The 55,089-nt window shown below is 71.8% G+C and carries 56 protein-coding genes and 1 pseudogene (2 of these 57 running past the window's edge); 33 read left to right on the top strand and 24 right to left on the bottom strand.

All coding sequences use genetic code 11. The features are described 5' to 3' along the window. A protein-coding gene (locus tag BU197_RS01865) for an MFS transporter (protein WP_223182762.1) crosses the window boundary here: on the top strand, positions 1–261 show its 3' portion. Its footprint begins 990 nt before the window's first position; only the last 261 of its 1,251 coding nucleotides appear in the window; its start codon lies beyond the left edge, outside the window; the stop codon is at positions 259–261. Here BU197_RS01865 and BU197_RS01860 read toward each other — a convergent pair. Beyond that, positions 219–1,202 (bottom strand): GlxA family transcriptional regulator, encoded by a 984-nt coding sequence (locus tag BU197_RS01860; RefSeq protein WP_317452073.1) that lies wholly within the window; start codon positions 1,200–1,202, stop codon positions 219–221. The two genes, BU197_RS01865 and BU197_RS01860, sit on opposite strands and share 43 nt — an antisense overlap. A gap of 312 nt (positions 1,203–1,514) precedes the next feature. Between BU197_RS01860 and BU197_RS01855 the strand changes: the two genes are divergently transcribed. The 5 genes from BU197_RS01855 (at position 1,515) to BU197_RS01835 (ending at position 6,589) form a co-directional block, all read left to right on the top strand. Beyond that, positions 1,515–2,729: an MFS transporter gene (locus BU197_RS01855; RefSeq protein WP_188266479.1), complete on the top strand. Its 1,215-nt coding sequence runs from the start codon at positions 1,515–1,517 to the stop codon at positions 2,727–2,729. A 108-nt stretch (positions 2,730–2,837) separates the two neighbouring features. Beyond that, positions 2,838–4,148 carry an MFS transporter gene (locus tag BU197_RS01850; protein ID WP_223182761.1) on the top strand — a complete coding sequence of 437 codons (1,311 nt, stop codon included), beginning with the start codon at positions 2,838–2,840 and terminating at the stop codon, positions 4,146–4,148. Positions 4,149–4,222: 74 nt separating this feature from the next. Continuing rightward, positions 4,223–4,750 carry a DUF6879 family protein gene (locus BU197_RS01845; RefSeq protein WP_188266370.1) on the top strand — a complete coding sequence of 176 codons (528 nt, stop codon included), beginning with the start codon at positions 4,223–4,225 and terminating at the stop codon, positions 4,748–4,750. Between the two features lie 50 nt (positions 4,751–4,800). Beyond that, complete coding sequence (locus BU197_RS01840; RefSeq protein ID WP_188266489.1) at positions 4,801–4,959, top strand: hypothetical protein; 159 nt, start codon at positions 4,801–4,803, stop codon at positions 4,957–4,959. Positions 4,960–5,230: 271 nt separating this feature from the next. Continuing rightward, on the top strand, positions 5,231–6,589 hold the full coding sequence (locus BU197_RS01835) for a trypsin-like serine peptidase (protein WP_188266369.1): 1,359 nt from the start codon (positions 5,231–5,233) through the stop codon (positions 6,587–6,589). 20 nt (positions 6,590–6,609) lie between these two features. Here BU197_RS01835 and BU197_RS01830 read toward each other — a convergent pair whose 3' ends face one another. The 4 genes from BU197_RS01830 to BU197_RS01815 all read right to left on the bottom strand — a co-directional run bounded on the left by BU197_RS01830 (position 6,610) and on the right by BU197_RS01815 (position 14,210). Then, positions 6,610–7,224 (bottom strand): flavin reductase family protein, encoded by a 615-nt coding sequence (locus BU197_RS01830; protein ID WP_188266368.1) that lies wholly within the window; start codon positions 7,222–7,224, stop codon positions 6,610–6,612. A gap of 96 nt (positions 7,225–7,320) precedes the next feature. After that, on the bottom strand, positions 7,321–10,836 hold the full coding sequence (locus BU197_RS01825) for a hypothetical protein (RefSeq protein ID WP_188266367.1): 3,516 nt from the start codon (positions 10,834–10,836) through the stop codon (positions 7,321–7,323). A 243-nt stretch (positions 10,837–11,079) separates the two neighbouring features. Next, complete coding sequence (locus BU197_RS01820; RefSeq protein WP_317452082.1) at positions 11,080–11,880, bottom strand: enoyl-CoA hydratase/isomerase family protein; 801 nt, start codon at positions 11,878–11,880, stop codon at positions 11,080–11,082. A gap of 107 nt (positions 11,881–11,987) precedes the next feature. After that, positions 11,988–14,210 (bottom strand): acetate--CoA ligase family protein, encoded by a 2,223-nt coding sequence (locus BU197_RS01815; protein WP_188266366.1) that lies wholly within the window; start codon positions 14,208–14,210, stop codon positions 11,988–11,990. A gap of 273 nt (positions 14,211–14,483) precedes the next feature. Here BU197_RS01815 and BU197_RS01810 point away from each other — a divergent pair, with 273 nt between their 5' ends. Beyond that, positions 14,484–16,280: an FG-GAP-like repeat-containing protein gene (locus BU197_RS01810; protein ID WP_188266365.1), complete on the top strand. Its 1,797-nt coding sequence runs from the start codon at positions 14,484–14,486 to the stop codon at positions 16,278–16,280. Between the two features lie 295 nt (positions 16,281–16,575). On the opposite strand, the gene BU197_RS01805 is transcribed toward BU197_RS01810, so the two are convergent. Then, positions 16,576–17,754, bottom strand: coding sequence for a flavin-containing monooxygenase (locus tag BU197_RS01805; RefSeq protein WP_188266364.1), 1,179 nt, complete (start codon positions 17,752–17,754; stop codon positions 16,576–16,578). A gap of 192 nt (positions 17,755–17,946) precedes the next feature. Between BU197_RS01805 and BU197_RS01800 the strand changes: the two genes are divergently transcribed. The 7 genes and pseudogenes from BU197_RS01800 to BU197_RS01770 all read left to right on the top strand — a co-directional run bounded on the left by BU197_RS01800 (position 17,947) and on the right by BU197_RS01770 (position 23,203). Further along, entirely contained in the window at positions 17,947–18,399 is a 453-nt protein-coding gene (locus tag BU197_RS01800) for a DoxX family protein (protein ID WP_188266363.1), read from the top strand. Beyond that, positions 18,396–18,836, top strand: coding sequence for a Zn-ribbon domain-containing OB-fold protein (locus BU197_RS01795; RefSeq protein ID WP_188266362.1), 441 nt, complete (start codon positions 18,396–18,398; stop codon positions 18,834–18,836). The genes BU197_RS01800 and BU197_RS01795 overlap by 4 nt, the downstream gene beginning before the upstream one ends. Next, positions 18,833–19,267, top strand: coding sequence for a DUF4240 domain-containing protein (locus BU197_RS01790; protein WP_223182760.1), 435 nt, complete (start codon positions 18,833–18,835; stop codon positions 19,265–19,267). Before BU197_RS01795 ends, BU197_RS01790 begins: the two co-directional genes overlap by 4 nt. Before the next feature lie 324 nt (positions 19,268–19,591). After that, positions 19,592–19,840 (top strand): DUF6879 family protein, encoded by a 249-nt coding sequence (locus BU197_RS01785; protein WP_317452083.1) that lies wholly within the window; start codon positions 19,592–19,594, stop codon positions 19,838–19,840. Next, positions 19,841–19,984, top strand: a pseudogene (locus tag BU197_RS01780) (transcriptional regulator); the annotation flags it as partial. It lies immediately after the preceding gene. A gap of 121 nt (positions 19,985–20,105) precedes the next feature. Beyond that, on the top strand, positions 20,106–20,897 hold the full coding sequence (locus BU197_RS01775) for a phosphotransferase (RefSeq protein ID WP_188266360.1): 792 nt from the start codon (positions 20,106–20,108) through the stop codon (positions 20,895–20,897). Between the two features lie 992 nt (positions 20,898–21,889). Next, positions 21,890–23,203, top strand: coding sequence for a hypothetical protein (locus BU197_RS01770; RefSeq protein ID WP_188266359.1), 1,314 nt, complete (start codon positions 21,890–21,892; stop codon positions 23,201–23,203). 60 nt (positions 23,204–23,263) lie between these two features. On the opposite strand, the gene BU197_RS01765 is transcribed toward BU197_RS01770, so the two are convergent. Both BU197_RS01765 and BU197_RS01760 read right to left on the bottom strand, forming a co-directional pair. Then, entirely contained in the window at positions 23,264–23,509 is a 246-nt protein-coding gene (locus tag BU197_RS01765; RefSeq protein WP_188266358.1) for a DUF397 domain-containing protein, read from the bottom strand. After that, positions 23,506–24,369, bottom strand: coding sequence for a helix-turn-helix domain-containing protein (locus tag BU197_RS01760; RefSeq protein WP_188266357.1), 864 nt, complete (start codon positions 24,367–24,369; stop codon positions 23,506–23,508). Before BU197_RS01760 ends, BU197_RS01765 begins: the two co-directional genes overlap by 4 nt. A gap of 92 nt (positions 24,370–24,461) precedes the next feature. Here BU197_RS01760 and BU197_RS01755 point away from each other — a divergent pair, with 92 nt between their 5' ends. Further along, complete coding sequence (locus tag BU197_RS01755) at positions 24,462–24,875, top strand: ATP-binding protein (protein ID WP_188266356.1); 414 nt, start codon at positions 24,462–24,464, stop codon at positions 24,873–24,875. A gap of 66 nt (positions 24,876–24,941) precedes the next feature. Here BU197_RS01755 and BU197_RS01750 read toward each other — a convergent pair whose 3' ends face one another. From BU197_RS01750 to BU197_RS01740, 3 genes are all read right to left on the bottom strand, one after another. Continuing rightward, a complete protein-coding gene (locus tag BU197_RS01750) occupies positions 24,942–27,215 on the bottom strand; it encodes an FG-GAP repeat domain-containing protein (protein ID WP_188266355.1) in 2,274 nt (757 codons plus the stop codon). 160 nt (positions 27,216–27,375) lie between these two features. Then, positions 27,376–27,891 (bottom strand): mycothiol transferase, encoded by a 516-nt coding sequence (locus tag BU197_RS01745; RefSeq protein WP_188266354.1) that lies wholly within the window; start codon positions 27,889–27,891, stop codon positions 27,376–27,378. 162 nt (positions 27,892–28,053) lie between these two features. Beyond that, entirely contained in the window at positions 28,054–28,257 is a 204-nt protein-coding gene (locus tag BU197_RS01740; protein ID WP_015035453.1) for a cold-shock protein, read from the bottom strand. A gap of 303 nt (positions 28,258–28,560) precedes the next feature. On the opposite strand from BU197_RS01740, the gene BU197_RS01735 reads away from it, so the two are divergent. Continuing rightward, positions 28,561–29,430, top strand: coding sequence for a menaquinone biosynthetic enzyme MqnA/MqnD family protein (locus BU197_RS01735; protein ID WP_188266353.1), 870 nt, complete (start codon positions 28,561–28,563; stop codon positions 29,428–29,430). Here BU197_RS01735 and BU197_RS01730 read toward each other — a convergent pair. After that, the gene (locus BU197_RS01730) at positions 29,396–30,547 is read right to left on the bottom strand and encodes an alpha/beta hydrolase (RefSeq protein WP_188266352.1); all 1,152 of its coding nucleotides are present in this window, start codon (positions 30,545–30,547) and stop codon (positions 29,396–29,398) included. The two genes, BU197_RS01735 and BU197_RS01730, sit on opposite strands and share 35 nt — an antisense overlap. 377 nt (positions 30,548–30,924) lie before the next feature. Between BU197_RS01730 and mqnC the strand changes: the two genes are divergently transcribed. The 6 genes from mqnC (at position 30,925) to BU197_RS01695 (ending at position 36,260) form a co-directional block, all read left to right on the top strand. Next, entirely contained in the window at positions 30,925–32,124 is a 1,200-nt protein-coding gene (gene mqnC, locus BU197_RS01725; protein WP_188266351.1) for a cyclic dehypoxanthinyl futalosine synthase, read from the top strand. 117 nt (positions 32,125–32,241) lie between these two features. Further along, on the top strand, positions 32,242–32,805 hold the full coding sequence (locus BU197_RS01720; protein WP_188266350.1) for an imidazolonepropionase-like domain-containing protein: 564 nt from the start codon (positions 32,242–32,244) through the stop codon (positions 32,803–32,805). Positions 32,806–33,042: 237 nt separating this feature from the next. After that, positions 33,043–33,435 (top strand): peptidoglycan-binding domain-containing protein, encoded by a 393-nt coding sequence (locus tag BU197_RS31415; protein ID WP_223182759.1) that lies wholly within the window; start codon positions 33,043–33,045, stop codon positions 33,433–33,435. A gap of 47 nt (positions 33,436–33,482) precedes the next feature. Further along, positions 33,483–33,896, top strand: coding sequence for a peptidoglycan-binding domain-containing protein (locus tag BU197_RS01710; protein ID WP_188266349.1), 414 nt, complete (start codon positions 33,483–33,485; stop codon positions 33,894–33,896). Between the two features lie 177 nt (positions 33,897–34,073). After that, positions 34,074–34,772, top strand: a complete 699-nt coding sequence (locus BU197_RS01705; RefSeq protein ID WP_188266348.1) for a demethylmenaquinone methyltransferase — start codon at positions 34,074–34,076, stop codon at positions 34,770–34,772. A gap of 201 nt (positions 34,773–34,973) precedes the next feature. Beyond that, the gene (locus tag BU197_RS01695) at positions 34,974–36,260 is read left to right on the top strand and encodes a geranylgeranyl reductase family protein (RefSeq protein WP_188266347.1); all 1,287 of its coding nucleotides are present in this window, start codon (positions 34,974–34,976) and stop codon (positions 36,258–36,260) included. A 34-nt stretch (positions 36,261–36,294) separates the two neighbouring features. Here BU197_RS01695 and BU197_RS01690 read toward each other — a convergent pair whose 3' ends face one another. From BU197_RS01690 to BU197_RS01640, 11 genes are all read right to left on the bottom strand, one after another. After that, positions 36,295–36,687: a helix-turn-helix domain-containing protein gene (locus tag BU197_RS01690; protein ID WP_188266346.1), complete on the bottom strand. Its 393-nt coding sequence runs from the start codon at positions 36,685–36,687 to the stop codon at positions 36,295–36,297. A 364-nt stretch (positions 36,688–37,051) separates the two neighbouring features. After that, on the bottom strand, positions 37,052–38,002 hold the full coding sequence (locus BU197_RS01685; RefSeq protein WP_188266345.1) for a hypothetical protein: 951 nt from the start codon (positions 38,000–38,002) through the stop codon (positions 37,052–37,054). A gap of 152 nt (positions 38,003–38,154) precedes the next feature. Beyond that, on the bottom strand, positions 38,155–38,565 hold the full coding sequence (locus BU197_RS01680) for a peptidase inhibitor family I36 protein (protein WP_188266344.1): 411 nt from the start codon (positions 38,563–38,565) through the stop codon (positions 38,155–38,157). Positions 38,566–38,646: 81 nt separating this feature from the next. Then, a complete protein-coding gene (locus tag BU197_RS01675) occupies positions 38,647–39,054 on the bottom strand; it encodes a peptidase inhibitor family I36 protein (RefSeq protein ID WP_188266343.1) in 408 nt (135 codons plus the stop codon). A gap of 79 nt (positions 39,055–39,133) precedes the next feature. Continuing rightward, positions 39,134–39,544: a peptidase inhibitor family I36 protein gene (locus BU197_RS01670; RefSeq protein ID WP_188266342.1), complete on the bottom strand. Its 411-nt coding sequence runs from the start codon at positions 39,542–39,544 to the stop codon at positions 39,134–39,136. Between the two features lie 132 nt (positions 39,545–39,676). Then, positions 39,677–40,090 (bottom strand): peptidase inhibitor family I36 protein, encoded by a 414-nt coding sequence (locus BU197_RS01665; protein ID WP_188266341.1) that lies wholly within the window; start codon positions 40,088–40,090, stop codon positions 39,677–39,679. 260 nt (positions 40,091–40,350) lie between these two features. Then, positions 40,351–40,758, bottom strand: coding sequence for a peptidase inhibitor family I36 protein (locus tag BU197_RS01660; RefSeq protein ID WP_188266340.1), 408 nt, complete (start codon positions 40,756–40,758; stop codon positions 40,351–40,353). 262 nt (positions 40,759–41,020) lie between these two features. Then, a complete protein-coding gene (locus BU197_RS01655; protein ID WP_188266339.1) occupies positions 41,021–41,434 on the bottom strand; it encodes a peptidase inhibitor family I36 protein in 414 nt (137 codons plus the stop codon). A 263-nt stretch (positions 41,435–41,697) separates the two neighbouring features. Beyond that, entirely contained in the window at positions 41,698–42,105 is a 408-nt protein-coding gene (locus BU197_RS01650; RefSeq protein ID WP_188266338.1) for a peptidase inhibitor family I36 protein, read from the bottom strand. Positions 42,106–42,285: 180 nt separating this feature from the next. Further along, on the bottom strand, positions 42,286–42,696 hold the full coding sequence (locus BU197_RS01645; protein ID WP_188266337.1) for a peptidase inhibitor family I36 protein: 411 nt from the start codon (positions 42,694–42,696) through the stop codon (positions 42,286–42,288). Positions 42,697–43,068: 372 nt separating this feature from the next. Next, entirely contained in the window at positions 43,069–43,479 is a 411-nt protein-coding gene (locus BU197_RS01640) for a peptidase inhibitor family I36 protein (RefSeq protein WP_188266336.1), read from the bottom strand. Between the two features lie 279 nt (positions 43,480–43,758). On the opposite strand from BU197_RS01640, the gene BU197_RS01635 reads away from it, so the two are divergent. From BU197_RS01635 to BU197_RS01620, 4 genes are read left to right on the top strand one after another with little or no spacing between them, the layout of a single operon-like run. Beyond that, the gene (locus BU197_RS01635) at positions 43,759–44,283 is read left to right on the top strand and encodes a hypothetical protein (protein ID WP_188266335.1); all 525 of its coding nucleotides are present in this window, start codon (positions 43,759–43,761) and stop codon (positions 44,281–44,283) included. Continuing rightward, positions 44,276–45,907, top strand: a complete 1,632-nt coding sequence (locus BU197_RS01630; protein WP_317452072.1) for a peptidoglycan-binding domain-containing protein — start codon at positions 44,276–44,278, stop codon at positions 45,905–45,907. The genes BU197_RS01635 and BU197_RS01630 overlap by 8 nt, the downstream gene beginning before the upstream one ends. After that, positions 45,904–46,605, top strand: a complete 702-nt coding sequence (locus tag BU197_RS01625; RefSeq protein WP_188266334.1) for an ABC transporter ATP-binding protein — start codon at positions 45,904–45,906, stop codon at positions 46,603–46,605. The genes BU197_RS01630 and BU197_RS01625 overlap by 4 nt, the downstream gene beginning before the upstream one ends. Next, a complete protein-coding gene (locus tag BU197_RS01620) occupies positions 46,602–47,948 on the top strand; it encodes an ABC transporter permease (RefSeq protein ID WP_188266333.1) in 1,347 nt (448 codons plus the stop codon). The genes BU197_RS01625 and BU197_RS01620 overlap by 4 nt, the downstream gene beginning before the upstream one ends. Positions 47,949–48,046: 98 nt before the next feature. On the opposite strand, the gene BU197_RS01615 is transcribed toward BU197_RS01620, so the two are convergent. Next, a complete protein-coding gene (locus BU197_RS01615; protein ID WP_188266332.1) occupies positions 48,047–48,982 on the bottom strand; it encodes a C40 family peptidase in 936 nt (311 codons plus the stop codon). A 669-nt stretch (positions 48,983–49,651) separates the two neighbouring features. On the opposite strand from BU197_RS01615, the gene BU197_RS01610 reads away from it, so the two are divergent. The 7 genes in view from BU197_RS01610 to BU197_RS01580 are tightly spaced (at most 17 nt apart) and all read left to right on the top strand, a layout consistent with a single transcriptional unit that may run on beyond the window. Then, a complete protein-coding gene (locus BU197_RS01610) occupies positions 49,652–50,011 on the top strand; it encodes an NADH-quinone oxidoreductase subunit A (protein WP_019888619.1) in 360 nt (119 codons plus the stop codon). Between the two features lie 17 nt (positions 50,012–50,028). Then, positions 50,029–50,583 carry a NuoB/complex I 20 kDa subunit family protein gene (locus BU197_RS01605; RefSeq protein ID WP_030318842.1) on the top strand — a complete coding sequence of 185 codons (555 nt, stop codon included), beginning with the start codon at positions 50,029–50,031 and terminating at the stop codon, positions 50,581–50,583. Continuing rightward, positions 50,580–51,311 (top strand): NADH-quinone oxidoreductase subunit C, encoded by a 732-nt coding sequence (locus BU197_RS01600; protein ID WP_188266331.1) that lies wholly within the window; start codon positions 50,580–50,582, stop codon positions 51,309–51,311. Before BU197_RS01605 ends, BU197_RS01600 begins: the two co-directional genes overlap by 4 nt. Continuing rightward, complete coding sequence (locus tag BU197_RS01595) at positions 51,311–52,633, top strand: NADH-quinone oxidoreductase subunit D (protein WP_188266330.1); 1,323 nt, start codon at positions 51,311–51,313, stop codon at positions 52,631–52,633. The genes BU197_RS01600 and BU197_RS01595 overlap by 1 nt, the downstream gene beginning before the upstream one ends. Next, positions 52,630–53,370, top strand: a complete 741-nt coding sequence (nuoE, locus tag BU197_RS01590; protein WP_188266329.1) for an NADH-quinone oxidoreductase subunit NuoE — start codon at positions 52,630–52,632, stop codon at positions 53,368–53,370. The genes BU197_RS01595 and nuoE overlap by 4 nt, the downstream gene beginning before the upstream one ends. Continuing rightward, positions 53,370–54,719 (top strand): NADH-quinone oxidoreductase subunit NuoF, encoded by a 1,350-nt coding sequence (gene nuoF, locus BU197_RS01585; protein ID WP_188266328.1) that lies wholly within the window; start codon positions 53,370–53,372, stop codon positions 54,717–54,719. Before nuoE ends, nuoF begins: the two co-directional genes overlap by 1 nt. Continuing rightward, positions 54,716–55,089 carry the 5' end (the start) of an NADH-quinone oxidoreductase subunit G gene (locus BU197_RS01580; protein WP_188266327.1) on the top strand. Its footprint extends 2,104 nt past the window's final position, so 374 of the gene's 2,478 nt are visible here — the first part of the coding sequence; its start codon is at positions 54,716–54,718; the stop codon falls past the right edge of the window. Before nuoF ends, BU197_RS01580 begins: the two co-directional genes overlap by 4 nt.

Here is a 55,089-nt window from a genome sequence, read left to right as displayed (position 1 = left end):
GGATACTCCGTGATGTACGCGGCCGTCGGCGCCGGATACGCCCTGAGCGGCACCCTCGCGGGCGGGCTGCTCAAGGTGGCGGCCCCGTCGACGGCGATCCTCTACGGGGTGACCCTGACGGTCCTGCTGACCCTGGCGGGCGCGCTGGGGGAGCGGCGGGTGGCCGGGCGCGGGGACGGGCGTGCGGACCGGCGTGTGGACGGGCGGGCGGCCGGGGTTCAGCCGGAGACCGTCGCTCCGGAGCGGAAGGTGCGCCGGTAGGACGTCGGGGTCACCCCGATCGCGCTCATCAGGTGCACCCGTAGGGACTGGGCGGTGCCGAAGCCCGCGTCCCGGGCGATCCGGTCGACGGGCAGTCCGGTGGTCTCCAGGAGATGCCGGGCCCGTTCCACCCGCTGCTGGGTGAGCCACTGGCCGGGGCTGATGCCGACCTCGTCGCGGAAACGCCGGGTGAAGGTCCGTACGCTCATCGCCTCCCGCTCGGCGAGGTCCCGCAGTTGGAGCGGTTCATGCAGATGGGCGAGGGCCCAGGCGCGGGCGGCGGTCGTGGTGTGGGTGCCCTGCTCGGGCAGCGGGCGCTCGATGTACTGGGCCTGGCCGCCGTCCCGGTGTGGTGGTACGACGGTTCCGCGGGCCACGTCGTTGGCGACGGCCGTGCCGTGGTCGCGGCGGACGATGTGCAGACAGAGGTCGATCCCGGCGGCCACGCCCGCCGAGGTGAGGACGTCGCCGTCGTCGACGAAGAGGACGTCCGCGTCGACCCGGACCCGGGGGAAGAGGCGCTGGAAGTGCGCGGCGGAGGCCCAGTGCGTGGTGGCCGGGCGCCCGTCGAGGTATCCGGCGGCGGCGAGCACGTAACCCCCGGTGCAGATGGAGACGAGCCGGGTGCCGGGCCGGATGTGGGCGAGCGCGGCGGCGAGTTCGCCGGTGAGCCTGCCCTCGTCGTGGACCGGGCCCAGCTCGTAGGAGGCGGGGACGACGACGGTGTCGGCGGTGGCGAGCGCCTCGGGCCCGTGCTCGACGTGGATGGAGAAGTCGGCGTCCGTGGGGACGGGCCCCGCGATCGGGGAGCAGGTGAGGATCTCGTACAGGGCGTTCCCCCCGGTGTCCCGGGCGCGGCCGAAGATACGGTGCGGGATGCCCAGCTCGAAGGGGAGGAGACCGGGTAGGGCGAGGACGACGACGCGGTGCGGCGACGGCACGGGTGGCGCTCCCTCCGAAAATCGGTGGTGGTTCAGACCAATCGCTGATAGCTGTTCGTGTCCGTGACGGACAACACGTACAAGTCTGAGACTCCTGAACGGATTCCCACACCGGTCTTGCCGGTCGACCCGGCGGACCCGGCCTTGCCGGTGGACCCGGCGGACCCGGTCTTGCCGGTCGACCCGGCGGACCCGGCCTTGCGGGTGGACCCGGCGGACCCGGCCTTGCCGGTCGACCCGGTCCCGCCGGTGGCCCTGGCCTCGTCGGTCGACCCGGTCCCGCCGGTGGACCCGGCCGCCCCGGCCACCCCGATGGCGAAGCCGGTCACGCCCGCCCCGCCCCCGCTGTGGAACCGTAACTTCCGGCTCTTCTTCGTCGCCCGTGCGGTCGCCGTCTTCGGCGAGGGGACCGTCCCGGTCGCCTTCGCCGCCGGGCTTCTCGGCGCCGGACGCCCCGGCGCCACCGTCGGCTACGCGCTCGGCGCGTGGACCGCCTCCTTCGCGCTCCTCGTCCTCTTCGGCGGCGTGCTCGCCGACCGGTTCACCGCCCGACGGATGATGATCCTCGCCGATCTGCTGAGGCTGCCCGGCATGGGAATCCTCGCCGTCTCCTTCGCGCTCGGCAGCCCCCCGCTGTGGGCGGTCTACACGCTCTCCGCCCTCAGCGGCGTCGGCGCCGCGCTCTTCCAGCCGGGCGTCGCCTCCACGATCCCGCGCATCGCCCCCGACGTGCAGCGGGCCAACGCCGTACTGCGGGTGGTGGAAGCCCTGATGACGATGGCGGGCCCGGCGGCCGCGGGTGTCCTCGTCGCCGTCTGGAACGCGGGCGCCGCCTTCGGCGTCATCTGCGTGACCTTCGCCGTCAGCGCCCTCTGCCTCGGCCTGATGCGGCTCGTGCCGATTCCCTCGGACTCCCTGCGGCGGGACTCGCTCCGGGTCGAACTCGTCCTCGGCTGGCGGGAGTTCACCTCCCGATCCTGGCTCTGGGGGGTCATATGCATCTGGACGGTGTACGGGCTGACCGTCGCGGGCCCCATGGTGCCGCTCACCGCGAGCCTGGTCACGGCGGACCACGGGGCGGCCACGTACGGCGTGCTCATGGCCGTCAACGGGGCGGGCAGCGCCCTCGGCGGCCTCCTCGCGATCCGGGTCCGCCCCCGCACCCCGCTCGCGGCGGGCGCGGTCGCCCTCCTCGGGCTCCCCGTCAACCTGATGCTGCTCGGCATGGGCGCCCCGGTGCCGCTGCTTGTCGCGGGCCAGTTCATCGGCGGGACGGCCTTCGCGTTCTGGCTGGTGATGTGGTCGACCTCGGTGCAGACACACGTACCGCAGGAGGCGCTGAACCGGATGCACGCGTACGACGTGGCGGGCTCGCTCCTGATGATGGGCGTGGGACGCGCGCTCTCGGGCCCGGTGGCGGCGGCGGTCGGCACGGAGACGGTCCTGCTGACGGGCGCGGGGATCGCGGTCCTGGTGGTGTGCGCACTGCTGTCGGTACGACCGATCAGGACGCTGGGCCGGGCGTAGGGCCGGACGGCCGGACGGAGGGGTGAAGGGGGGCGATGGCCCGATCCCTTCGAAAGCTGTCATTCGGGCCAATGGCCGGGCGTGGGGCGGGCCGGAATGCTCGATGGCATGGCACAGACAACCGAGACGCCGGCAGCCCGTACGCCCCAGGGCCCGGCCCCCCGTACCCCCCGAGTCCACCGCGCCTGGTTCGTCGCGGCGGTCGCCTTCGTCACGATCATCGGCGCGGCGGCCTTCGCCTCCCTGCCGGGACTGCTGATCGAGCCCCTGCACGCCGAGTTCGACTGGTCGCGGGGCACGATCGGCTTCGCCGTCTCGGTGAACCTGGCCCTCTACGGGCTCACCGCCCCCTTCGCCGCCGCGCTCATGGACCGCTTCGGCATCCGCAGGGTCGTCGCCTGCGCCCTGACGGTGATCGCCATCGGCTCGCTGCTCACCGTCTGGATGACGGCGGCCTGGCAACTGGTCCTCTTCTGGGGCGTGTTGGTGGGGCTCGGCAGCGGGTCGATGGCGCTGGCGTTCGCGGCGACCGTCACGAACCGCTGGTTCGTCGCCCGGCGGGGGCTCGTGACCGGCATCCTCACCGCCGCCGGGGCGTCCGGGCAGCTGGTCTTCCTGCCGCTGCTGTCCTGGCTGGTGGAGCACCACGGCTGGCGCCCCGCCGCCGTGACGGTCGCGCTGTCCGCGCTCGCGGTGGTGCCCTTCGTCTGGCTGCTGCTGCGCGACCACCCGGCGGACGTGGGCGTCGCCCCGTACGGCGGGGAGTACGCGGAGAAGCCCGCCCCGGTGCCGGGTGCGGCGCGCCGCGCGGTCACCGTCCTCCTGAAGGCGGCGAGGACGGGCCCGTTCTGGCTGCTCGCGGGGACGTTCGCGATCTGCGGCGCCTCCACCAACGGCCTGGTCAAGACCCACTTCGTACCGGCGGCACACGACCACGGGATGCCCGTCACGGCGGCGGCGGGACTGCTCGCCGTGATCGGCGTCTTCGACGTGGTCGGCACGATCGCCTCGGGCTGGTTCACCGACCGCTTCGAAGCCCGCAGGCTCCTCGCCGTCTACTACGCGCTGCGCGGGATATCCCTCCTGTTCCTGCCGATGCTGCTGGCCCCCACCGTGCATCCGCCGATGCTGTTCTTCATCGTCTTCTACGGCCTGGACTGGGTGGCGACGGTCCCCCCGACGATCGCCCTCTGCCGCGAGCACTACGGCGAGGACTCGGCGATCGTCTTCGGCTGGGTCCTCGCCTCCCACCAGGTGGGCGCGGCGGCAGTCGCCTTCGCGGGCGGCGTGGCCCGAGACGTCTTCGGCACCTACGACGTGGTCTGGTACGCCTCGGGCGCCCTGTGCGCGGCGGCGGCACTGATGGCCCTGGTGATCAGACGCCCGGGGCCGAGGGCCACGACCCCGGGTTTCCCGTAACGGAAACCCGAACCCCTTGTCAGCCGTGGGGGAGACCGGGAACATCGGACGGGGCACCCGACGGAAGGTGACGCGTGACCATCTCGTCTAAGACACTGGGCGACTGGCTGGGGGAATTCGACCGGGAGGCTTTCCGGCTGGAGACTCTGGACGACTACAGCAAGTCCGGTGGCGTCGACGCCTATCGCGCGTATCTCGCGGGCGAGCCGCAGCCGGAGGCGTACAAGGCCGCAGGCTGGACGAAGACCGTCGAGAAGGCGACCCGCGCGGGCAAGCGGATCTACCGCGTGCACATCCTCTCCCGTCCCCTGACGGACTACCTGCGCTTCGAACTCTCCTGGGGATACCGCCGGAACATGGCGGTGGGCGAGGAGTTCTTCATCCTGGACACCACGGGCGGGGAGAATCCCCTCCCGGACGCCCCGGACTTCTGGCTCTTCGACGAACGGACCGTCGGAGCCATGGAGTACGACGCGGAGGGCGCGTACCTGGGGGCCGAATTCCTCGGGGAGAGCCACCTCGCCAGATTCCTCGCCTACCGGGACACGGCCATGGCACGGGCCGTGCCCTTCCCCGAATGGTGGGCCGCGTACGGGGAGTGAACGGATCCAGCTTGGGCCCCGGTCACCGGGAGGCCGTGGCCGTCTTCCCGGTGACCGATGCGCACAGCGCCGTCGAACGCCTCGCCTGGGGCGGCGACGTGTCCCTCGGCCACTACCTGGAAGGCACCGCCTTCCACTCGCTCGCCCTGGCCACCTGCTCGCCGAACCACACCACACCCGACCTCCCCTGCCCCGCCCGACAGGGGTGAAGGACCCGTCTGGCGTGGAGTGGACAACCCGGTACGGGCCGAGCGCGGTGATCGCGCCAATGTCGTCCGGGCGGCCGGGGCCTCCTCGGCGGTACGGCGGCCGGTGTTCGCAGTTCACTCGGCCGTACGGCCGTGGGGTGCCGGTTCCGGGAGGGGCGGGGCGGCGGCGTGAATCGTGTGGTGGTTCTTCCCCGGTGGTCCCGGTGGCCGTGACGATCGCGGCACGGGGGGCGCGATCGGCGAGCCCCCATGTCCGCGGGGAGGAAGCGGGATGAGGCGAGCGGTGTACGGGGCCCGATCGCGGGGCGGGGACCGGCTGGTGCGGGGAGCGCTGGTGGCGGTGGCCCTGGCGGGGCTCGGGCTGACGGCCGTACCGGCGTCGGCCGTCGGGCCGGAGCGGGTGGCCGGCCGGGCGGGGTCCGGGGTGGCGAGCGGCGCGAAGGCGGGTGCCGCCTCGGGCGCGTACGGGACGGGGGACGCCCGGTCGATCGCCTCGACCCGGTACGACACGGGGGTCGACACCCCCGCCGAGGCCCGGCTTGTGGAGCAGGTCCACGGCGAGGGCGGGCGGGCCGACGCCCGGCTCACGGCGGCGCTGCCGGAGGGGCACGTCGTGTCCCGGACGGTCGGCACCGCACGGATGGGCGGCCCGGCCGGGTCGGTCGCTCCGGCGGCACCCGCGCCCGGGGGAGCCGCCTCCCATCAGACGGCAACCGGTGGAGCCACCTCCCGGCAGGCCACCTCCGGGGAAGCCACCTCCCGGCAGGCCACCTCCGGGGAAGCCGCCTCCCGGCAGGCCCCGTCCGAGGGAGCCGCCTCCCGGCAGCCCGTGACCAAGCAGTCTGCTTCCCGGGCCTGGGCCCAAGGGCTCTCTCCCTCTCAAATCCAGGGTATCGAGCGGGAGTTCGCCCCCGAGATCGCGGCGGACACCGCCCTCATCCGTACCGTCGGAAAGGTCGAGTACGTCGATCCCCGCTTTCCGAAGGAGACCCAGTGGTGTTCCGCCGCTTCCATCAACAGCCCGTCGAAGATGATGGTGGCGACCGCCGGGCACTGTGTCGCCGTCGGTGGCAGCGGGAACGGCGGGCCGCCCGATGACGACCGGATCTGGATGCAGGGCTGGGTCTTCATCCCCGCCTACAACACGGGCGGTCAGCTCGCGCCGTACGGGAAGTTCACCGCCAAGTCCTTCCTGACCTTCGACTACTGGGTCGACGGCGGCGGCACCCCGTACGACTTCGCACTGGTCACCGTGAATCGGAACGCGGCGGGGCAGCGGGTGGTCGACGCGGTCGGCGGCAACGGCATGTCGTGGAACTACACCGACGAGGAGGACCTGCTCATCGCCGGGTATCCGCTCTGGTACGACAGCGGCTATACGCAGTACCAGTTCGCCGGGCGCACCAAGACCTCCTCCCTACAGAGCGCCAACATCATGATGGAGGGCGCGGGCTTCGACGGCGGTGGCAGCGGCGGGCCCTGGCTGCGGGCCTACAACCCCGCCACGGGACTCGGGAACATCAATGGTGTGACGAGCTACATCCACAACGGGTCCAGCAACAACAACGACAGCCCCTACTTCGATGCGGGCATGAAGAGGCTGTGGGACCTTCAGGGGTCGGTGACCTGACCCGGCGGAAGGGACGGGTGTCAGTCGGCCAGGCTGCCGAACCGGCCCCGGTGGAAGAGGAGGGGGGCCGCCCCGCCCTCCTCCTCCGCTCCCAGGTCCGCCACCCGGCCCACCACGATCAGATGATCGCCACCCGTGTGCACCGCATCGATCGCGCAGTCGACCCAGGCGGGCGCCCCGGCGAGGCGGGGCGCCCCGGTCGCCGGGGCCGGGGTCCAGTCGACGCCCGCGAACTTGTCCGCGCCGCGCACCGCGAAGGCGCGGCACAGCTCCGCCTGCCCGGCGCCCAGGACGTTGACGCAGAAGGTGCCCGCGGCGGCGATCCTCGGCCAGGTCGTCGACGTACGGGCCACCATGAAGGCGATCAGCGGCGGGTCGAGCGAGAGGGAGGCGAACGACTGGCAGGCGAAGCCCGTCGGGCCCCGGTCGTCGAGGGCGGTCACGATCGTGACGCCGCTGGCGAAGTGGCCGAGGACGCGGCGGAACGCGGCCGGGTCGACGGGCGGCCGCTCGTCCTCCCGTACCGCGCGCAGGGCCGGCCGGGGCAGTGGTTCCACGGCCGTCGGCGAACCGGCCGCTCTCAGGTGTCGGACGGCGCTGGCCGCCATCCCCGCGTGTCCCATCACGCTCCTCATTGAAACTGACGGGTCGTCACATGGGAAGCCCCCGGGGCGGCGGACCGTGCCGTCGCCCCGGGGGCCGTAAGGGAAGGGGTGCCCCTCGCCGGGGAGTCAGCGCGCGACCGCCCCCGTCGACCTGGTCCACGCGGTGCCCGTCGTGTGCCCGGTGCGCAGGGCCGTCACCCTGACGCTGATCCGGGCCCCGCGCTGCGCCTTGCCGAGGGTGAACGTGGCCCGGGTCGCCCCGGCGACGGCCCGCCCGTTCGCGTACCACTGGTACGTGTACGAGGTCGGCGCGGGCGTCCAGGCGCCCCGGTTCACGGTGAGCGTGCGGCCCACCTTCACCGTGCCCGAGACGTACGGCGCCCGGGTCGCCTTCGGCGCGAGCCCGTACCCGACCGTCTGCGCCGCCGAGGTGGCCGTACCGCTGAGGTGCCCGGTGCGGTGGGCGGTCACGGTGACGGTCAGCTTCTTGCCCCGCGCGGTCGCCGGAGGCGTGTAGCTCGCCCCGGTCGCGCCCGCGACCGCGGCGCCGTTCAGCCGCCACTGGTACGCGTACGAGGTCGGCGCGGGCGACCAACCGCCCACGGCCGCCGTCACCTTGCCGCCGACCCGCGCGGTCCCGGACACGTACGGCGCCTTCACCGGCTTCGGCGCCGGGCCCTTGACCAGGACGGCGGCACTGACGGCCGTGACCGTCGGATGCCCGGCCCTGCGGGCGGTGACGGCCACGCCGAGCTGCTTGCCGAGGAGCGCGGCGGGCACGGTGTACGCCGAGGCGGTGGCCCCGGCGATGGCGACGCCGTTCGCCCGCCACTGGTAGGCGTACGCGTCGGCCGAGGGGGACCAGGTCCCGGCCGTGGCGGTCACCTTGGCGCCGATGACCGGGGTGCCCGTGACGGCGGGGGTGACGGTGGTGTGGAGAGGAGCGACGACGGTGACGTTGTCGAGCTGGTACGTCGCTCCGTTCGGCGTGGTCACGCTCGCGTTCAGCGCGGCGAGCGGAGCGCCCGTCAGGTCGAGCGAGACCTCCATGCTCCGCAGGTCCGGGGCGACGGAAAGGGTCGTCGACCGGGCACGGTAACTCCCCCTGCTGAGCTGGACGACGTTCTTCTCGTGCAGCACGGTGCCGGTGAGCCGCATCGTGATCTTCCCGGCGCCGACCGTGCCGGGAGTGAGGGCGTCGACCGCCGGGTCCACGGGGCCGCACCAGGAGGAGCAGACGACCTTGGCCTGGGTCTCCGCCGTGGCCTGGGTGGGGGTCGCCGGCATGCCGAAGACGAGGATCGTCGGCCGGGGCGTCCACCCTTCGTAGGTCTCGACCGGCACCCGGCAGACGTAGGAGTTCCGGTTGCCGCTGGCCGGGGAGCAGACGTTCTGTCGGGTCGCCCGGTCGTACATCCACGGTGTGGGCGACTTCCGGATGTCCGGCTGCGGGGTGAACGACAGGGCGTACAGGTCGCGCTCCGCCGTCGACAGGGCGAAGCAGACCGCGGGCCTCTCCTCGCTCAGCACCCCGACCGAGATCCCGAAGCCGTAGGTGACGTCTGGGCCCCGGGCGCACTCCGGCGCGGGCCCGGTGGCGGTCGCGATGCGGAAGGCGTCGAGGCGGTAGCCGGGCTCGGTTCTTCCGGTCATGACGATCGCCTGGTAGGAGGTGGAGCCGGTGACCGCGCAGCCCCACTCGAAGCCCTCGCACGCGGGCTCGCCGGTCGCCGTGTAGACCTGGTGGCCGACCAACGCTTCCCACCTCGTGGACCGGGCGTTCAGGTGCAGTGTGTCCCTGGCGTCGGTGGTGGTCACCCGGTGGCACACGAGCCAGCCGGACATGCTCGGGACGCCGGGCACGCTCGGCGCGCCGGCCTTGGTGGCCGGGGTCTCGACGCAGCCGCGTGCGGTACTGGTGATGTCCCGGCGCGTGAGGGTGAACGAGGCAGGCCGGTAGTGGCTCCTGAGGAGGACGGTGTGCGAGAGGCCGGGGGTCAGCGGGCAGTCGGCGAGGGCCTGGTTCTCCAGGGCGCAGACTCCGCGCCCGGTCTCGTCGAAGACGCGGCTGTCGAAGGAGACGCCCGACGCGTCGCGGGCGATCGTGATCAGTTCGCGGGCGGCGTGGTCGGACGCGGGAATCGTCAGGCACTCGGCGAAGGTGTCGGGGTCGGTGGCCGTCTCCGCGTGGGCCGGGTCCGGGCCGAAGTCGCCCGCAGGGAGGATCCGGCAGTCGCTCGGCGCGTCCGTGCGGTGCACGACGAGCCCGTAGGGGCCGGTGGTCTCGTTGTTCTGCCGTTCCACCAGCGCCCGGTAGGGGGCGGTGCCGTCCAGGACGCAGGCGCCCGTGGACGCCTCCTCGTCATGGCAGACGCGCTTGCCGGTCGCGTCGACGACCTGGGTGCCGAGCCTCAGGCTGATGGCGGAGGCGCCCGTCAGGACGGCCACGTGGGCGCCCCGGGGCACCGGCAGGTTCACACAGTCGATCTCGCCGGGCACGGAGATGGCGTCCCGGTGCGGCCGCGCGAGCGTCACGTCCGAGCAGCCCCGCGAGGACGACAGGTCGAGCAGGCTCAGGGCCCCGTCGCCGACCAGGGTGTACGCGACACCCGCGGTGAGGGTGCAGTCGCCGGGGGATGTGCAGATCCGGCCCTGCGGATCGTAGACGGCGGCCCGGTAGGAGCCCCCCTCCGCGTTGACGGTGCGGATCTCGTACATGCTCGTCGTGGCCGGGGTGTACGTCCAGCAGGAGCCCGGGGCGGTGTTCGGGGCGGGCGCGGAGCCGTACGGGGTCACCGACGCGGGGGCGCAGCCCACGGGGTCGGAGAGGCGCTGGACCCGCACCGTGTAGGGGCGGGGGCCGTCGGTGGTCTCGAAGCGGAGGGTCGCGAGGACGCGGTAGTCGCCGGTGCCGCCGAGGGGCAGGAGACAGTCGTAGCCGAGGGAACAGAGCGGCTTGCCGGTGCTGTCGACGATCTGGCCGTCGACGCTCGTGCCGGGCTTCGGATCAAGGTCCGCCCGGACCAGGGAGCCCGGCTCGGCGGTGAAGGTGTGGCAGACGACGGCGAGCGGGTCGGCGGTGGTGCCGGTCGTGGGGGGCGCGCCGACGTCGGTTCCGAGAGGGCCCGTGCAGCCGGGGCCCGTCATCAGCGGGATGACCGAGACCCGTATGTCGCTGGGGTAGCTCCCCGTCTGGGAGATGTCGAGGCGGTACGTGCCGGCGGCCAGCTCGCAGAGCTTGGCGAATTGGAGGGAGCGGCAGGGGACGGGCACGCCGCCGGAGGAGACCTCAAGGTCTCCGTAGCGGAAGTTCACCCTGTGCAGTCCCGGCTTCTCCACCGTCACGGTGAGACAGGCGGAACCGTGCGGCTCCAGGCGCACCGTGGCGACCGCGTCACCGGGATCGCCCAGGGGAGCGAGTGGCAGTACCCGGCAGGGCGTGGCGGCCGGTTCCGGTTCCGGTGAATCCTGCGCGGCTGTATCCGGTTCCGACGGGGTCTGCGCGGCCGGTTCCGGTTCCGGGGTGGTGGCCGGGGTGCCCGCGGGTGCGGCGGCGCTGGACGGCGGTGGTGCCGGTGTCGCGGCCAGTGCCGCCCCCGTCGGGACCAGCGCCCCCACCAGCGCGGTCAGCAGGGCGGGCACCAGGAGAAGCGATCTCCGTGATCTACCAGGGTTACCCGGGCTACCAGGGCCACCCGGGCCGCGGGTTCCCCGGGTCCTCCGGGTTCTCTTCGTACGGTTTCGGGTGCGCGAGTGCGCGGAGTCGGGCATGCCGTTCCCCCCGGAGCGGTGTGTGTCGTGTGCGCACACCTTACGGAGGGGTCAGGACAGAAGGCCCCGCCCACCCCCCCGTACCGCGACCACACCCCCGCCACACCCTTCCCCCTACCTCCCCTCGTACCGCGCCCCCCGCCGTTCCAGGAAACTGGCCACGCCCTCCCTGGCGTCCCTCGTCGTCATGTTCAGTTCCTGCGCCACCGCCTCCGCCGCGAAGGCGGTCGCCCTGTCGGTGTCCAGGGACGCGTTCACCAGCTGTTTCGTGAGGGCGAGGGCGCGCGTCGGACCCTGGGCCAGGCGCTGGGACCATTCGCGGGCCGTGCGGTCCAGTTCCTCCGCCGCCACGACCCGGTTCACCAGGCCCATCCCGTGCGCGTCCGCCGCCGACACCGCGTCCCCGAAGAACATCAGCTCCTTCGCCCGCTGCGGGCCGATCAGCCGGGGCAGCAGATACGCGCCGCCGCCGTCGGGGACGAGCCCGCGCCGGACGAACACCTCGATGAACCGGGCCTGTTCCGCCGCCAGGACCAGATCGCAGGCGAACGCCAGATGCGCCCCGATCCCCGCCGCCGTCCCGTTCACCGCCGCGATGACCGGCTTCTCGCAGTCCAGTACGGCTCCGATGAACCGCTGGGCCCCGCGCCGGATCGTCCGGCTCACGTCCCCGGCCACTGGCTCCCCGGCCACCGGCTCCCCGGCCACCGGCTCCCCGGTCGTCCGTTCCCCGGCCGTCGCCCGTTCCCCGGCCGTCGTCCGCGATCCGGTGGCGGGCGCGCCCCGCAGGTCGGCGCCCGCGCAGAAGCCCCGGCCGGTGCCGGTGATCACGACGGCCCGTACGGCGGGGTCGGCGGAGGCCGCGTCGAGCAGGGCGACGATCCGTTCCCGCTGGTCCCAGGTGACCGCGTTCATCGCCTCGGGCCGGTTGAGGACGATCCGCGAGACGCCGTTCTCGACGGAGTGCAGCAGGTCGGGCGCGGGGGGCCGCGTCGAAGGGGGTACGGGGGGCACGGGGGCTCCTATCGGCAGACGGCCAGCGCGTCCAGGGCCACCGCGCCCTGCCCGCGCGGCAGCACCATCAGCGGGTTGATGTCGAGTTCGGCGAGGTCGCCGTCGAGTTCGAGGGCCATCCGCTGGACCCGCAGGACGACTTCCACGAGCGCGTCCACGTCGGCGGGCGGCGCTCCCCGTACGCCGTCGAGGAGGGCCCGGCCGCGCAGTTCGCCGAGCATCGAGCGGGCCTCCTGTTCGCCGAAGGGCGGGACGCGTACGGCGGTGTCGTCGAGGACTTCGACGAGGACCCCGCCGAGACCGACGGTGACGGTGGGGCCGAACAGCTCGTCCCGGGTGACGCCGACGACCATCTCGACGCCCCGGCCGACCATCTGGCAGACGAGGACGCCGTCGAGGTCGGTCTCCTCGGCGCGGGCGATGTCGGTGAGTTCGCGGTACGCGTCCCGGACCTGGCTCGCGGAGGTGAGGCCGATCTTCACCAGGCCGAGTTCCGTCTTGTGGGCGAGCCGGGCGCCGGAGGCCTTCATCACGACGGGGTAGCCGACGAGCCCGGCCGCCCGGACGGCCGCCGCCGCGCTGGTCACGAGCTGTTCGCGGGGCACCCGTATCCCGTAGGCGCGCAGGAGCTGCTTGGCGGCGTGCTCGCTGAGCCGGGCGCCGGGCCGCAGCAGGGCCTGGGCCTTGCGGAAGGAGGGCGAGGGGGTGCGGGGGGCCTCGTCGAAGGGGGAGCGGTAGGCGGTGGTGAAGCGGTGGTGGCCGAGATAGGCCCGGACGGCTCCGACGCAGTTGGCGAAGGTACGGAAGGTGGCGACGCGGGAGGAGCCGAGGAGGGTGGTGCGGTAGGCGTCCTCGGTGCCGACGGGGGAGCCCCAGACGACGCAGACCAGCTTGTCGGTGGCCTCGGCGGCGTCGACGAGGTCCTGGGCGAGGCGGTCGCTCATGGGAGGGAAGGGGCCGGTGATGGGGCAGACGAGGACGCCGACGGAGGGGTCGGCGAGGATCGCGTCGATGATCTTCCGGCCGCGCCAGTCGCCGACGGGGTGGCCGCCGTTGTCGATGGGGTTGGCGACGTTCAGATACTCCGGGATCCACTGGTGCAGCTCGTCCCGCTTGGCCGGGGAGAGGGTGGGGAGGTGGAGTCCGGCGGCGGTGGCGAGGTCGGCGAAGTGGGCTCCCGTACCGCCGGAGATGGAGTAGACGGCGACGCCCTCGGCCTGCGGGCGGCGGGCGCGGGCGAGCAGGGTCGCGGTGTCCTGGAGCTGGTCGAGCCCGTCGACGCGGATGATCCCGTACTGGCGCATGGCGGCGTCGACGACCCGGTCGGCGCCGGTGAGCTTGCCGGTGTGGGAGGCGGCCGTACGGGCCCCGGTCTCGGTGCGGCCGACCTTGACGGCGACGACGGGCACGCCGGCGCGGGCGGCGTGGTCGGCGGCGAGGAGGAAGGAGCGGCCGTCCTTGAGCCCTTCGACGTAGCAGGCGATGGCGCCGACCTCGGGCCGCCCGGCGAAGTAGGAGAGGAAGTCGGCGGTCTCCAGGTCGGCCTCGTTGCCGGTGGGGGCCCAGTGGGAGAGCCGGACGCCGAGTTCCTGGAGGGTGAAGACGGGCCGCCCCTGGTGGCCGGACTGGGTGATGAGGGCGACGGCGGGGCCTTCGAGGTCGTCGCGGAAGTGCTCGAAGGCGTTGAGGTTGGTGTTGGGGCCGAGGAGGCGGAGCCCGGAGCCGCGTACGGCGGCGGCGAGCCGCTCCTGCGCGGCGGCGCCCGCCTCGCCGGTCTCGGCGAACCCGGAGGCGAAGGCGACGGCGAACCGGGTCTTGGTCCCGGCCAGTTCCTCGATGACGGGCAGCGGGTCGGCGACGAGGAGGACGGCGAGGTCGACGGGGTCGGCGAGCGCGCCGACGGACGGCACGCAGTCGAGCCCGAAGACGCGGGTACGGGTGGGGTGGACGGGCACGAGCCGGGCGCCGACGCGGTCGGCCCAGGCGAGCAGCTGCCGGGTGATGCCGGTGGTGGGGCGTCCCTCGGCGTCGGACGCGCCGACGACGGCGACGGACCGGGGCCGGAAGAAGAGGTCCAGATCGGGTACGGGGGCGTACAGCGGGCGCCCGCTGACGTCCAGGTCGCCGGGGGCGGCGGCGACGCCGTGCACGGCGGTGCGGTCCGGTTCCCCGCAGGCGACCACCCGGGCGCGCAGACCGGCCGTGAAGGTGCCGTGAGTCGATCCGAGCATGGTGGAGACCGCCCCTCACCCATCCAAAAGAGCTGACACTTAGTCAGGTTACAGAACTGACGCGTAGTCAGGAATGGGTGTGCGCGGGGAAGCGGAGGGGGCGTGTGCGGGGCGTACGGGGGAGGGCCTGTGCGGGGCGTACGGGAGAGGCATGCGTGGGGCGTACGGGAGAGGGGTCTCGTACAACCATTCGGGGCGCGGGAGGGTCTCACCCCCGTAAGACGCGAATGGCGCCTTGGTGACGACATTCCATGACATGGCCCTGGAGGTCTCTTGAGCCGCCGCACCAGCCGCACGGGCAACATCAGCCGCACCGCCCGCGCCACCGCCACCGGCACTGCCACCACGACCGCCGCCACCCCGCGCGGCCGGCGCCGTGCCCTCGCCACGGCCCTGGCCGTCCTCGCCTCCTCCGCCGCGCTCGCCGTGTCCGGGACGGTTCCGGCCCAGGCCCAGCCGGTCGACGAGGTGCCGAAGCCCCGCGTGGCCTTCGTCGAGCACGCGTACGTCGGCGAGGCCCGTACGAACACGCTGGTCACGGTCGACGCGGACGGCACGGACCGGCGGATCGTGATGCCCCAGGGGAAGGGGCTCTCCCGGACGGCGGAGCTGAGCGGTTTCGCGTACTCGCACGACGGCGTGTACCTGGCCTTCATCGCCCGCGAGGACAACGGCGGCGGCATGTCGGACATCTGGATCGCGCACGCCGACGGCACGAACGCCCGCCCGCTCCTCAGGAGGATGGAGGGACACGGCGGCATCCTCGCCGAGCTGGAGTGGACGCCCGACGGCAGGCGGCTCTATCTGGGCTACTCCAGGGGGCTCGACGGCGACGGCGCGCGGATGAACTCGGTCGACGTCGCCACGGGGATCCTCGCCGCCGGCTTCCCCGACGTCGGCCAGGTCTCGGAGACCCAGATCGACACGGCCCCCGACGGGCGGGTCGCCTTCGTCCGGGACGGCGTGATCCACGTCTGGGACCCGAGCACGGGCGGCGCCCCGAAGCCCGTGGCCCCGGGCGAGGGTCCGACGTTCGGAGCCGACAGCCGCCATCTCGCCTACATCGGCGACGTCGACCACGGCTACGAGCTGCGCGTCCGTGATCTGGACGCCCCCGAGGGAACCCCCGAGACGGTCGTCGCGAAGCCGCCCCTCCAGCGGCCCGACTGGTCGCCGGACGGGCGGATGATCGCGTACCTCGGCGACACGGCCCCGAACGCCACCGTCACCACCCTGGGCGGCGGGACGCGCGATCTGAACACCCCCGGCACCTCGGCGAGTTCCCTCTCCTGGGTCCAGCCGGTCGGCCGGAACCCGGGCTGGGAGACCTTCCGCCGCGACTACGACGGGGACGGCGTCGCCGACCTCCTCGCGAGGGACCCCGCCGGAGCCCTCTGGCGGTACGGCGGCGACGGCAGGGGCGGTCTGAAGAGCCGGGTCAAGATCGGCTGGGGCTGGAAGGACTACCGGCTCACGGCCGTCGGCGACCTCGGCGGCGACGGCTTCCCCGACGTCCTCGCCCAGGACTCCCGGGGCGACCTCTGGCGGGTCGACGGGGACGGGAACGGGGGGCTGCGCCCGAAGGTGCGGATCGGCTGGGGCTGGAAGGACATGGAGCTGACGTCCTCCGGGGACTTCTCGCGCGGTCCCGTGAACGGCATCGGCAGCCGCTACCCGGACGTCCTCGCGCTCGACGGGAAGACCGGCGAGCTGTGGGTGTACCCCGGCGACGGCAAGGGCGGGTTCCAGCAGCGCTGGAGCCAGGGCTGGGACTACGGGAAGTACCGGATGACGGCCGTCGGCGACCTGCGGAGGAACGGCAGGACCTCGTACCTCGCCCAGCGGAGCACGGGTGAGCTGTACCGGTACGAGGACAGCCGCGAGCAGATCGGCTGGGGCTGGCAGGGCCTCTCCCTGACCGGCACCGGAGACCTGACCGGCGACGGCGTCCCCGACGTGGTCGCCCAGGGCACGGACGGCCTCCTGTGGCGGTACGACGGCGACGGCAAGGGCGGCCTGAAGAGCAGGGTCAGGCTCGGCTGGGGCTGGAAGGGGTACACGACGTTCTGACCCCGTAGGGGGTTGCCCGCCGGGGGGATCCGTACGGGGTGACCTGGCCGGGAGTTCCTGGCCGGGAGTTCCTGCCCGGGAGTTCCCGTACGGGAAGACCCGCCGGGGGGCTCCCTTACGGGTTGACCCGCCCGGCAGCTCCCCTACGGGTTGACCCGCCCGGGAGTTCCCGTACGGGTTGACCCGCCCGGAAGTTCCCGTACGGGATCCCCGAGGTCCCCCGAGGTCCCCCGAGGTCCCCCGAGGTCCCCGCAGGGGATACCCCGCGCCCGGTTGCCGAGGGTCCCGTACGGGTTCACCCCCGCCCGGCAGCCGAGCCCCCCGTACGGGCTATCCGGCGGGCGATCCGCTCCGCGTCGAGGGCCAGTTCCCTGAGCATGCCGCTCAGCGGGTTGACGAAGCCGGTGAAGTAGAGGCCGGGGGCCTCGCGGGGGCAGCGGGCGCCTCGGACGACGGGGTGGCCCCGGTCGTCGAGGACGCCCAGGTGGCCGAGGAGCGGTTCCAGGGCGCGCCGGTAGCCGGTCGCCGCGATGACCGCGTCCGGGGTGATCCGGCTGCCGTCCGCGAGGACGACCTCCGGCCCGGCCAGGTCGTCCACGGCGGCCACGATCTCGACCTTCCCGCTCCGCAGCGCGGCGACCAGGCCCACGTCCTGCACCGGGACCGCGCCCGCCCGCTGCCGGGTGGCGAGACCGGTGTCGGGCCGGGGCAGCCCGTACGCGGAGAGGTCGGGCGCCGCGACCCGGGCGAGCGCCTTGCCGAGCAGGTCGACGAGGGGTACGGGGAGGCGCCGGACGAGGACGGCGGAGCGCTGGGCGGGCCACCCGGCGGTGGAGCGGCGCACGAGGTGCGGGACGGTCCGCATGGCGAGCCGGACCCGCCGGGCACCGCCCTCGGCGAGGTCGGCGGCGATCTCGGCCCCGGTGTTGCCGACGCCGACGACGAGGACGTCCTTCCCGGCGTACGGCTCCGGGGTGCGGTAGCCCAGGGCGTGGCTCAACTCGCCCTCGTAGGCGTCGAGTCCGGGCCAGTCGGGCAGGCGCGGGGTGTGGTTGTAGCCGGTGGCGACGACGACCGCGCGCCCGGTGAGCCGACGGCCGCCGGTCGCGTGCAGGATCCACTCGGTGCCGTCCCGTTCGACCCGGAAGACCTCGACGCCGGTCACGATCTCCAGCTCGTGGTGTTCGGCGTACGTCTCCAGGTAGCGGACCACGTCCGCGCGGGCGACCCAGCGCCCGAAGGAGCGGGGCATCCGCAGCCCGGGGAGCCCGGAGAGGCGCCGGGTGGTGTGCAGCCGCAGCCGGGCGTAGTGGCCGCGCCAGGAGGCGCCGACGGCGTCGGACTTCTCCAGGACGACGGCGCGGACGCCCCGCGCGCGCAGGCAGGCGGCGACCGCGAGCCCGCCGGGGCCGCCGCCGATGACGTAGACGGGGTGGGCGGGCGGTCCGGGGGGTTCCGGGGTGCTGGTGGCCATGACTGCTGAGCGTAATGACGTGTACACGCAGTGGGTCTCGACGGGGAGGGGGTTCGGTTGCGAATCGGTCACGCGTGAGGGGTTCTTGGGCGGTACGGGGCTCCGCGCGCGACGGGCCTCTTGCGCGGGCGCGCCCCCTGCGCTGAACTGACGTACCGTCAGATAAGGCGGGGGTTCATCGAGGGGGAGCGCATGCATACGGTCTGGCTCACCGGCGCCGAATGGCTCGCCGTCCTCCGTATCGGCCTCGGCCTGTGGTGGCTGGAGAGCTGGCGGCACAAGGACAGGAAGGGCTGGTTCGAGCGCGGCACCGGCATCGCGTGGGCCGCCGACGTGGCGGCCCGGCACCGCTGGCCGCTGGTCCGGAAGGGCTTCGAGGCGGTGGTGGCACCCCGCCCCCGGCTGATGGCGTACGTCGTGGTGTACGCGGAACTCGCCCTGGGCCTGGGCCTCGTGGCGGGCCTCCTCACCCCGGTGGCCCTGCTGGGCGGCCTGCTCCTGAACCTCCTCTACTTCGCCTTGATGATCCACGACTGGGCCGAGCAGGGGCAGAACGCGATGATGGCGCTGGTCTCGCTGGTCGCCCTGCTCGCGATGTCCTGGCAGACCTGGTCCCTCGACCACGCGATCGGACTCCTCGGATGACGGCCACCCCGGACATCGACGCCTTCACCCGCCCCTACTGGGACGCGGCGGCGGACGGCAGGCTGCTGCTGCGCCGCTGCGCGGAGTGCGCCCGCGCGCACCACTACCCGCGCGAGTTCTGCCCGTTCTGCTGGAGCGAGGACGTCCACTGGGAGACCGCGAGCGGCCGGGCGACGCTCTACACCTGGTCGACCGTCCACCGCAACGACCTCCCGCCCTTCGACACCCGCGTCCCCTACGTGGCCGCCGTCGTCGACCTGGCGGAGGGCCCGCGCATGATGACGGAGGTCGTGGCGGTCCCGGAGGAGGCCCTGAGGGTCGGGATGGAGCTGGAGGTGACGTTCCGGACGGGGGAGGCGGGCCGGACGGGGGAGGCGGGGGTGGTGGTGCCGGTGTTCACGGCTTGTCAGACCCCTCCGCCATGCTTCCCGGCATGAACGAGAACGCCTTCTGGCAGCTCATCGAAGCGTGCGCCCCCGCTCTCCCCGACCCCGAGGGCGACGAACTCGCCGCTGCCCTGACGGCCCGCCTGGCCGACGGCTCCGTGGCCGAGGCGACCGGCTTCGCCGAGCAGCTTTCCCGGGCCCTGTACCGGCTGGACCGCAGGGAGTTCGGCGAGGGGCTGTCGGGCGATCAGTTCCTCTACACCCGCGCTGCGGTCGTCGCGGCCGGACGCGAGGAGTACGAGAGCGTGCTGCGGGACCCGGAGCGGTTCGCCCCGTACGCCGAGGGCCTGGTCTGGGCCGAGGCCCTGCTCTACGTACCCGACCGGGCGTACGAGCAGCTCACGGGCGAGACGTGGGGCCGGGACACTCGCCACAGCTACGAGTCGTACTCCAACACGGCCGGGTGGGCGGCGGGGGCGTAGGCGTCCGGGGGGCGCCCGGCGGTTTCTCCTCCGGCACGGTGGTGCCCTCGGCCGCCGAGGCGACGGCGTGGCCCTGGCCGCCGGGGATGACATGGGCGTCCCACCCGAAAGAGTGAGGGAGGTCGGCGAGTGGTGGTGCCGAAGGCAACGTTCCTCGCTTCCCGGCGAGTCGAGGGCCGGGCTTCGCCAGGATCAGGCGGGGGAGCTGTTGCCGATGGCGGGTTGATGCCAGGGCGGCAGGCCGGGATTCGCCTTTGCTGGGGTCACGTCGGAGCGACAGGCCCGTGTTCGCCGACGCGCACCTGCTCGACAGCGGAGGGTCGCGTGACCTTGAAGAGGCCCGACGGCCCCGAGTTCCTCCGCTGGCGGCAGGGGCACCGCCCGGATCCCGGGGACAGGGAGTCCTGGTGGGGTGGTTGGCACGATGCCGTACGGGATGCCGTCGCCCGGGGGGTCGTCGTACGGCGGGCCCGTATCGTCTCCGAGCCCCTGAGCGACTACACGCGGTACGAGTCCGACTGGCTGCCGAGGCGCAGGGCGACGGATCTCGACCTGCCGGGCATGGACTTCTAGATCTTCGACGGTGCCCAGGTGAACGTGGAGCTGGTCTCCGGCCACCTGACGATCACCCAGCCGAGTGAGACGGCGATGTACGCGCAGACGTTCACGGAGTTGACGGAGCCGGCCGTCCACGGTGCCGGGGCCCCGCCGTCGTGACGGCGGGTCGGTTGGTCCGGAAAGATTCGGTGTCGGAAGTGCGGTGACACGCGGTAGGAGCCCAGTCGGATGGAACGGGGGCCGGTTCCCCCCGGCCCCCGTTCCCGTGCGTGAGGAAAGCATGAGCGAACGCATGGGTTGGGCCGCGCTGCCGTCTGCTCTCCGTGATGCCGTCGTGAAGCGCACGGGTGGAGTGCTGGGGAGCGAAGTGGTCTCTTCCGGGCTGAACTGCTCCGTGGCCCTGGTGCTCAGGACCGTCTCGCACGGTTCCCTGTTCCTCAAGGGGGTGCCGGCCTCGGACGAAGACGGTGTCGGCGGTCTTCGCAACGAGGAGAGGGTCAACGGGTTCGTGGCCGGGATCAGTCCCGTGATCCGGCACAGGTTCGAGGTCGCGGGATGGCATTGTCTGGCCTTCGCCCATGTGGACGGGCGGCACGCGGACTTGAGGCCGGGGACGCGGGATCTTCCGGAGATCGAGCGGGTCCTGACCCGGAAGGATCTCGCCCGTGGGCGCCCGCGCGGGGGTCTCCCGAGGCTTGCCGACCGCTTCGGAGGGTTTCTGAATTCCGAAGAGGCGTCCTTGCTGGACGGAACCTCGCTTCTCCACACGGACACGAACCCGCACAACATCCTGATCCCGGCGACCGGCGAAGGCGCGTATCTCGTCGACTGGGCCATGCCCGCGCTGGGTCCGGCATGGGTGGACGCCGCGAATACGGCCGTACGCCTCATGGAGTGCGATCAGGAACCGGCGGCGGCCATCGAGTGGCTGGGGCGTTTCGAGTCGTGGCGAGCGGCGGATCCGGAGGCCGTCAGGGCGTATGTGGAGGCGATGTGTCGGCAGTGGTCGGCGCGGGTGGGGGGGAAGGGGGCCGCGTCGAGCAACGCGCGGTTCCGCCGACTGCTCGGGTAGCCGCACTGCCCGGTCCCTCCCCCCCCTTCCTTCCTTCCCTCCCTCCTCCAGCGCCCAGCAGGCCCGGCGGGCTCTCGCGGAACGACTCGGGGAGAGCCCGCCGGGACGCGGGGCTGAGCGGGCGGGGTATCGCCCACCGGCGGCGCGGACGTGCCGGCCGGGCAGCCGGGTCGCCTCCTCGACGTCGGCTTCCTGTCGAACGTCAGCCTGGGTGTGGTGCCGTCGCGCCCCGGCCGCTCGCGGATGCCGGTGGAAGGCTTCTGGATCTTCTACGGTGCCCAGGTGAACGTGGAGTCGGTCTTCGGTCGTCTCACGATCACCCAGCCGAGTGAGGTCGGTTCGCCTTGGCGGACGAGGTCTTGGTGAAGCAGGCGCGGGAGCTTCTGCCGATGGTTCGGGGGTGGGGCGGCGCCCGGCGATTCAGAGGCCCCGGCCCCCGTGAAGCGTTCCGTTCTGGAAACCCGTGCGAGGCGTCGGGGTGGGGGTGGCGGGTTGACCGGGGGTTTCCCCGTGGGCCCCGCCTTCCCCGTGGATCCGCGCGCAGGCCGCCCCTCCGCAGCCTCCGAAGCGGCCCCGTCGGCCTGCCCTCGAACCCGTATCCAGGGGTTCACTCCCTGGCGCCAAGGTGACCCACCCCCAGAAACCCGTACAACCATTCGGCGTCGAGCCCGGTCCCATGATCCGAACGAAGCACCTACAGCCCAAGAATTCCTGGGGGGGGATTCATGGCTCGACCCAAGCACGCGCCGGTTCTCGCGGTCGCGGGTGCGGGCGCAGTCGCAGACACAGTCGCGCCCGCCCTGACCGTCGGCATCGCCCCCGCCGCTCTCGCCGCGACCACCCGCACAACGGCCACCGGCACCGCCGGCACCCCCGCAGCGGCCACGGTTGGGGCATCTGCGACCCGATCCTCTGACCGCCCCTCCAGAACCCCCAGAACCTCCAGAACCCCCAGCCCCACCAAGACGTCCCACCGGCCAAGAAGGACCCTCATGGCACGACACCCGCGCGGAAAAGCTCTGATCAGGGCGGTCACGGTAGCCCTCGCCCTCGCCCTCGCCACCGCCCCCGCCGCCCAGGCGGCCACTCCCACCCCGCAGGCCCCCCTCGCCGCCATCTCCCGCGGCACCGTCCAGCAGGAGGCCGGGCCGCTCGTCGTCCCCTCCGGTGAGGAAGGCGCGGTCACCACCCGCGTCACGGTCTGGCCCACGTGGCTCGCGGGCGACACGGTGAAGGCGCGACTCCTGCTGCCGACCCAGCTCTTTGACGCGGGCGACGAGGACCTCCAGGCCTACCGGGGGGTCACCGCCACCTGCGCGGTCGACGGCGGCGCCTTCCAACCCTGCTCCTGGGAACAGCCAGGGCTCATCGTCCAGCTCCCCGACACCACCCTCTCGGGGAAGCGCTTCTTCACCTACGAGTTCCGGATCGACGCCATCACCGGCACCGAGCACCTCGGGACCCTCACCGCCACGCTTGAGGTGTACGACGAGCATGGCGTCAGCGATCGCGGCCCGGTCGTCTTCGAGTTCGTCAAGGGCACCCCCGAAGCGGGCTGGCGGACCACCGTCCTCGCCCGTGACAAGGCCGGAGTCCTCTGGCAGTACCCCTCCAACAACCACGCCGCCAAGCCCGTCCTTCGCGGCAGGCAGCGCATCGGCGGCGGCTGGAACGTCTACACCTCGATCACCCCGACATCCCGGCGGAACGCCGACGGCCACGGCGATCTCGTCGCCGTCGACCGGGATGGTGTCCTCTGGTACTACAAGGGTTCCGGCGACCCCGCCGCCCCCTTCAAGCCGCGCGTCCGCGTCGACGGCGGCTGGAACCAGTACACGGCCCTCACGAGCAACGGCTACGGTCTCCTCGCCCGCGACAAGACCGGAGTCCTCTGGCAGTACACCTGGGGCACCGGCACCGGCACCGGCACCGGCACCGACGCGACGACGTTGTTGACGCCCCGCACCCGGGTCGGCGGCGGCTGGAACGTCTACAGCGCCCTGGTCGCCACCCGCGGGAGCGCCAGCGCCATCGGCCGTGACACGTCCGGTGTCCTCTGGTCGTACGCATGGGGCTACCGCGGCAACGAGCCCCGCGCCCGGGTCGGCGGCGGCTGGAACGTCTACGACAGCCTCTCCTGGTCCGGCACCCTCGACGACCGGGAGTCCTACGATGACCTCGTCGCTCGCGACAAGTCGGGGAACCTCTGGTTCTACCAGGGTGACTACCGCAACTACAGTCTGGTCCCCACGGGCAAGCCGAAGAAGATCGGCTGGGGCTGGGACATCTACGACCTGATCTTCTGACGAGCGGACACGACGGCGCCCGCCCACCCTCCACGGGGTGAGCGGGCGCCGCCGTACGGGTCACACCGTCGTGGCCACACCCACGAACGCGCTCCACGAAGCCGGAGAGACGGCCAGCTGCGGACCGTGGGGGTTCTTGGAGTCCCGGATGTGGATGGTGGTGGCGTGCGCGGCGACCTCGACGCACTCGCCGCCCTCACCGCTGCTGTAGCTGGACTTACGCCAGTCGTAAGCGACCTCGATGCAGGCACCGCCCGAGCCGCCGCTGTAGCTGCTCTTGAACCAGGTCAGATCTGCCGTACTCATAGCTCTCCCAGCAGTTGCTTGAGGTACTCCAGGGACTCCTGTGGTGTGAGTGCCTGTGCGCGCATAATTCCATACCGCTCGGTGTACGTGCGTACCTCTTCGAGGCCGACGAACAGACGGGAGGTTCCGTAGTTTTCGGTGTACGCGGCCTCCCGCTGGCCGAGGAGCGTGATCAGGGTGAACTGGCCATCCAGTGCCGGGTGTCCGTCCCTTTCAGTCGGCATGATCTGGAGGTAGACGTTTCGGAACTGAGCGACCTCAAGGAGGCGCTGGAGCTGCTCCCGGAAGGCCTCTCGACCGCCCATCGGGCGTCGAAGGACAGCCTCCTCAATGACGAAGCTGAGTGTGGGCAGGGGCTGCTTCTCGAAGATGGCTTGGCGGGAGAGCCGATCGGCAAGCAGCTTCTCGATCTGTGTGTCGTCGTGGAGCGGGCGGCGGTGCCGGAAGACGGCATCCGCATACGCCTGCGTCTGGAGAAGGCCCGGCACGGCGTGCGGCGCGTAGTAGTGCAGCGCAACCGCCTCCGCCTCAGCCTTCGCGAAGTCCTGGAACCAGTTCGGATGCCGTACCCGCGCACGGGACACGGCCGTCCGTACGTCCTCCGAGGCGGCGGTCAGCGCGCCGCCCGCGTTGAGGAGCGGGTCGATCTGGATGAGGAAGTCCGGCTGGGGGACGCGGACTCCCCGCTCGATGGCGGAGATGAGGTCTTCGCTGACATGCGTGAGCGCGGCCAGCTCCGTCTGGCTGATACCCGCGTTCCTCCGCAGAGTTCTGATGATTTTCCCTAGAGCCCTGAAAAGGTGGGTCGTACCATCGACCTCAGCGGGCCGCTCGGGTCGTTCTCCCGCTTTCCCAGCCATCTCCACCGCCTTCTTGGCGCACTCGTACAGTTACGCCGACGTCGTCGCGTCGTTGCTGGTCAGGCTAGGGCCAGGCGGCCAGTCTCTGAGCCATGAATTCCGAAACTGCCACTCCAACCGGTGAGTTCACGCTCCGGCTCTCTCCCACGCGCCGGGGCGCACGCCTGGCGCGTTTGTTCACCGCGAACCAGCTCGCCGACTGGGGAGTGACCGGCCTGGCGGCCGAATCCGTGGAACTCGTGATGGCGGAACTGGCCAGCAACGCGGCCCGGCACGGCAGGGTGACGGGGCGGGACTTCGAGGTACGGATGCGACAGGGCGCCGACCACGTACGGGTGGAGGTCTCCGACGCGCGCGGCGAGAAACGCCCGTCGCCGAACGCGGACCCGGACGAAGGCGGCTACGGCCTGCTCCTGGTCGCGGCCCTTTCGACCTCGTGGGGGGTCAGGGACCGGGAGGTCGGCAAGACGGTGTGGGCGGACGTTCCGCTGACGGTGGGGACGTGAGGCCGACACGGGCGGCCGGGCCGCACGACCGTGACCCTCTGTGCCGCCCGCGCCGCCATCAGCCGGTCACGAAAGCGAGTTGAACTTCGTCCCCTCGCCCCGGTAGAACGCCGAGTCCATGCGGCGGAACGGGGCCGTGTGGTAGCCCGTCCCCTTGTAGATGTACGTGCCGCCGGGGCCGTACGCCAGGAGGTCGTCCGTGCCGTCGTTGTCGGCGTCGCCCATGCCGACGAGGTGGGTGAACGCGCCCCAGCCGCCGCCGATCCGGATCCGGGGGTCGAACGTGCCGTTCCCCTTGCCGAGGAACAGCCACAGGACACCCGACGTGTCCCGGGCGACGACGTCCCCGGCACGGTCGCCCGCCACATCGCCGACCGCCGTCATCTGGTCGTACGTGTTGTAGCCCCCGGCGGCCAGCTTCACCCGGGGCGCGTAGGGGGCGTCCCACTTGCCGGTGGCCTTGTAGAGCCAGAGCGCGCCCGCCGTGTCGACGGCCACCAGGTCCGGGCGGCCGTCACCCGTCAGATCGGAACCCGCCGCGATCTTGGTGTAGACGCCCCAGCCGCCGCCGATCCGGGTCCGGGGGGCGAACGTGCCGTCGCCCTTGCCGAGGAAGCTCCACAGCACCCCCGACTTGTCCCGGGCGACGAAGTCCGCCGCCGCAGCGCCCGCGTGGTTCCCCGCGCCCTCGATCAGGTCGTAGATCTGGAAGCCCGCACCGACCTTCGTCCGGCCCGCCGGGTACAGCCGACCGTCCGTGTACCAGTCGTAGGAGTCGTCCCGCCACAGCGTCCCGGAGGCGTCCCGGGCCAGGATGTCGGCCGTGCCGTTGTCGCTGTAGTCGTGGCTGTTGGCCGCGCGGTCCACCCTGGTCGTGCCGGAGAGCGTGGCGGGGCCGCCGATGCCGTTGGACGGTGTCGCCACCGCCTCCCACGCGTAGGCGCCGTTCGGCGCGGGCACCCCGCTGTCCAGGACGCCGTTCCACATGAACCTGGGGTTCTTCCCCGCGCCGATCATCGTCTGCCTGAACGACTTGCCGGTGGCCAGGTGGCGCAGGGTGATGTCGAGCCGGGTGTGCTCGTGGGAGAGCGACCACGACATGTACGTCGGGTTCCGGTTGATGTCGGTGTCCAGGACCGGGGGCACGTCCTGGCCGAGGAACCGCACCCCCGTCGGCACCCCCGTGCCCACTTCGAGGGTGGACAGGGGGCGCCCGCCCGCGTCGGAGATCCGGTACAGCCCCTCGCCCTCGGCGACCGTGCCGCCGCGCACCAGAAGCGAGCCGTCCGGGCCGGTCGCCACGCTCGTCAGGTGGTCCAGGAGGGCGGTCGTCTCACCCGTCACGAGATGGCGGGCGGTCAGCGCGCTCATCGGGTCCCGGGCGCCCGTGTCGGCACCGCCGGGGCTCCCGTAGAGCACCCAGTCGCCGACGAACCCGGCCACGACCGGCACCCTCGGGCCGTGGCCGAGCGGGATCCGCCGCACCGGGTCGAGCCCGGAGCGCTTGTCGACGGCCAGGGTGTAGCCGCCGTCGGGGGTGTGCTCGGTCCACGCCGTGTACGTGTCGGAGATCGCGCCCGTGGCGGTCGCGTCCCACTTCTGGGAGCCCCGGATGTAGTCGTAGACCTGCCCGCCCTTGTAGACGGTGTGGAAGTACGCGGTGACCCCGTTGATGTCCGCCTCGCCCAGGATCAGCGGGGCGCCCGCCGCCGAGCGGGAGCCGCCGAAGACCCGGAAGCGGGTGTCCCCGGAGCCGTACGAGATCTTGTTCTTGAACATCACCCCGTTCAGCTTCTGGAGCTGGTAGAGGTCCTGGTAGCCGTAGCTCGGCACCGACACGTACAGCGTCGCGCCGACCACGCCCACGACCTGGGCGCCGGGGCCCAGCTCGCGCACGGGGTCGATCGTCGCCTGGTCGGCGGTCCGCATGTCACGGACCGTGTAGCGGCTGCCGTCCGTCGTCACGATGGTGTCGGAGCCGGTGTCGTAGCCCCGGGAACCGAAGACGACCTCGCTGCCGCCGCCGTCGAACCTCGTCCAGGTGAGGACGTCCTGCCCCGCGGCGTCGGCGAGGGCCGTCAGGAAACCGGTGGTGCCGGTGCTGACGATCCGGGCGTCGACGGGGAGGGAGACCGAGGCGGCGGCCTTCGCCGTCTTCGCGGTCCTCGCCGTCGGGGCGGTGGCGGCCGGGGCCTGGGCCGCCATGGCCGGGCCGGTGAGCAGGGTGCCCGTCACGGTGGTGACGGCGAGGACGGCGGTGACGGCGAGGGCGAGGCCCCGGCCCCGCGCCGGTCGCGTGCCCCGCCTCGTCGGCTGTTCCGGTGTGACCTGTCGCTGCATGGCGCTGCCCCCTTGGAAGACGCTCCCGTGCGGTCGCAGGAGCCACAGAGGCAGACAAATGTTCGGGCCGGAGGGTTGTACGGGCGGTTCGGATGGGGGCGGTTCGGATACGGGCGGTTCGGAGGGGGTCGTACGCCTCGGCCGACGGTGGAACCCGCCGTCAGGGATTCTCCCGCCGCTCCACCACACCCCGCGCGTACGCCGCCTGGCCCGCGTGCTGGAGGTCGTCCGCGAGCACCGACACCAGGCGTACGCCGAGGGTGACCGGCGGGTCCCAGGAGGCGTCCACCACCCGGTCCAGGTCCGCGTCCCGCAGCGCCCCCACCAGCTCCACCGTCCGCGCGTGCACCGCGTCGTGATAGCCGAGCAGCAGCTCCGCCGAGGACCGGACCGCGCCGGCCCGCGCGCTCGTCTGCCCGTACCCGGTCGCCTCCTTCGGGAACGGCAGGCCGAACCGCTCCCGCCAGCCCTCCGCCTCCCAGAGCTGCCCGGTGCCGAAGGCGGCGGCCAGATGATCGTCCTGGACCCGGGTGAGATGCCAGACGAGCCAGGCGATCGAGTTGGCTTCCGGATCGACCCGTGCCGCGAGCACGTCCTCGCCGAGCCCCTCCACGGCCTCGTGGACGGCCTCCCGCACCCGCCCGAAGGCGTCGGTCAGCAGAGCGGCGCTGTTCATGGGGACTCCCTGTGGTCGCCGATGGACCCAGCGTACGTACGGGGCCGGCACCCCGCCCGGCAAGGACTCCGGAAAAGGCAGGAGCCCCACTCGTGCCCTGGGGCACGGAGCGGGGCTCCTTGGGTACTGCTCTAGTCGTGCGTATTCGCCGACCCGGGCAACTTAGGCCGGGGAGACGTTCTCCGCCTGCGGGCCCTTCGGGCCCTGCGTGACGTCGAAGGTCACGAGCTGGTTCTCCTCAAGCGAACGGAAACCGTTCGCGTTGATCGCGGAGTAGTGGACGAAGACATCCGGGCCGCCGCCGTCCTGGGCGATGAAGCCGAAGCCCTTTTCAGCGTTGAACCACTTGACGGTTCCGGTAGCCATAAGCCCTCCTTGGGCCAAAGGGTTGCCCTGCTCCAGAACCTGAAACAAGTCTGAAAACTACAAAAGCCTGCGGGTCACATGCTCCGCAGGCTCTGTACTGCAAGGGAAACCAAACTGCAACTTGCGTTGAGCGTAGCACGCAGGGTGCCGCAGACGGTAGAGGGAAAGATCACGTCACTCGCATGTTTGATCTCGCTCCGTACGCTGACGAGGGTGACCCGCCGACACCCCGCCGACACCGCTCCGACACGCCTCCGGCGCCCCGGCGATGCCCACGGTACGAGACGGGTCTAGCCTCACGATGTGGACTATGCAACCGACGACCAGCGCAGCCGGCCCCGCGTCGGGCACATCCAGTTCCTGAACTGCCTTCCCCTCTACTGGGGCCTGGCCAGAACGGGAACGCTGCTCGATCTGGAGCTGACCAAGGACACCCCCGAGAAGCTCAGCGAGCGGCTCGTCCGGGGCGATCTCGACATCGGCCCCATCACCCTTGTGGAGTACCTCCGCAACGCCGGGGACCTGGTCGCCCTGCCCGACATCGCCGTCGGCTGCGACGGCCCCGTCATGTCCTGCGTGATCGTCTCCCAGCGCCCTCTGGAAGAGCTGGACGGCTCGCGTGTCGCGCTCGGCTCCACCTCCCGCACCTCGGTGCGGCTCGCGCAACTGCTCCTCGCCGAGCGGTACGGCGTGGCGCCCGACTACTTCACCTGCCCGCCGGACCTGGGCCTGATGATGCAGGAGGCGGAGGCCGCCGTCCTCATCGGCGACGCCGCCCTGCGCGCCTCCCTGCACGACGCGCCCCGGCTCGGCCTCCAGGTCCACGACCTGGGGCAGATGTGGAAGGACTGGACGGGCCTGCCGTTCGTCTTCGCCGTCTGGGCCGCCCGCAAGGACTATCTGGAACGCGAGCCGGAGACCGTCCACGAGGTCCACCGGGCCTTCCTGGCCTCCCGCGACCTCTCCCTCGAAGAGGTCGCCAAGGTCGCCGAGCAGGCCGCCCGCTGGGAGTCCTTCGACGCCGAACTCCTGGAGCGGTACTTCCGTACGCTCGACTTCCGCTTCGGCCCCGAGCAGCTCGCCGGGGTCCGCGAGTTCGCCCGCCGCACCGGCGCCACGACCGGCTTCGCCCCGGACGTCACGGTCGAACTGCTCGCGCCCGAACGGCACTGACCCGCGCGGTCGGGTCCTGGCCGGGCGCCGGGTCCGGGGCGTCCCCGGCCCAGACCGTCCGGTCCGGCACCGGGGGCTGGAGACGGCGGCTGATCCACTCGATCGAGCCGCTCTCCAGCCCCTTCACATAGGTGCGCGCGTTGTGCCCGCCGTCCGGGACGACGAGCAGCGTGCTCTTCACCGGGCCCTTGGTGTACGTCCGGACGAACCGCCGTACCAGCGGCGCGAGCGCGGTCTCCCGCGAGCCGAGCTGGAACGCCAGGTACACCTCGTTGCCGGGCACGTCCGGGCGCCGTACGAGCGCCTGTGCGAGACGCCCCGGGTCGTTCGCCCGCCGCTCGGCCTCGTGCCCCCGCCACAGCGGCGAGTCCGGCACGATGTCGGGCCCCGACGCGATGACCGCCTTGAACCGGTCCGGGTGCTGGAGCACCGATTTCAGCCCCACGAATCCGCCGGACGACGAGCCCATGAAGGCCCAGCCGTCCCGCGAGGCGAACGTCCGGAAATTCGCCCGGACGAAATCCGGCACGTCCTCCGCGATCCAGGTGCCCATTCTCGGCTGCCCCGGAATATCACTCCCGTCGTAGTAGTGGTCGAAGTCCGGGTTGAGAACCGGCATCACCACGATGAACGGAAGGCTCTTTCCCTCCCTCGACCACCGAGAGATCCCCGACTCCAGTCCGAGATCCGTGCCCATCCAGTAATTCACCGGATATCCGTGCCCGCCCGGCAGCGCCTCCAGGACGGGGAAGCCACTGTGCGCGTACTGGGGTTCGAAATACTGCGGCGGCGCCCACACCCACACCCGGCCCGTGAAACCGGACTTCCGGCCGGTGACCGTCGCGACCCCCACGCTCGTCCCGTCGCCCACCTCTCCGACCGAGGTGAACCGCGCCCTCGGCCCCTTCGGATAGACGGTCACCGGCTGCCCCGGCGCCGCCCGGGGACCCGACGAGGGACCGCCGAAGACGAGCGACACCGGCCGGCCGTCGGCGCAGCCGCCGAGCAGGGAGAGCGGGACGGCGAGCGCGAGCGCCGCGAGCAGGGAACGGACGACGGCGGACGGACGGGGCCTTCGGGAGGACGGACGGGGCCTTCGGGAGGACGGGCGTGTCATCGTGCGACTCCGGTTCCTACGGGTTCCTGCGGGTTCCTACGGGTCCCCGGGGGTTTCCTGAGACCCGTGGGTCCTGTGGGCTCCCGTGGGGCTCTTCGGGCGGATCGGGTGAATTCCGACGCCTCGAAGAGGGAGAGGGCTCCGGGGGCGGGGAGGTTCCGCCTCGATCCGACGGGGCGGGGGAGGCACCCGGACGGGTGCGGGGCGGGTGCGGGGCGGGCGTGGGGGAGGGCTTCGGGCGGTGACCCGGGCGGGTGCGGGCGAAGGCTTCCGGCGGCGACCCGGGCGGCCCCCGCCCGCACCCGGCTCGGCCCGCCGCAGGCGCTGGCGTACGCTGGTTCGGTCTGTTCAGAACCCCTCCGAAAGGGACACACCCGGTGACCGAGAAGGCCGAACTCCAGTCTGTTCTCGACCGCGCCGCCGCGGGTGGCCGGATCACCCCCGAGGAGGCGCTCGACCTCTACCGTTCCGCGCCCCTGCACGCCCTCGGCGCCGCAGCCGACGCCGTGCGCCGCCGCCGGTACGCCGGAACCGAGCACATCGCGACGTACATCATCGAGCGGAACATCAACTACACGAACGTCTGCGTGACGGCGTGCAAGTTCTGCGCCTTCTACGCCGCCCCCAAGGACACCAAGAAGGGCTGGACCCGCGACCTCGACGACATCCTGCGCCGCTGCGCGGAGACCGTCGAGCTGGGCGGCACCCAGATCATGTTCCAGGGCGGCCACCACCCGGACTACGGCGTCGAGTACTACGAGAAGCACTTCGCCGCCATCAAGGAGGCGTTCCCGCAGCTGGTCATCCACTCGCTCGGCGCCTCCGAGATCGAGCACATGGCCCGGATCAGCGGTGTCTCCGTCGAGGAGGCCATCACCCGCATCCACGCCGCCGGTCTCGACTCCTTCGCCGGTGCCGGTGCCGAGCTGCTGCCCGAGCGCCCCCGCAAGGCCATCGCCCCGCTCAAGGAGAGCGGCGAGCGCTGGCTGGAGATCATGGAGATCGCCCACGGCCTCGGCGTCGAGTCCACCTCCACCATGCTGATGGGCACCGGCGAGACCAACGCCGAGCGGATCGAGCACCTGCGGATGATCCGGGACACGCAGGACCGGACGGGCGGCTTCCGGGCCTTCATCCCGTACACCTACCAGCCCGAGAACAACCACCTCAAGGGCCGTACGCAGGCCACGCTCTTCGAGTACCTGCGCATGATCGCCATCGCCCGGATCTTCCTCGACAACGTCGCCCACATCCAGGGCTCCTGGCTGACCACCGGCAAGGAGGTCGGCCAGCTCTCCCTGCACTACGGCGCCGACGACCTCGGCTCGATCATGCTGGAGGAGAACGTCGTCTCCTCCGCCGGAGCCAGGCACCGCTCCAACCGCCTGGAGATCATCGACCTGATCCGCAAGGCGGGCCGGGTCCCGGCGCAGCGCGCGACCACCTACGAGCACCTCGTCGTCCACGACGACCCGGCGAACGACCCGGTCGACGAGCGCGTCGCCTCGCACATCTCGTCCGTCGCCATCGAGGGCGGCACCGCCCACCCGGAACTGAAGCTGCTCGACGCCAACTGACGCCGACCGCTCCTGACCGGCGCGGACCGCTCCCGACCGGCGCCGAGCGATCCTGACCGGCGCGGACCGGTCCTGGTTTGCGCCGACTGACACCGACCGACACCTACGGGGGCCGACGTGCTGACGATCCACCGCGCGCGGGGCCTCCGCCCCGACGGAGCGCCCGGGACCCCCGTACGTCCCGGGCACGCCGTCCTCGTCGACGGCGCCCGCGTCGCCGCGACCGGACCCTACGAGGAACTGGCCGCCGCCCACGGGGAGCGGGCCCGTGTCCGTACCTGGGATGGCGTCCTCACCCCCGGGCGTCACGAGCCCGACGCGGTCGCCCTCCTGGAGTCCGCCTACTGGCCGGACCCCCGCGAAGCCGGTGAGCTGGGCACCGACCCGCTCACCGGGGACGCCCTCACCGCCCTCGGCATGACCGACACCCGCTGGGGCGCCGCCGCCCGGCGCGGCATCCAGCGGCTCCTGGCCGCCGGGACGACCTCCCTGGCCGGGCCCTTCACCCGCCCCGCCGTCCGGACGGCCGTGGCCCGCTCCGGCCTGCGCGTCGTCGAGGGCGCCTCGCCCGCCCCCCTCGCCCTGGTCCCCGGCGCTCCCGCCGCCTTCGCCGTCTTCGCGGACGACGGCACCTGTCTGGTCACGGTCCTCGACGGGCGCCTGGTCCACCGGAGGAGCTGAGCCACCGGGCCCGGAGGGTCCCGTTCGGGCGCGGACCGGCCTCCGGAGGGGCCGAGTCACCTGGCCCGGGGTCCCGTTCCGGCGCGGGACGTCCCTGGGACGCACCCCCTCGTCCCCGGCCCCGCCTGCGCGTTTCCTCCCCGCGCGGGTCCCGGGACGGCGGGACGCCCGGACGGGGCCCGCGCCCCCGGGCAGTCTTGCGGCGTCATCGACGAAACGCTCGAAAGGCTCCCCGACATGCGCAAGCTCCGCCCCGCGAAGGGCCTCGCGGCCGTCGTCCTGGCCGCCGCCGCGACCGGCGCCCTGATGGTCTCCTCCCCGGCCGCCCACGCGGACGACTCCGCGTACAAGATCTGCAAGGACATGTACGGCACTCGGTACTACAACAACACCGTCATCCCGGTCGGGGAGTACTCCCTCGGCAGCTCCGGCGAGTGCGTCCGAGGTCTCCAGGAACTGCTCGCCTTCCGCATCCAGCTCACCGCCTGGGAGCTGGGCAACGGCCCCTTCGCCGACGGACAGTTCGGCGCCCGTACGGACTCGGCCGTCCGCCGCTTCCAGAGCAGCCGCGGCCTCGTCGCGGACGGCATCGTCGGCCCCCGGACCTGGGAAAAGCTCGCCAACGGCTGAGCCCGCCCCGTCCACCCCCTTTCCCACCACCCGGAGGACCGCACGACATGAAGACCCGTACCGCCCGCATCCGCACCGCCTGGGCGGGGGCGCTCCTCGCGACCGCCGCCGCCTTCCTCGCGGGCCCCGGCGCCACCGCCGCCCAGGCCTCCTGGGGCGGCGAACTCCAGCAGTGCAAGAACCAGTACGGCTCCGAGCACTACATGGGCTGGGACATCCCCACGGTCGTCCTCGGCAAGGGATCGGGCGGAGTGTGCGTCCGTGAACTCCAGCTCGAACTGCTTGAGGTCGGAGCGGTCCCCGCCCAGGACGTGCCCGGCTTCGTCGACGGGATCTTCGGCACCAAGACGTACAACGCGGTCGTGGCCTTCCAGCGCCGGGTGGCCATCCAGGGCGGCGCGGACGGGATCGTCGGCCGCTACACCTGGCACTCCCTCATCGCCCACGTCTACTTCGAGTAGGCGACCGGCGGAAGCGCCGGATCGACAGCTCCCCCGGGGAGCGGCGCGGCGAGGCCGCGTCCGCGCGGACCGCGCACCCTCCCCGGACCCGGCCTCCGGACCAGGCGTCTGCCACGCCGGGCCCGGGGGCCGGGGCCGGTCCCCGGGCGACAGGGGGGCGGCTGCCACAATGGACCGGTGAGCCGAGCATCCCTGGACAAGCAGCCGCACGAAGTCGCCTCGATGTTCGACGCCGTGGCGGCGAACTACGACCTCACCAACGACGTGCTCTCCCTCGGGCAGGACCGGCGCTGGCGCAAGGAGGTCGCGAAGGCGGTCGACGCGCGGCCCGCGCAGAAGGTCCTCGACCTGGCGGCGGGCACCGCGACCTCCTCGCAGCCCTTCGTCCGGGCGGGGGCGTACGTCGTCCCGTGCGACTTCTCCCTCGGCATGCTCCAGGTCGGCAAGAAGAACCACCCCTGGATGCCGTTCACGGCGGGCGACGGCACGACGCTGCCGTTCCGTGACGACGTCTTCGACGCCGTCACCATCTCCTTCGGGCTGCGGAACATCCAGGACACCGGCGCCGCGCTGCGCGAGCTGTACCGGGTGACCAAGCCCGGCGGCCGGGTCGTCATCTGCGAGTTCTCGCACGCCACCTGGGCGCCCTTCCGGACTGTCTACGAGGAGTACCTGATGCGCGCGCTGCCCCCGGTGGCCCGCGCCGTCTCCTCCAACCCGGACGCGTACGTGTACCTCGCCGAGTCCATCCAGTCCTGGCCGGACCAGCCGACGCTGGCCGGACTGCTCCAGGAGGCCGGCTGGTCGAAGGTCGCCTACCGGAACCTGACCGGCGGCATCGTCGCCCTGCACCGGGGCTTCAAGCCCGCACCCTGAGCACCACCCACCCGCCGGGGCCCGCCGGTCCGTCCGCCCCGGCGGGTCCGGGAGCCCCACGGGCCCCTGGGAGCCCCACGGGCCCCTGGGAGCCCCACGGGCCCTGAGAGCCCCGCGGGCCCCGCAGGCCCCAGCGGGCCCCGCAAATAGACTTCCCTCATCCCCCCCCCTTTTTCCCCTCGACCCTCCGGGAGATCCGCCGTGACCGAGCAGCCCCTCTCCGAGCACAGCGCCGATGTGATCGTCGTCGGAGCGGGCCCGGCCGGCTCCACCACGGCCTACTACCTGGCCAAGGCCGGACTCGACGTCCTCCTCCTGGAGAAGACCGCGTTCCCCCGCGAGAAGGTCTGCGGCGACGGACTCACCCCCCGCGCCACCAAGCAGCTCGTCGCCATGGGCATCGACGTCTCCGAAGAGGCCGGCTGGCTGCGGAACAAGGGCCTGCGGATCATCGGCGGCGGAATGCGCCTCGAACTCGACTGGCCGGACCTCGCCTCGTACCCGGACTACGGGCTCGTCCGCAAGCGCGACGACTTCGACGAGCAGCTGGCCCGCCAGGCCCAGAAGGCGGGCGCCCGCCTCCACGAGCGCTGCAACGTCGGCGCCCCGGTCATCGACGACCGTACGGGCCGGATCACGGGCGTCCACGCCAAGCTCGGCGAGGAGAAGCGCGAGGTCACCTTCCACGCGCCGCTCGTCGTCGCCGCCGACGGCAACTCCACCCGGCTCTCCCTCGCCATGGGCCTGCACCGCCGCGAGGACCGCCCGATGGGCGTCGCCGTCCGGACGTACTTCCACACCCCCCGGCACGACGACGACTACCTGGAGTCCTGGCTGGAGCTGTGGGACAAGCGGGGCGCGCAGGACCGCCTCCTGCCCGGCTACGGCTGGATCTTCGGCATGGGCGACGGTACCTCCAACGTCGGCCTCGGCATCCTGAACTCCTCCTCCGCCTTCCGCGAGCTGGACTGGCGCGAGGTCCTCAAGGCCTGGTGCGCCTCGATGCCGGAGGACTGGGGCTTCACCCCGGACAACATGACGACCCCGATCCGGGGCGCCGCCCTCCCGATGGCCTTCAACCGGCAGCCGCACTACACCAAGGGCCTGCTCCTCGTCGGCGACGCGGGCGGCCTGGTCAACCCGTTCAACGGCGAGGGCATCGCGTACGCCATGGAGTCCGGCCAGATCGCGGCCGACGTCATCGTCCAGGCGCACGCCCGCACCACCCCCGCCCAGCGGGAACTGGCCCTGCGGAACTACCCGCAGATCCTCAAGGACACCTACGGCGGGTACTACACGCTGGGCCGCGCCTTCGTGAAGCTCATCGGAAACCCGAAGATCATGAAGATCGCGACCCAGCGTGGTCTGACGCACCCGCTGCTGATGAAGTTCACCCTGAAGATGCTGGCGAACCTGACCGATCCGACGGGCGGCGACGCGATGGACCGCGTCATCAACGGCCTGTCCAAGGTGGCCCCGAAGGCTTAGGCCGTGGTGGGTGGAGCCTGCCGGGCCCGCGCCGTCAGGCGCAGCTCACGGCGAGCCTCGCGGTCACCGGACCGCGGGGCACGAGGGCGAGGGGCGCGACGGCCCGGCCCCGGAGATCCGGCCGGCAGAGATGGCAGGGCTGGACCACCTCGGTGAACAGGGCGAGCAGATGGAGCTGGGCCCGGGACAGCCCGCCCAGCTTCTCCCGCATGTTGGTGACGTGGAACTTGACCGTGCGTTCGGTGATGCCGAGGGATTCGGCGAGGTCCGTGTTGGACTCGCCGCCGGGCATCGAGGACAGGACCTGGACCTCCCGGTCGGTCAGGGCGTCGAGATGGCGCAGTGCGGTGGTGACGGGGTTGATCCGGGCGGACCGGGCGTCCGGCCCGGCTGGTGCGGGACCGCAGTAAGGGCAGCGACGAAGCATGTGTCTCCCCCCAGAGACGGCGTGCGTGGGACGGAACCGAGCGTCCGGGTTCCTCGGGAACGTTAACCGGACCGCGTCGCCGAACGGTGTCCGAATTCCCGGCCCGGGACGTCCCTGGGACGTCCCGGGCCTCGGAAGACGCCTCTGCCGCCTTCGTCGCTGCCCTCGCCACGGTCGCTCCCGTCGCGGCCCCGGGTGCGGCCGGGGTCTCGTCCCGTCGCGGTCCCGAGCGGGGCCCCGGGTCTCGTCCCGTCGCGGTCCCGGGTCTCGTCCCGGGTGCCGTCCCGAGGGGGGCGGGTGCCGGACGCCGCGCCGGGTGCCGCGTCGGGCGGGTCGCCGGGTGCCGTCCCGGGTGCCGCCTCGGTCAGCCCGCCAGCGTGGCGGCGAACCGCAGCCGCTCGTCCAGCTCCGTCTTCGCCTGCTTCAGGGCTTCCGCGTACTGCTCGATGTTCCGCTTCTGGTAGGCGCCTTCGACGGCGTACCAGACGCCGACCAGGTTGGCCCGCTCCTTGCAGGCGACGTCCTGCCGGGCGGCCGCGATGCCCTTGGGGCTGCCGTAGTCGTTCGGCTTGAGCCCCAGATCGGCCTGCGGACTGACGGGCTCGTCGGCCTTGTAGCCCTTCTCGGCCATGCAGGCGGACCACGCCTTCACCGCCGTGACGACCCGGGAGTCCTCACGGGAACGCGAGTTGGCGTCCATCGCCATATTGGTGACGAACATGCTGTCGAGCGCGCCCTTCTTCGGCGCGTAGACCGTGAGGTAGCCCTCGCGCAGACAGCCGCCGATGGGCACCTTCTGCCCATTGACGGTCTTGCCGCTGTCCTTGGCCCGGGACTCCTCCAGGCTCATCGGCCGGCCGGCCATCGTGGAGTCGGGACCGTGGAGCGCGAGCTGGCCGGACGCGCCGAGGGACTTGGCGGCCGGCTTGGAGGGACTGGCGGCGCCCCGGTGCGCGGTGTAGCCGTAGCGCTCGGCCGTCTTCGGGTCGGTCAGACCGTAGCGGAGGGACTCGCCGCCGGTCCCGGCGGGGGAAAGCGACACGGGCAGCTCGAACGTGAAGCCGAAGCGCTTCATGCAGTCGCTCGTCACCTGTGCCTGGGCCCGGTCCAGCTTGCGGCGCTGCTCGTCGGTGGTCTCGTAGCCGTCGAGCGGGAAGGAGAGGCCGGTCGCCGAGACGAGCTTGGTCACCGTGCCGATCGCGGGCTCCTTGGCGGAACCGCCGCCACCGCCCCCGTCGCCGGACTCGGCGGAGCAGGCGGTGAGAAGCGCGGCGCTCAGGAGGAGGACGGTGGCTCGGGCGGCGAAGGGACGCATGGGTGCTCCAAGGGCGTGTGCGTGTCTACCATGGGAGCGGCCGTTGCTCTGCCCGCCTCATTCGGGCGGAGCAACGGCTGCCTGGGTCTTGCGTGGGCCGGGGCCGTGAGGACGATCCGGCGGGTCAGCGGTTCAGCGGTGCCGCGAGGCCGTCAGGGCCTGTAGTACGCGGATGAGATCTTGTTCCGGAAGTTCGAGGTCGCGTTGCCGATGTAGCCGGGCGGCAGGCTTCCCTCGATGCCACCGCGTCTGGCGTCGGTGTAGACCAGCCACGTGTAGAAGTCGTTGTTCCAGTACGACGCGGTGTTGTCGTTGACCGACTGACCGGCGCCGTTGCCGGGCCCCGGGAACCAGTCGTCGCTGAAGTCCTCGTCCACAAAGAAGAGGTCGAAGACCGCGCCGCCCCGGTCGGGGCTGTAGTACAGGCCGAACTCGTTCGACTCCACGTAGCCGTTCTTCTGGGTGGCGGCGGAAGCCGAGCCCGCGGTGGCCAGGGCGCCTCCGCCGAGGGCGGCGAGGGCGAGGGCCGTGACGGCCACGCGGCGGAGTGCGGTGCGCTGCATGCTGGTGCCTTTCCTTTCCTTGACTGCTGCTGGTGATCGATGGGGCCCGGGGCGGGGGCCGAGGGTGGTGCCGAGAGGCCGTCAGGACTTGATGTAGGCGGAGGAGATCTTGTTCCTGAAGTCTCCGCTGGCGTTGCCGATGTGGCCGGGCGGCAGGCTCCCCTGGATGCCACCGCGTCTGGCGTCGGTGTAGACCAGCCACGTGTAGAAGTCGTTGTTCCAGTAGGACGCGGTGTTGTCGTTGGCCGACTGGCCCGCGCCGGCGCCGGAACCGGGGAACCAGTCGTCGCTGAAGTCCTCGTCGCTGGCGAAGAGGTCGAAGACCGCGCCGCCCCGGTCGGGGCTGTAGTACAGGCCGAACTCGCTGCGCTCCATGAAGCCGTTCTTCTCGTTCGCGGAAGCGGAGCCCGCCGTGGCCAGGGCGCCTCCGCCGAGGGCGGCGAGGGCGAGGGCCGTGACGGCTACGCGTCGGAGTGCGGTGCGCTGCATGCTGGTGCCTTTCCTTTCCTTGACTGCTGCTGGTGATCGATGGGGCCCGGAGCGGGCCGAGGGTGGTGCCGTGGGGCCGTCAGAACTTGACGTAGGCGGAGGAGATCTTGTTCCGGAAGTCCCCGGACGCGTTGCCGATGTGGCCGGCGGGCAGGCTTCCCTGGATGCCACCGCGGTAGGCGTCGGTGTAGACCAGCCACGTGTAGAGGTCGTTGTTCCAGTAGGACGCGGTGTTGTCGTTGACCGACTGGCCGGTGCCGTTGCCGGGACCGTGGAACCAGTCGTTGCTGAAGTTGTCGTCCTCCAAGTAGAGGTCGAAGACCGCGCCGCCCCGGTCGGGGCTGTAGTACAGGCCGAACTCGTTCGTCTCCACGTAGCCGTTCTTCTCGGTGGCGGCGGAAGCCGAACCCGCGCCGGCCAGGGCGCCTCCGCCGAGGGCGGCGAGGGCGAGGGCCGTGACGGCCACGCGTCGGAGTGCGGTGCGCTGCATGCTGGTGCCTTCCTTGACTGTTACTGGCGGTCGATGGGGCCCGGGGCGGGCCGAGGCCATGGGGGCAGCACCGCATGGCCTGCGGCTGCTCTCTGTTCTCTGTCGGGACAGTTGTCGCCCGGGCGGCACGCGTTACGCCGGGTACTCGAAGTACGCGGACGAGATCTGGTTCCGGAAGTTCACGGTCGCGTTGCCGATGTAGCCGGGCGGCAGGCTTCCCACAATGCCCTGGCGGTAGGTGCCGGTGTAGACCAGCCACCTGTAGGTGTCGTTGTTCCAGTACGACGCGGTGTTGTTGTCGACCGACTGGCCCGCGCCGGCGCCGGTGCCGAGGAACCGGTCGTTGGTGAAGTCCTCGTCCGAGTTACGGAGGTCGAAGACCGCGCCGCCCCGGTCGGGGCTGTAGTACAGGCCGAACTCTTCGGCCTCCATGTAGCCGTCCCTCTGAAGGGCGGAAGCCGAGCCCGCGGTGGCCAGGGCTCCTCCGCCGAGAGCGGCGAGCGCGAGGGCCGTGACGGCCACGCGTCGGAGTGCGGTGCGCTGCATGCCGTTGCCTTTCCTTGGTTGCTGCTGGTGGTCGAGGCGGCCCGGGGCGGGGCCGAGGGCCATATGAACAGCGCCAAAGGAGCTTCGGCTACTGTCCGTTGAGACAGTTACCGCCCGGGCGGCTCCCGCGTTACCCTCGGTGTCCGCCAGGGGAACGGCCGTTGCTCGGCCCGCCTCATTCGGGCGGAGCAACGGCCGCCTGGGTCATGCGTGTGCCGGGGCCGTGAGGCTGATCCGGCGGTTCAGGCGCCGCGGGGCTGTCAGTTCCCGAGGTACGCGGACGAGATCTGGTGCCGGAAGGTCGCGGTCGCGTTGCCGATGTAGCCGGGCGGCAGGCTTGCTGCCAGGCCCTGGCGGTAGGTGCCGGTGTAGACCAGCCACGTGTAGGTGTCGTTGTTCCAGTACGACGCGGTGTTGTCGTCGACCGACTGGCCCGCGCCGGCGCCGGTGCCGAGGAACTGGTCGTCGCTGAAGTCCTCGTCCGAGTTGCCGAGGTCGAAGACCGCGCCGCCCCGGTCGGGGCTGTAGTACAGGCCGAGCTCCCCGGCCTCCACGTGGCCGTCCCTCTGGAGGGCGGAAGCGGAGCCCGCGGTGGCCAGGGCGCCTCCGCCGAGGGCGGCGAGGGCGAGGGCCGTGACGGCTACGCGTCGGAGTGCGGTGCGCTGCATGTCGTTGCCTTTCCTTGACTGTTGTTGATGGTCGATGCGGCCCGGAGTCGACCGAGATCCATGGGGGCAGCGCCACATGGCCTGTGGCTACTGTCCGTTGAGGCAGGGACCGCCTGGGTGGCCCCGCGCTACCCTCGGTGTCCGCCAGGGGGGCAGCCGTTGCTCGGCCCGCCTCATTCGGGCGGAGCGACGGCTGCCTGGGTCATGCGTGCGCCGGGGCTGTGAGGCTGATCCGGCGGTTCAGTGGTGCCGCGCGGAACCGTCAGTACTTGTAGTAGTACGCGGACGAGATCTTGTTCCGGAAGTTCGCGGTCGCGTTGCCGATGTAGCCGGGCGGCAGGCTTCCCTCAAGGCCCCAGCGGTTGGCGTCGGTGTAGACCCACCACGTGTGGACGTCGTTGTTCCAGTACGACGCGGTGTTGTCGTTGACCGGCTGGCCGGCGCCGGCGCCGGAACCCGGGAACCGGTCGTCGCTGAAGTCCTCGTCCTCCAGGTAGAGATCGAAGACCGCGCCGCCCCGGTCGGGGCTGTAGTACAGGCCGAGCTCCCCTGTCTCCACGTGGCCGTCTTTCAGGGAGACGGCGGAAGCGGAGCCCGCGGTGGCCAGGGCGCCTCCGCCGAGGGCGGCGAGGGCGAGGGCCGTGACGGCCACGCGTCGGAGTGCGGTGCGCTGCATGCTGGTGCCTTTCCTTGATTGCTGCTGGTGGTCGATGCGGCCCGGAGTCGGGCCGAGGTCCATGTGAACAGCGCCAAACGACCTGTGGCTACTGTCCGTTGAGGGATTGGCCTCATGGGCGGCCCCGCGTGACCCTCGGTGTTCGCCAGGAGGGGGCAGCCGTTGCTCGGCCCGCCTCATTCGGGCGGAGCAACGGCTGCCTGGGTCATGCGGGTGCCGGGGCCGTGCGGCTGATCCGGCGGTTCAGTGGTGCCGCAGGGCCGTCAGAACCTGATGTACGCGGAGGAGATCTTGTTCCGGAAGTCCCCAGACGCGTTGCCGATGTGGCCGGGCGGCAGGCTTCCCTGGATGCCACCGCGGCCGGCGTCGGTGTAGACCAGCCACGTGTAGGCGTCGTTGTTCCAGTAGGACGCGGTGTTGTCGTTGGCCGACTGGCCTGCGCCGTTGCCGGGACCCGGGAACCAGTCGTTGCTGAAGTCCGGGTCGGAGAGGACGAGGTCGAAGACCGCGCCGCCCCGGTCGGGGCTGTAGTACAGGCCGAACTCGCCGTACTCCAGGTAGCCGTTCTTCTCGGTGGCGGAAGCCGAGCCCGCGGTGGCCAGGGCGCCTCCGCCGAGGGCGGCGAGGGCGAGGGCCGTGACGGCCACGCGCCGGAGTGCGGTGCGCTGCATGCTGGTGCCTTCCTTGACTGTTGCTGGTGGTCGATGCGGCCCGGAGCCGGGCCGAGGTCCATGGGGGCAGGGGCAGCCGCTGCTCGGCCCGCCTCATTCGGGCGGAGCAACGGCTGCCTGGGTCAGGCGGGTGCCGGGGCCGTGCGGCTGATCCGGCGGTTCAGCGGTGCCGCAGGGCCGTCAGAACACGAAGTACGCGGACGAGATCTGGTTCCGGAAGTTCGCGGACGCGTTGCCGATGTGGCCGGGCGGCAGGCTTCCCTCGACGCCACCGCGGTTGGCGTCGGTGTAGACCCGCCACGTGTAGGTGTCGTTGTTCCAGTACGACGCGGTGTTGTCGTTGGCCGACTGGCCGGTTCCGGCGCCGGGACCGTGGAACCAGTCGTCGCTGAAGTCCTGGTCCTCGGTGTAGAGGTCGAAGACCGCGCCGCCCCGGTCGGGGCTGTAGTACAGGCCGAACTCGCCGGTCTCCAGGTAGCCGTTCTTGTGGGTGGCGGCGGAAGCCGAGCCCGCGGTGGCCAGGGCGCCTCCGCCGAGGGCGGCGAGGGCGAGGGCCGTGACGGCCACGCGCCGGAGTGCGGTGCGCTGCATGTCGTTCCCTTTCCTTGACTGCTGTGGGTGGTCGATGCGGCCCGGAGCCGGGCCGAGGTCCATGGGGGCATGGCCCGAGGGACTGTGGTTACTGTCCGTGGAAACAGTCACCGGTGAGACGCCAGATGGCGGCTCCCGCTCCCGTACCGCTTCTCGCCCTTGGGCTCGGGGGGTGTGCGAGCGACGGGGCAGCTGCGGCCCCGGCCGCCCGGGCGGCGAAGGGGCGCATGGGTGCTCCAGGGGCGTGTGCGTGCCTACCATGGAGCAGCCGTTGCTCTGCCCGCCTCATTCGGGCGGAGCAACGGCTGCCTGGGTCATGCGGGTGCCGGGGCCGTGCGGCTGATCCGGCGGTTCAGTGGTGCTGTGGAACCGTCACATCTGGAAGTACGCGGAGGAGATCTTGTTCCGGAAGTTGGCGGTCGCGTTGCCGATGTAGCCGGCCGGCAGGCTTCCCTGGATGCCACCGCGTCTGGCGTCGGTGTAGACCAGCCACGTGTAGAAGTCGTTGTTCCAGTAGGACGCGGTGTTGTCGTTGACCGGCTGGCCCGCGCCGGTGCCGGGACCCGGGAACCAGTCGTCGCTGAAGTCGTCGTCCCCGACGTAGAGGTCGAAGACCGCGCCGCCCCGGTCGGGGCTGTAGTACAGGCCGAGTTCGCCGGACTCCAGGTAGCCGTTCTTGTGGGTGGCGGCGGAAGCGGAGCCAGCGGTGGCCAGGGCGCCTCCGCCGAGGGCGGCGAGGGCGAGGGCCGTGACGGCCACGCGTCGGAGTGCGGTGCGCTGCATGTCGTTCCCTTTCCTTGACTGCTGTGGGTGGTCGATGCGGCCCGGAGCCGGGCCGAGGTCCATGTGAACATCGCCAAATCGCCGGTGGCTACTGTCCGTTGAGACAGTTACCTCCCGGGCGGCCCCGCGTTACCTTCGGTCATGTCGAGGTGCCCGCCGGGCGCCCGGCCACCTCGCGCAGGGGCCTCGTACCGGCGTAGCGCAGCGCCGCGTCTGCCCCCTCCCGCGCTTTTCCGTGACGCCCCGTGACGGGACTCCCCGTCGGAAGGACCGTTTCTGATGAGACGCCTCATGGCCGTTCCCGTACTGCTCCTCGCCCTCGGGCTCGGGGGGTGTGCGAGCGAAGGGGACAGCGCGGCCCCGGCCACACCGAGCAGCGCCGCCCCCGCCCCCGGCCCGGCCCCCTCGTCGGGCGCCTCGCAGGACCCGGCCGTCTGGGCCGCGTACTACGACTGCCTCGGCGCCCAGGGCCTCAAGCTCCAGGACGTCGGCGGGCAGAAGCGCGTCGACAAGGACGCCAACACCGGCGAGGCCGTCACCTCGGCGGAGAGGACCTGCGCCGCGAAGCTGCCCACCCGGCCCACCGCCGCCCCGGACCGCGTCGAAGCGGCGAGGAAGCACGCCGTCTGCGTCCGCGCCAAGGGCGTCGGCGACTACCCGGACCCCGACCCGACGACCGGCGACACCCCCCTCGAAGGCCCGATCGCCGACAAGGTCAAGAGCGACCCCCAGGTGATCGCCGCCCTGAAGGCGTGCGACCCGACCGCCGGACAGGCCGAGAGCGGGACGGTCGTCGGTGGCTGACGGCATCGCGCCCGGTACGGCGGGGATTTCCGGCGCTTCGGGCGGCGCCGCGCTCGGTACGGCGGAGACACCCGGCGCTTCTGACGGCATCGCGCCCGGTACGGCGGGGATTTCCGGCACTTCCGGCGGCATCGCGCTCCGTACGCCGGAGGCCCCCGGCACCCCCGGCACCCCCGCCCGCGACGCCGTCCACGCCCGGATGTTCCGGCGCCGCGTCTGGGTCGCCGTCCTCGTCGCAGGGGCGGTCGCCCTCACCGGTGCGGGAGTGGCGGCCACCTCGCTCATCCGGTCCCCGGCCCAGCTCGCCGCCGACGCCGAACCGCCGCCGCAGGACGTGCTCGTCGCCCGCGTCGAGAACCGGGTCCTCGCCGAGACCGTCGTCCTGCGCGGCACCGTCGCGGCCGGTCAGACCCTCCAGGTCGCCCCCGTCGCGGCGGGCGGCGAGGGCGGCTCCGCCCCCGTCGTCACCAAGGTCTCCGTGAAGAGCGGCGACGCGGTCCGCTCCGGCAAGGTCCTCATGGAGGTCTCCGGACGTCCCGTCTTCGTCCTGCCCGGCAGCCTCCCCGTCTACCGGGACCTCAAGCCCGGCGCCACCGGCGACGACGTGAAGCAGCTCCAGCGCGCCCTCGCCGACCTCGGCCACGGCCGGGGCGGCGACGCCAAGGGCACCTTCGGCCCCGGCACCAAGAACGCCGTCGAGGACTTCTACGCCTCCATCGGCTACGACCCCCGGCCCGCCGTCGACGACGACGGCGCGGCCGTGGACGGCGCGAAGGCGTCCGTCACTGGAGCCGAACGGGCCGCCGACGACGCCCGCGACGCCCTCGCGGCCAACACCGACCCCGCCCAGGTGAAGCCGCTGGAGAAGGCCCGCGACCGGGCCGCCGAAGACCTCGCCACCGCCCGCGAGACCCTCGCGGAGGCCCGTGCGGCGGCCGGGCCCATGGTCCCGGCGGCCGAAGTCGTCTTCGTACGGGCCTTCCCCGCCCGCGTCGCCACCGTCACCGCCCGCACCGGAGGACAGCTCTCCGGCACGGCCATGACCCTCTCCTCCGGAAAACTGATGGCCCAGGGCTACCTCCAGGACCACCAGAAGGGCATGGTCCGCGCCGGACAGAAGGTACGGCTCCTCGCGGAGAGCACCGGACAGGAGACGGCCGGCCGGGTCGTCTCGGTCGCCGACACCCCCTCCCGGCAGGACCAGCAGAACGGCCCCCAGGGACCGGACGGCGGCGACGGCTCCGGCGGGGGAGGGGACGCGGCCCCGGGCAACGGCGCCGTCGGCTACCTCTTCACCGTCGAACCCACCCGCGAACTCCCCTCGGCCCTCGCCGGACAGGAGATCCGCCTCACCATCGAAGCCGCCTCCACCGACGGCAAGGCCCTCGTCGTCCCGATCACCGCCGTCTCCGCCGGAGTCGACGGCCGGACCGTCGTCACCACCGTCGACGGCACCGGACGGCAGGAACGCGTCGAGGTCCGCACCGGCACCACCGGCGACGGCTTCGTGGAGGTCGTCCCCACCGCCGAGGGCGTGCTCAAGGAAGGCGACGAGGTGGTCACCGGGGTGAACCCGGGCGCGGCGGCGGCCCCTGCCCCGGTCACCCCCCAGGGGTCGCCGTGAACGACCAGGACACCCCGGTCATCGCCTTCCGCGCGGTGAGCCTCACCTACCCCGGGCCGCCCCCCGTCACCGCCCTGCGCCCCTGCGAACTGACCGTGCGCAGAGGGGAGTTCATCACCGTGGTCGGGCCCTCCGGCTCCGGCAAGTCGACCTTCCTGAACGTCGCCGGACTGCTCGACGCGCCCACCGGGGGCACGTACCTCCTGGACGGCATCGACACGGCGTCGCTCCGCGACGGGGAGCGGACCGCGCTGCGTGGCCGCCGCATCGGCTTCGTCTTCCAGTCCTTCCACCTCCTGCCGCACCGCAGCGCCACGGAGAACGTCATGCTGTCGATGGTCTACTCGGCGGTGCCCCGGGCCGAGCGCCGCGCCCGTGCCCGTACCGCCCTCGAACGGGTCGGGCTCGCCCACCGGGCCGACGCCCTGCCCGGCCGGCTCTCCGGCGGCGAACGCCAGCGGGTGGCCATCGCCCGCGCCCTGGCCGGCCGCCCCTCGCTGCTGCTCTGCGACGAGCCGACCGGCAACCTCGACTCGGACAACGCCGGATCGGTCCTCGACCTCCTCGGCGAACTGCACGCCTCCGGGATGACGATCGTGGTGATCACCCATGACGCGGAGGTCGCGCGACGCGGCCTGCGGACGGTGACGATCCGCGACGGCGTCCTGAGCGAGACGGCGGGGGAGGGACGACGATGAGACGGCCCCCGAAGAACGAGCCCTCCCGGGTGGACCCCCCGGCCCACGCCCCGGCGGACGGCTCCCCGACGGAGACCCTGGCCGCCACCCCGCCGAAACCACCGCGCGCCCGCAAGCGGAGCCGGCTCGTCGAGCCCTCCCGGCTGACCACCCGTGACGTCCTCTCCGAAGCCGTCGCCGGAATGCTCCAGCGGCCCGGACGCTCGGTCCTCACCGCGCTCGGCACGGTCCTCGGCGTCGGCACCTTCGTGGCGATCCTCGGCCTGACCGCCACCACCTCCTCGCAGATCGACGCGCGGTTCAACCTGCTCACGGCCACCGAGGTGACCGTCGAGGACATCGCCCACGAGCAGAACGAGTTCGCCGACCCCGCCTTCCCGGCGGACGCGGACGCCCGGATCGAACGGCTCGGCGGCGTCGAGGCGGCCGGGGTCTACTGGCCGGTCCGGCTGGCCCCCGGCACCGCCGTCCGCTCCGCCCCGGTCGGCGACGGCGGCGGAGGCAGCGAACGGATCGACGTCGTCGCCGCCTCCCCCGGAGTCCTGCGGGCGGCGGCGCCGACCCTGGCCCAGGGGCGCTTGTACGACGAGTTCACCTCCCGTACGGGACAGCCGGTCGCGGTCCTCGGCAAGTCCGTCGCCGCCCGGCTCGGCATCACGACCCTGGAGACCCGGCCCGCCGTCTTCATCGGGGACGAGCCCTTCACCGTCGCCGGAATCATCGACGACGTCCAGCGCAGGGCCGACGTCCTGATGTCGGTGACGGTGCCGAGGACGACCGCCGAGAAGCTGTGGGGGCCGGCGCAGCAGGGCGACGCGAAGATGCTGATCACCACGGCGACGGGCGCCGCCGCCCAGATCGCCCGGGAGGCGCCGACCGCCCTGCGTCCTGACCACCCCGAGTATCTGAAGGCCGTTCCGCCACCGGACCCCAAGGCGCTGCGCGCGGGCGTGACCCACGACCTCGACCAGCTGTTCCTGCTCCTCGCGGCGATCTGTCTGGTCATCGGCGCGGTCGGCATCGCCAACACCACGCTCGTCGCCGTCCTGGAACGGACCGGGGAGATCGGTCTGCGGCGCGCGCTCGGCGCCCGGGGCCGGCACATCACCGTCCAGTTCCTCACGGAGTCGGGGGCGCTGGGTGCGGTGGGCGGTCTCGTCGGCACGGCGCTCGGGGTGTGCACGGTGATCGTGGTGGCCCTGATCCGGGACTGGACCCCGGTCATGCACACCGGCACGGTGGTCGCCGCCCCGGCCGTCGGCCTGGTCACGGGGGTCGTCGCGGGCCTCTACCCGGCCTGGCGCGCCTCCCGCATCCAGCCCGCGGAGGCACTGCGCCGCTGAGGGGCCGTCCGGATACGCCGAAGGGCCGTCGCTCCCGCGTGGAGTGACGGCCCTTCGGCGTGGTGGTGCGTTCCGCGTGGTGGTGCTGCGGGGTCCGCTCAGAGGATGCGGACGGCGCCCGAGGGCATGTCCCAGTCCAGGGAGCGCTCGACGACACCGGTCGAGGAGTTCTGCGCGCCGACGTACTTGCCGCCGCCGACGTAGATGGCGACGTGGTACGAGCCGCTGCGGCTGCCCCAGTAGAGGATGTCGCCCGGCTGAAGGCTGCTCAGGGAGACGGAGCTGCCCATGCTCGACTGCTGGTACGAGATGCGGGGCAGGTCGATCCCGGCCTGGCGGTAGGCGGCCTGGACGAGGCCCGAGCAGTCCCAGGAGTTGGGGCCGGTGCCGCCGGTGACGTACGAGTCGCCGATCTGGGCGCGGGCGAAGGCCACGATCGCGGCGGTGTTGCCGGAGGGGGCCTGGGTGGTGGTCTCACCGCTCGTGGAGGAACCACCGCCGTTCGACGACGACGACGAAGAATTCGACGACGAAGAGGACGACGAGGAAGAAGAGGGCGACGCGTACGTGGAGGAGCCGCCGGAGTTGCTCGTGAGCTGCGTGCGCACGGTGTCGCGGGAGGCGCGGGCGGCGGCCTCCTCGCGGTCCTTGCGCTCCTGCTCGGCCTTGAGGCGGGCCTTCTCGGCGCGCTCGGCGGCGGCCTTGCGGTCGGCCTCGGCCTTGGCGGTCTTGGCTTCCTTGGCGGCCTTGAGGAGGGCCGAGTGCTCCTGCGTGGCGAGGCTCTGGTCGAGCGCCTCCTGCTGGGAGGCCTCGGCGGAGGCGGCGACGGCGCCGGCCAGGTCCGCACCGGTCTCCAGGGAGCCCAGGGTGGGCATTTCGATGGTCTCGGTCACCGGCTCGGCATTGGCCGGCCCGGCGGCGGCGGCCACCGCGATGGTGCCGAGGACGCCACCGGCGACTCCGGCGCGCAGCGCGATCGACGAGGCGCTGCGGCGGGGCTTCCGGTGGCTGGTTATGTGAGCGGTGTGGGACATGGGTACAACCGCTATCAGGGGTACACGGTTCCCTTCAAGAAACGTGGGTTGCGCCACAGTTACGTCCGGAACCTCTGAATCCGCTTCTTTGGCGCCCTTATTGACGCCGTAACGGACAAAGCGGACGGGGTGTAACCCGGCCTTGATCATGGGTTTTCGCTGAAACGTCCGAATTGCCCGACGCTTACCACCTCTTGACTCCGATGGCCAAGCCCCGCTTATTCCAGCCCTCGGGGTAGTGGCGCAGGTCACATTTTCATCTGACGGGGACTCGCGAGGACGCGCACACGCCCACCGGGCCGCGACGCTCCTCCCGGCCGGGCGATGGCCGAATCCCTTACCACTCGAACGCGTCCACCGCGAATTTGCTTGTACTGAGCAGCACTTGATAGTGCGACACCCCCTCCGAGCAGCGGAAACCAGTCTGGATGTCACATCTGGTGATCACTTGTGCGCTTCGCGCGACAAGATCACCGCTCATCCGACTTCATGATCCTTCGTCAGGTGGTGGAGATCACAAACTCGTTGGCGTACCCCGTGTCGCAGATCACAGAGGGGCAGGCATAAGATGCGGGGCAGCCGGGCTTGTGAACTGCCTCACATGGGGGCGATCTTTCAGGTCCGGCCGTGCGGTCCAACGGTCAAGGACGACTGGAAGGAGCGAGGAGCGTGAATGCGTACGCGCCCGTCCTCGTGCTCGGTGCCCTGGGTGCGGGGTTTGCGATCTTCTCCGTGGTCATGGCCACGCTTATCGGGCCAAAGCGGTACAACAGGGCAAAACTAGAGGCGTACGAGTGCGGCATCGAACCGACGCCCACTCCCGCCGGCGGCGGCCGCTTCCCGATCAAGTACTACCTGACGGCGATGCTCTTCATCGTCTTCGACATCGAGATCGTCTTCCTCTACCCCTGGGCCGTCACCTTCGACGCCCTGGGGCTTTTCGGGCTCGTGGAGATGCTGCTCTTCGTGCTCACCGTCTTCGTCGCCTACGCCTATGTGTGGCGTCGCGGCGGCCTGGAATGGGACTGAGGGGCTGAGGGGCACCTATGGGACTCGAAGAGAAACTCCCGAGCGGCTTTCTGCTGACGACCGTCGAACAGGCCGCGGGCTGGGTGCGCAAGGCGTCCGTGTTCCCCGCGACCTTCGGCCTCGCCTGCTGCGCCATCGAGATGATGACCACCGGAGCCGGCCGGTACGACCTGGCCCGCTTCGGCATGGAGGTCTTCCGCGGCTCGCCGCGCCAGGCCGACCTGATGATCGTGGCCGGCCGGGTCAGCCAGAAGATGGCCCCCGTCCTGCGCCAGGTCTACGACCAGATGCCCAACCCCAAGTGGGTCATCTCCATGGGCGTCTGCGCCTCCTCGGGCGGCATGTTCAACAACTACGCGATCGTCCAGGGCGTCGACCACATCGTCCCGGTCGACATCTACCTGCCCGGGTGTCCGCCCAGGCCGGAGATGCTGCTCGACGCGATCCTCAAGCTCCACCAGAAGATCCAGAGCTCCAAGCTCGGCGTGAACGCCGAGGAAGCGGCCCGGGAAGCGGAGGAAGCCGCGCTGAAGGCGCTGCCCACCATCGAGCTGAAGGGTCTGCTTCGTTGAGCGACGAGACACCCAACCCCGAGAAGGACCTCAGCGCGCAGAACCTGCCGGGCCAGCGCGGCGAGCACGGCGAGGAGGTCCGCGTCCAGCGCGGCATGTTCGGCGCGAACAACGGCGGCGACACCACCGGATACGGCGGACTCGTCCGCTCCGTCCGGCTCCCCGGCGCCGCCTCCCGCCCCTACGGCGGCTGGTTCGACGAAGTCGCCGACGAACTCGAAGGCGCCTTGGAGGAGCAGGGCCTCCTCCCGGCGAACGCCATCGAGAAGACCGTCGTCGACCGGGGCGAGCTGACCTTCCACATCGAGCGCGAGCACCTCCCGCGCGTCGCCCGCACCCTCCGCGACGACCCGGCGCTCCGCTTCGAACTCTGCACCGGCGTCTCCGGCGTCCACTACCCCGGCGACAAGGGCCGCGAGCTGCACGCCGTCTACCACCTGCGCTCGCTCACCCACGGCAGGCTGCTCCGCCTGGAGGTCTCCGCCCCCGACGGCGACCCGCACATCCCGTCACTCGTGAGCGTCTACCCGACGAACGACTGGCACGAGCGCGAGACGTACGACTTCTTCGGCATCGTCTTCGACGGCCACCCCGCCCTCACCCGGATCATGATGCCGGACGACTGGCAGGGCCACCCGCAGCGCAAGGACTACCCCCTCGGCGGCATCGCCATCGAGTACAAGGGCGCCCAGATCCCGGCTCCGGACCAGCGGAGGTCGTACAGCTGATGACCACGTCCCCTACGTCTCCCCGGGAGACGACAGAAGGCGCCGTCTACACGGTGACCGGCGGCGACTGGGAAGAGGTCGTCCAGTCGGCGGCCAAGGCCGACGACGAACGCATCATCGTCAACATGGGCCCCCAGCACCCCTCCACCCACGGCGTGCTCCGGCTCATCCTGGAGATCGACGGCGAGACCGTCACCGAAGCCCGCTGCGGCATCGGCTACCTCCACACCGGCATCGAGAAGAACCTCGAATACCGGACCTGGACCCAGGGCACCACCTTCGTCACCCGCATGGACTACCTCACCTCGTTCTACAACGAGACGGCGTACTGCCTCGGCGTGGAGAAGCTCCTCGGCATCACCGACCAGATCCCGGACCGCGCCAGCGTCATCCGCGTCCTGCTCATGGAGCTGAACCGGCTCTCCTCCCACCTGGTGTGCATCGCCACCGGAGGCATGGAGCTGGGCGCCACCACGATCATGATCTACGGCTTCCGGGACCGCGAGATGATCCTGGACCTGTACGAGCTGATTACCGGCCTGCGCATGAACCACGCCTTCATCCGCCCCGGCGGCCTCGCCCAGGACCTCCCGCCCGGCGCCGTCGACGCCCTGCGCGAGTTCGTCAAGACCATGAAGAAGAACCTGCCGGAGTACGACAAGCTCGCCACCGGCAACCCCATCTTCAAGGCCCGCATGCAGGACGTCGGCTACCTCGACCTCACCGGCTGCATGGCCCTCGGCGCCACCGGACCCATCCTGCGCTCCGCCGGGCTTCCGCACGACCTGCGCAAGACCGACCCCTACTGCGGCTACGAGAACTACGACTTCGAGGTCCCCACCACCGACAGCTGCGACTCCTACGGACGCTTCCTCGTCCGCCTGGAGGAGATGCGCCAGTCCCTCCGCATCGTCGAACAGTGCCTCGACCGGCTGGAGCCCGGCGCCGTCATGGTCGCCGACAAGAAGATCGCCTGGCCCGCCCAACTCGCCCTCGGCACCGACGGCCTCGGCAACTCGCCCGACCACATCAAGAAGATCATGGGCACCTCCATGGAAGCCCTGATCCACCACTTCAAGCTGGTCACCGAAGGCTTCCGGGTCCCCGCCGGACAGGTCTACGCGGCCGTCGAATCCCCCAAGGGCGAACTCGGCGTCCACGTCGTCTCCGACGGCGGCACCCGCCCCTTCCGGGTCCACTTCCGCGACCCGTCCTTCACCAACCTCCAGGCCATGGCCGCGATGTGCGAGGGCGGCCAGGTCGCCGACGTCATCGTCGCCGTCGCCTCCATCGACCCCGTGATGGGAGGCGTCGACCGATGACCGACCAGATCAGCCTGGGCATGCCCCAGCTCCCCGCCCCCGCCTACCCCGCCGAGACGCACGCCCGCCTCACCGAGGACGCGCGGGCCATCATCGACCGCTACCCCGACTCCCGCTCCGCCCTGCTGCCGATGCTCCACCTCGTGCAGTCGGAGGAAGGGCACGTCACCCGCACCGGCATGGCGTTCTGCGCCGAGACCCTCGGCCTGACCACCGCCGAGGTCACCGCCGTCGCCACCTTCTACACCATGTACCGCCGCCGCCCCTCCGGCGACTACCAGGTCGGCGTCTGCACCAACACGCTCTGCGCCGTCATGGGCGGCGACGCCATCTTCGAGGACCTCAAGGAACACCTCGGCGTCGGCAACGAGGGCACCACCGAGGACGGCAAGATCACCCTCGAACACATCGAGTGCAACGCGGCCTGCGACTTCGCCCCCGTGGTGATGGTCAACTGGGAGTTCTTCGACAACCAGACCCCCGAGTCCGCCCGCAGGATGGTCGACGACCTGCGAGCCGGACGCACCGTCGAACCCACCCGGGGCGCCCCGCTCTGCACCTTCAAGGAGACCGCCCGCATCCTCGCGGGCTTCCCCGACGAGCGCCCCGGCGCCGTCGAGGCCACCGGCGGCGCCGGTCCCGCCTCACTCGTCGGACTCCGCCTCGCCAAGGGCGAGCAGAGCCGCCACCGAATCGTCCACCCGCGCGCGGAGACCTCCGGACAGGAGGGGGAGTGATGACCTTGACCGCAGAAATCGGCAACACCAGCCCCGAGAAGCTCCTTTCCCCCGTCCTCTCGGCCTTCTGGGACCAGCCCGACTCCTGGACCCTGGAGACCTACGAGAGACACGAGGGCTACCAGGGACTCAAGCGCGCCCTCACCATGAGCCCCGACGACCTCATCGCCTACGTCAAGGCGTCCGGACTCCGAGGACGCGGCGGCGCGGGCTTCCCCACCGGCATGAAGTGGCAGTTCATCCCCCAGGGCGACGGCAAACCGCACTACCTCGTCGTCAACGCCGACGAATCCGAACCCGGCACCTGCAAGGACATCCCCCTCCTCTTCGCCAACCCGCACTCCCTCATCGAAGGCATCGTGATCGCCTGCTACGCGATCCGCTCCCAGCACGCCTTCATCTACCTGCGCGGCGAAGTCGTCCCCGTCCTGCGCCGCCTCCACGAGGCCGTACGCGAGGCCTACGCCGCCGGATACCTCGGCACCAACATCCTCGGCAGCGGACTCGACCTCGAACTCACCGTGCACGCCGGAGCCGGCGCGTACATCTGCGGCGAGGAGACCGCCCTCCTCGACTCGCTCGAAGGACGCCGAGGCCAGCCCAGGCTGCGCCCCCCCTTCCCCGCGGTCGCCGGTCTCTACGCCTGCCCCACCGTGGTGAACAACGTCGAGTCCATCGCCTCCGTTCCCGCCATCCTCAACCGGGGCAAGGAATGGTTCACCTCGATGGGCAGCGAGAAGTCACCCGGCTTCACCCTCTACTCGCTCTCCGGGCACGTCACCTCCCCCGGACAGTACGAGGCACCCCTCGGCATCACCCTGCGCCAGCTCCTCGACATGAGCGGCGGCATGCGCCCCGGCCACCGCCTCAAGTTCTGGACCCCCGGCGGCTCCTCCACCCCCATGTTCACCGCCGAACACCTCGACGTCCCCCTCGACTACGAAGGCGTCGGCGCCGCCGGATCCATGCTCGGCACCAAGGCGCTCCAGTGCTTCGACGAGACCACCTGCGTGGTCCGGGCCGTCACCCGCTGGACCGAGTTCTACGCCCACGAGTCCTGCGGCAAGTGCACCCCCTGCCGCGAAGGCACCTACTGGCTCGTCCAGTTGCTTCGCGACATCGAAGCGGGCAAGGGCGTGATGAGCGACCTCGACAAGCTCAACGACATCGCCGACAACATCAACGGCAAGTCGTTCTGCGCCCTCGGCGACGGCGCCGCCTCGCCGATCTTCTCCTCCCTGAAGTACTTCCGCGAGGAGTACGAGCAGCACATCACGGGCAAGGGCTGCCCCTTCGACCCGGCCAAGTCGACCGCCTGGGCGGACAACCACAAGGAGGTGACCGCATGACCGTCGCGCCCCAGTCCGTCAGCGGCTCCCCGGCCGTACCGCCGGACGACCTCGTCACGCTGACCATCGACGGCATCGACGTCTCCGTCCCCAAGGGGACCCTGGTCATCCGCGCCGCCGAACAGCTCGGCATCGAGATCCCGCGCTTCTGCGACCACCCCCTCCTCGACCCCGCGGGCGCCTGCCGCCAGTGCATCGTCGAAGTCGAGGGCCAGCGCAAGCCCATGGCCTCCTGCACCATCACCTGCACCGACGGCATGGTCGTCAAGACCCAGCTCACCAGCGCCGTGGCCGAGAAGGCCCAGCACGGCGTGATGGAGCTGCTCCTCGTCAACCACCCGCTCGACTGCCCCGTCTGCGACAAGGGCGG

The sequence above is a fragment of the Streptomyces sp. CBMA291 genome, from assembly GCF_014596525.1.
Taxonomy (GTDB): Bacteria; Actinomycetota; Actinomycetes; order Streptomycetales; family Streptomycetaceae; genus Streptomyces.
Note: the sequence above shows the minus strand (reverse complement) of the source record. Positions and strands in the feature narration are given on the sequence as shown.

What these genes read in the sequence shown, in the direction of transcription:
- BU197_RS01855 (WP_188266479.1), top strand. Translation starts at nt 1,515, where the DNA reads ATGGCGAAGCCGGTCACGCCCGCCCCGCCCCCGCTGTGGAACCGTAAC.
- BU197_RS01850 (WP_223182761.1), top strand. Translation starts at nt 2,838, where the DNA reads ATGGCACAGACAACCGAGACGCCGGCAGCCCGTACGCCCCAGGGCCCG.
- BU197_RS01835 (WP_188266369.1), top strand. Translation starts at nt 5,231, where the DNA reads ATGAGGCGAGCGGTGTACGGGGCCCGATCGCGGGGCGGGGACCGGCTG.
- BU197_RS01830 (WP_188266368.1), bottom strand. Translation starts at nt 7,224, where the DNA reads ATGAGGAGCGTGATGGGACACGCGGGGATGGCGGCCAGCGCCGTCCGA.
- BU197_RS01820 (WP_317452082.1), bottom strand. Translation starts at nt 11,880, where the DNA reads ATGAACGCGGTCACCTGGGACCAGCGGGAACGGATCGTCGCCCTGCTC.
- BU197_RS01815 (WP_188266366.1), bottom strand. Translation starts at nt 14,210, where the DNA reads ATGCTCGGATCGACTCACGGCACCTTCACGGCCGGTCTGCGCGCCCGG.
- BU197_RS01805 (WP_188266364.1), bottom strand. Translation starts at nt 17,754, where the DNA reads ATGGCCACCAGCACCCCGGAACCCCCCGGACCGCCCGCCCACCCCGTC.
- BU197_RS01800 (WP_188266363.1), top strand. Translation starts at nt 17,947, where the DNA reads ATGCATACGGTCTGGCTCACCGGCGCCGAATGGCTCGCCGTCCTCCGT.
- BU197_RS01795 (WP_188266362.1), top strand. Translation starts at nt 18,396, where the DNA reads ATGACGGCCACCCCGGACATCGACGCCTTCACCCGCCCCTACTGGGAC.
- BU197_RS01790 (WP_223182760.1), top strand. Translation starts at nt 18,833, where the DNA reads ATGAACGAGAACGCCTTCTGGCAGCTCATCGAAGCGTGCGCCCCCGCT.
- BU197_RS01775 (WP_188266360.1), top strand. Translation starts at nt 20,106, where the DNA reads ATGAGCGAACGCATGGGTTGGGCCGCGCTGCCGTCTGCTCTCCGTGAT.
- BU197_RS01770 (WP_188266359.1), top strand. Translation starts at nt 21,890, where the DNA reads ATGGCACGACACCCGCGCGGAAAAGCTCTGATCAGGGCGGTCACGGTA.
- BU197_RS01765 (WP_188266358.1), bottom strand. Translation starts at nt 23,509, where the DNA reads ATGAGTACGGCAGATCTGACCTGGTTCAAGAGCAGCTACAGCGGCGGC.
- BU197_RS01760 (WP_188266357.1), bottom strand. Translation starts at nt 24,369, where the DNA reads ATGGCTGGGAAAGCGGGAGAACGACCCGAGCGGCCCGCTGAGGTCGAT.
- BU197_RS01755 (WP_188266356.1), top strand. Translation starts at nt 24,462, where the DNA reads ATGAATTCCGAAACTGCCACTCCAACCGGTGAGTTCACGCTCCGGCTC.
- BU197_RS01750 (WP_188266355.1), bottom strand. Translation starts at nt 27,215, where the DNA reads ATGCAGCGACAGGTCACACCGGAACAGCCGACGAGGCGGGGCACGCGA.
- BU197_RS01745 (WP_188266354.1), bottom strand. Translation starts at nt 27,891, where the DNA reads ATGAACAGCGCCGCTCTGCTGACCGACGCCTTCGGGCGGGTGCGGGAG.
- BU197_RS01740 (WP_015035453.1), bottom strand. Translation starts at nt 28,257, where the DNA reads ATGGCTACCGGAACCGTCAAGTGGTTCAACGCTGAAAAGGGCTTCGGC.
- BU197_RS01730 (WP_188266352.1), bottom strand. Translation starts at nt 30,547, where the DNA reads ATGACACGCCCGTCCTCCCGAAGGCCCCGTCCGTCCTCCCGAAGGCCC.
- BU197_RS31415 (WP_223182759.1), top strand. Translation starts at nt 33,043, where the DNA reads ATGCGCAAGCTCCGCCCCGCGAAGGGCCTCGCGGCCGTCGTCCTGGCC.
- BU197_RS01710 (WP_188266349.1), top strand. Translation starts at nt 33,483, where the DNA reads ATGAAGACCCGTACCGCCCGCATCCGCACCGCCTGGGCGGGGGCGCTC.
- BU197_RS01690 (WP_188266346.1), bottom strand. Translation starts at nt 36,687, where the DNA reads ATGCTTCGTCGCTGCCCTTACTGCGGTCCCGCACCAGCCGGGCCGGAC.
- BU197_RS01685 (WP_188266345.1), bottom strand. Translation starts at nt 38,002, where the DNA reads ATGCGTCCCTTCGCCGCCCGAGCCACCGTCCTCCTCCTGAGCGCCGCG.
- BU197_RS01680 (WP_188266344.1), bottom strand. Translation starts at nt 38,565, where the DNA reads ATGCAGCGCACCGCACTCCGCCGCGTGGCCGTCACGGCCCTCGCCCTC.
- BU197_RS01675 (WP_188266343.1), bottom strand. Translation starts at nt 39,054, where the DNA reads ATGCAGCGCACCGCACTCCGACGCGTAGCCGTCACGGCCCTCGCCCTC.
- BU197_RS01670 (WP_188266342.1), bottom strand. Translation starts at nt 39,544, where the DNA reads ATGCAGCGCACCGCACTCCGACGCGTGGCCGTCACGGCCCTCGCCCTC.
- BU197_RS01665 (WP_188266341.1), bottom strand. Translation starts at nt 40,090, where the DNA reads ATGCAGCGCACCGCACTCCGACGCGTGGCCGTCACGGCCCTCGCGCTC.
- BU197_RS01660 (WP_188266340.1), bottom strand. Translation starts at nt 40,758, where the DNA reads ATGCAGCGCACCGCACTCCGACGCGTAGCCGTCACGGCCCTCGCCCTC.
- BU197_RS01655 (WP_188266339.1), bottom strand. Translation starts at nt 41,434, where the DNA reads ATGCAGCGCACCGCACTCCGACGCGTGGCCGTCACGGCCCTCGCCCTC.
- BU197_RS01650 (WP_188266338.1), bottom strand. Translation starts at nt 42,105, where the DNA reads ATGCAGCGCACCGCACTCCGGCGCGTGGCCGTCACGGCCCTCGCCCTC.
- BU197_RS01645 (WP_188266337.1), bottom strand. Translation starts at nt 42,696, where the DNA reads ATGCAGCGCACCGCACTCCGGCGCGTGGCCGTCACGGCCCTCGCCCTC.
- BU197_RS01640 (WP_188266336.1), bottom strand. Translation starts at nt 43,479, where the DNA reads ATGCAGCGCACCGCACTCCGACGCGTGGCCGTCACGGCCCTCGCCCTC.
- BU197_RS01635 (WP_188266335.1), top strand. Translation starts at nt 43,759, where the DNA reads ATGAGACGCCTCATGGCCGTTCCCGTACTGCTCCTCGCCCTCGGGCTC.
- BU197_RS01620 (WP_188266333.1), top strand. Translation starts at nt 46,602, where the DNA reads ATGAGACGGCCCCCGAAGAACGAGCCCTCCCGGGTGGACCCCCCGGCC.
- BU197_RS01615 (WP_188266332.1), bottom strand. Translation starts at nt 48,982, where the DNA reads ATGTCCCACACCGCTCACATAACCAGCCACCGGAAGCCCCGCCGCAGC.
- BU197_RS01605 (WP_030318842.1), top strand. Translation starts at nt 50,029, where the DNA reads ATGGGACTCGAAGAGAAACTCCCGAGCGGCTTTCTGCTGACGACCGTC.
- BU197_RS01595 (WP_188266330.1), top strand. Translation starts at nt 51,311, where the DNA reads ATGACCACGTCCCCTACGTCTCCCCGGGAGACGACAGAAGGCGCCGTC.
- nuoE (WP_188266329.1), top strand. Translation starts at nt 52,630, where the DNA reads ATGACCGACCAGATCAGCCTGGGCATGCCCCAGCTCCCCGCCCCCGCC.
- nuoF (WP_188266328.1), top strand. Translation starts at nt 53,370, where the DNA reads ATGACCTTGACCGCAGAAATCGGCAACACCAGCCCCGAGAAGCTCCTT.